The organism is Streptomyces sp. NPDC000410, from assembly GCF_040300305.1.
In the GTDB taxonomy this organism is placed as follows: Bacteria; Actinomycetota; Actinomycetes; order Streptomycetales; family Streptomycetaceae; genus Streptomyces.
Window position 1 is genome coordinate 1 of record NZ_JBEPDM010000040.1, and the last position, 57671, is coordinate 57671.

40 protein-coding genes (1 of these 40 running past the window's edge) are annotated in these 57671 nt (G+C 72.0%); 27 read left to right on the forward strand and 13 right to left on the reverse strand.

Going from position 1 to position 57671, the window contains the following annotated elements; translation table 11 throughout:
- The 8 genes from ABT342_RS29100 to ABT342_RS29135 all read left to right on the forward strand — a co-directional run.
- Positions 1–1443, forward strand: a 1443-nt coding sequence (locus ABT342_RS29100; RefSeq protein WP_351580285.1) for an urease subunit alpha, incomplete at its 5' end; no start/stop codon positions are given.
- A gap of 112 nt (positions 1444–1555) precedes the next feature.
- Positions 1556–2581 carry an agmatine deiminase family protein gene (locus ABT342_RS29105; RefSeq protein ID WP_351580288.1) on the forward strand — a complete coding sequence of 342 codons (1026 nt, stop codon included), beginning with the start codon at positions 1556–1558 and terminating at the stop codon, positions 2579–2581.
- A 124-nt stretch (positions 2582–2705) separates the two neighbouring features.
- A complete protein-coding gene (locus tag ABT342_RS29110; protein ID WP_351580291.1) occupies positions 2706–4394 on the forward strand; it encodes an ABC transporter substrate-binding protein in 1689 nt (562 codons plus the stop codon).
- Positions 4391–5350, forward strand: coding sequence for an ABC transporter permease (locus ABT342_RS29115; protein ID WP_351580294.1), 960 nt, complete (start codon positions 4391–4393; stop codon positions 5348–5350). Before ABT342_RS29110 ends, ABT342_RS29115 begins: the two co-directional genes overlap by 4 nt.
- A complete protein-coding gene (locus ABT342_RS29120) occupies positions 5347–6207 on the forward strand; it encodes an ABC transporter permease (protein ID WP_351580297.1) in 861 nt (286 codons plus the stop codon). Before ABT342_RS29115 ends, ABT342_RS29120 begins: the two co-directional genes overlap by 4 nt.
- The gene (locus ABT342_RS29125) at positions 6204–7187 is read left to right on the forward strand and encodes an ABC transporter ATP-binding protein (RefSeq protein ID WP_351580300.1); all 984 of its coding nucleotides are present in this window, start codon (positions 6204–6206) and stop codon (positions 7185–7187) included. Before ABT342_RS29120 ends, ABT342_RS29125 begins: the two co-directional genes overlap by 4 nt.
- On the forward strand, positions 7180–8010 hold the full coding sequence (locus ABT342_RS29130) for an ABC transporter ATP-binding protein (protein ID WP_351580303.1): 831 nt from the start codon (positions 7180–7182) through the stop codon (positions 8008–8010). The genes ABT342_RS29125 and ABT342_RS29130 overlap by 8 nt, the downstream gene beginning before the upstream one ends.
- Complete coding sequence (locus ABT342_RS29135; RefSeq protein ID WP_351580306.1) at positions 8011–9132, forward strand: agmatine deiminase family protein; 1122 nt, start codon at positions 8011–8013, stop codon at positions 9130–9132. It abuts the gene before it with no gap.
- 84 nt (positions 9133–9216) lie between these two features.
- On the opposite strand, the gene ABT342_RS29140 is transcribed toward ABT342_RS29135, so the two are convergent.
- From ABT342_RS29140 to ABT342_RS29150, 3 genes are all read right to left on the reverse strand, one after another.
- The gene (locus ABT342_RS29140) at positions 9217–9957 is read right to left on the reverse strand and encodes a MarR family winged helix-turn-helix transcriptional regulator (protein WP_351580308.1); all 741 of its coding nucleotides are present in this window, start codon (positions 9955–9957) and stop codon (positions 9217–9219) included.
- A 189-nt stretch (positions 9958–10146) separates the two neighbouring features.
- Positions 10147–10965 carry a dimethylargininase gene (ddaH, locus tag ABT342_RS29145; RefSeq protein WP_351580311.1) on the reverse strand — a complete coding sequence of 273 codons (819 nt, stop codon included), beginning with the start codon at positions 10963–10965 and terminating at the stop codon, positions 10147–10149.
- Positions 10966–10985: 20 nt separating this feature from the next.
- Positions 10986–11933, reverse strand: coding sequence for a methionyl-tRNA formyltransferase (locus tag ABT342_RS29150; RefSeq protein WP_351580314.1), 948 nt, complete (start codon positions 11931–11933; stop codon positions 10986–10988).
- A 259-nt stretch (positions 11934–12192) separates the two neighbouring features.
- Here ABT342_RS29150 and ABT342_RS29155 point away from each other — a divergent pair, with 259 nt between their 5' ends.
- From ABT342_RS29155 to ABT342_RS29170, 4 genes are all read left to right on the forward strand, one after another.
- Positions 12193–13545, forward strand: a complete 1353-nt coding sequence (locus ABT342_RS29155) for a lysine N(6)-hydroxylase/L-ornithine N(5)-oxygenase family protein (RefSeq protein ID WP_351580317.1) — start codon at positions 12193–12195, stop codon at positions 13543–13545.
- A 121-nt stretch (positions 13546–13666) separates the two neighbouring features.
- Positions 13667–14716 (forward strand): iron-siderophore ABC transporter substrate-binding protein, encoded by a 1050-nt coding sequence (locus ABT342_RS29160; RefSeq protein ID WP_351580320.1) that lies wholly within the window; start codon positions 13667–13669, stop codon positions 14714–14716.
- Between the two features lie 171 nt (positions 14717–14887).
- The gene (locus ABT342_RS29165) at positions 14888–29368 is read left to right on the forward strand and encodes a non-ribosomal peptide synthetase (RefSeq protein ID WP_351580323.1); all 14481 of its coding nucleotides are present in this window, start codon (positions 14888–14890) and stop codon (positions 29366–29368) included.
- Positions 29365–29574 (forward strand): MbtH family protein, encoded by a 210-nt coding sequence (locus ABT342_RS29170; protein WP_351580326.1) that lies wholly within the window; start codon positions 29365–29367, stop codon positions 29572–29574. Before ABT342_RS29165 ends, ABT342_RS29170 begins: the two co-directional genes overlap by 4 nt.
- 74 nt (positions 29575–29648) lie before the next feature.
- On the opposite strand, the gene ABT342_RS29175 is transcribed toward ABT342_RS29170, so the two are convergent.
- The gene (locus ABT342_RS29175; protein WP_351580329.1) at positions 29649–31424 is read right to left on the reverse strand and encodes an ABC transporter ATP-binding protein; all 1776 of its coding nucleotides are present in this window, start codon (positions 31422–31424) and stop codon (positions 29649–29651) included.
- Between the two features lie 71 nt (positions 31425–31495).
- Positions 31496–33193, reverse strand: coding sequence for an ABC transporter ATP-binding protein (locus ABT342_RS29180; RefSeq protein WP_351580332.1), 1698 nt, complete (start codon positions 33191–33193; stop codon positions 31496–31498).
- A 200-nt stretch (positions 33194–33393) separates the two neighbouring features.
- Here ABT342_RS29180 and ABT342_RS29185 point away from each other — a divergent pair, with 200 nt between their 5' ends.
- From ABT342_RS29185 to ABT342_RS29205, 5 genes are read left to right on the forward strand one after another with little or no spacing between them, the layout of a single operon-like run.
- Positions 33394–34518, forward strand: a complete 1125-nt coding sequence (locus ABT342_RS29185) for a FecCD family ABC transporter permease (protein WP_351580335.1) — start codon at positions 33394–33396, stop codon at positions 34516–34518.
- Entirely contained in the window at positions 34515–35618 is a 1104-nt protein-coding gene (locus ABT342_RS29190; RefSeq protein WP_351580338.1) for a FecCD family ABC transporter permease, read from the forward strand. Before ABT342_RS29185 ends, ABT342_RS29190 begins: the two co-directional genes overlap by 4 nt.
- Positions 35615–36472 (forward strand): ABC transporter ATP-binding protein, encoded by an 858-nt coding sequence (locus ABT342_RS29195; RefSeq protein ID WP_351580341.1) that lies wholly within the window; start codon positions 35615–35617, stop codon positions 36470–36472. The genes ABT342_RS29190 and ABT342_RS29195 overlap by 4 nt, the downstream gene beginning before the upstream one ends.
- A gap of 22 nt (positions 36473–36494) precedes the next feature.
- Positions 36495–38072, forward strand: coding sequence for an amidohydrolase (locus ABT342_RS29200; protein WP_351580344.1), 1578 nt, complete (start codon positions 36495–36497; stop codon positions 38070–38072).
- A complete protein-coding gene (locus tag ABT342_RS29205; RefSeq protein ID WP_351580347.1) occupies positions 38069–38308 on the forward strand; it encodes a hypothetical protein in 240 nt (79 codons plus the stop codon). The genes ABT342_RS29200 and ABT342_RS29205 overlap by 4 nt, the downstream gene beginning before the upstream one ends.
- A gap of 84 nt (positions 38309–38392) precedes the next feature.
- On the opposite strand, the gene xdhC is transcribed toward ABT342_RS29205, so the two are convergent.
- The 3 genes from xdhC to ABT342_RS29220 are packed head-to-tail and all read right to left on the reverse strand — an operon-like array spanning position 38393 to position 43141.
- The gene (gene xdhC / locus ABT342_RS29210) at positions 38393–39202 is read right to left on the reverse strand and encodes a xanthine dehydrogenase accessory protein XdhC (RefSeq protein ID WP_351580351.1); all 810 of its coding nucleotides are present in this window, start codon (positions 39200–39202) and stop codon (positions 38393–38395) included.
- Between the two features lies 1 nt (position 39203).
- Positions 39204–41645 (reverse strand): xanthine dehydrogenase molybdopterin binding subunit, encoded by a 2442-nt coding sequence (gene xdhB, locus ABT342_RS29215; RefSeq protein WP_351580353.1) that lies wholly within the window; start codon positions 41643–41645, stop codon positions 39204–39206.
- Entirely contained in the window at positions 41642–43141 is a 1500-nt protein-coding gene (locus ABT342_RS29220; protein ID WP_351580355.1) for a xanthine dehydrogenase small subunit, read from the reverse strand. Before ABT342_RS29220 ends, xdhB begins: the two co-directional genes overlap by 4 nt.
- Positions 43142–43862: 721 nt before the next feature.
- Between ABT342_RS29220 and ABT342_RS29225 the strand changes: the two genes are divergently transcribed.
- Both ABT342_RS29225 and ABT342_RS29230 read left to right on the forward strand, forming a co-directional pair.
- Positions 43863–45995 carry a penicillin acylase family protein gene (locus ABT342_RS29225; RefSeq protein WP_351580358.1) on the forward strand — a complete coding sequence of 711 codons (2133 nt, stop codon included), beginning with the start codon at positions 43863–43865 and terminating at the stop codon, positions 45993–45995.
- 39 nt (positions 45996–46034) lie between these two features.
- On the forward strand, positions 46035–46412 hold the full coding sequence (locus ABT342_RS29230) for a VOC family protein (protein WP_351580361.1): 378 nt from the start codon (positions 46035–46037) through the stop codon (positions 46410–46412).
- A gap of 75 nt (positions 46413–46487) precedes the next feature.
- Here ABT342_RS29230 and ABT342_RS29235 read toward each other — a convergent pair whose 3' ends face one another.
- A complete protein-coding gene (locus tag ABT342_RS29235; RefSeq protein ID WP_351580364.1) occupies positions 46488–47072 on the reverse strand; it encodes an LppU/SCO3897 family protein in 585 nt (194 codons plus the stop codon).
- A 115-nt stretch (positions 47073–47187) separates the two neighbouring features.
- On the reverse strand, positions 47188–47808 hold the full coding sequence (locus tag ABT342_RS29240) for an ABC transporter permease family protein (protein ID WP_351580367.1): 621 nt from the start codon (positions 47806–47808) through the stop codon (positions 47188–47190).
- Between the two features lie 372 nt (positions 47809–48180).
- Between ABT342_RS29240 and ABT342_RS29245 the strand changes: the two genes are divergently transcribed.
- From ABT342_RS29245 to ABT342_RS29255, 3 genes are all read left to right on the forward strand, one after another.
- A complete protein-coding gene (locus ABT342_RS29245) occupies positions 48181–48792 on the forward strand; it encodes an RNA polymerase sigma factor (RefSeq protein WP_351580370.1) in 612 nt (203 codons plus the stop codon).
- Positions 48789–49160 (forward strand): hypothetical protein, encoded by a 372-nt coding sequence (locus ABT342_RS29250; protein WP_351580373.1) that lies wholly within the window; start codon positions 48789–48791, stop codon positions 49158–49160. The genes ABT342_RS29245 and ABT342_RS29250 overlap by 4 nt, the downstream gene beginning before the upstream one ends.
- A 108-nt stretch (positions 49161–49268) precedes the next feature.
- A complete protein-coding gene (locus tag ABT342_RS29255) occupies positions 49269–50534 on the forward strand; it encodes an NAD(P)/FAD-dependent oxidoreductase (RefSeq protein ID WP_351580376.1) in 1266 nt (421 codons plus the stop codon).
- Here the strand turns inward: ABT342_RS29255 and ABT342_RS29260 are convergent.
- Both ABT342_RS29260 and ABT342_RS29265 read right to left on the reverse strand, forming a co-directional pair.
- Positions 50497–51738 carry a sensor histidine kinase gene (locus ABT342_RS29260; RefSeq protein ID WP_351580379.1) on the reverse strand — a complete coding sequence of 414 codons (1242 nt, stop codon included), beginning with the start codon at positions 51736–51738 and terminating at the stop codon, positions 50497–50499. The two genes, ABT342_RS29255 and ABT342_RS29260, sit on opposite strands and share 38 nt — an antisense overlap.
- Complete coding sequence (locus ABT342_RS29265; RefSeq protein WP_351580424.1) at positions 51735–52391, reverse strand: response regulator transcription factor; 657 nt, start codon at positions 52389–52391, stop codon at positions 51735–51737. Before ABT342_RS29265 ends, ABT342_RS29260 begins: the two co-directional genes overlap by 4 nt.
- 216 nt (positions 52392–52607) lie before the next feature.
- On the opposite strand from ABT342_RS29265, the gene ABT342_RS29270 reads away from it, so the two are divergent.
- The 4 genes from ABT342_RS29270 to ABT342_RS29285 all read left to right on the forward strand — a co-directional run bounded on the left by ABT342_RS29270 (position 52608) and on the right by ABT342_RS29285 (position 56186).
- A complete protein-coding gene (locus ABT342_RS29270; RefSeq protein WP_351580382.1) occupies positions 52608–53144 on the forward strand; it encodes a hypothetical protein in 537 nt (178 codons plus the stop codon).
- A 95-nt stretch (positions 53145–53239) separates the two neighbouring features.
- On the forward strand, positions 53240–54292 hold the full coding sequence (locus tag ABT342_RS29275) for a peptidoglycan-binding protein (RefSeq protein WP_351580385.1): 1053 nt from the start codon (positions 53240–53242) through the stop codon (positions 54290–54292).
- Positions 54289–54984, forward strand: coding sequence for an ABC transporter ATP-binding protein (locus tag ABT342_RS29280; RefSeq protein WP_351580388.1), 696 nt, complete (start codon positions 54289–54291; stop codon positions 54982–54984). Before ABT342_RS29275 ends, ABT342_RS29280 begins: the two co-directional genes overlap by 4 nt.
- Positions 54981–56186, forward strand: coding sequence for an ABC transporter permease (locus ABT342_RS29285; protein ID WP_351580391.1), 1206 nt, complete (start codon positions 54981–54983; stop codon positions 56184–56186). The genes ABT342_RS29280 and ABT342_RS29285 overlap by 4 nt, the downstream gene beginning before the upstream one ends.
- 86 nt (positions 56187–56272) lie before the next feature.
- Here ABT342_RS29285 and ABT342_RS29290 read toward each other — a convergent pair whose 3' ends face one another.
- Complete coding sequence (locus ABT342_RS29290; protein ID WP_351580394.1) at positions 56273–57121, reverse strand: hypothetical protein; 849 nt, start codon at positions 57119–57121, stop codon at positions 56273–56275.
- A 344-nt stretch (positions 57122–57465) separates the two neighbouring features.
- On the opposite strand from ABT342_RS29290, the gene ABT342_RS29295 reads away from it, so the two are divergent.
- On the forward strand, positions 57466–57671 hold the 5' portion of the coding sequence (locus ABT342_RS29295) for a hypothetical protein (RefSeq protein WP_351580397.1). The gene runs 199 nt beyond the window's last position; only the first 206 of its 405 coding nucleotides appear in the window; its start codon is at positions 57466–57468; its stop codon lies off the right edge, out of view.

Genomic DNA, 57671 nt, shown 5'->3' on the forward strand with positions numbered 1-57671 from the left:
AAGGTGTCGATCGGGATCCGCGAGGGCCGGATCACGGGTATCGGACGCGCGGGCAACCCGGACACCCTCGACGGCGTCGACGTCGTCGTCGGAACGGGGACGACGATGATCCCGGGCGAGGGGCTGATCGCCACCGCCGGTGCCGTCGACACACATGTCCATCTTCTCTCCCCGCGGATCATGGAGGCATCGCTGGCGAGCGGCGTCACCACGATCATCGGTCAGGAGATCGGCCCGAGTTGGGGTGTCGGTGTCAACTCGCCCTGGGCGCTGCGGCACGCTTTCAATGCCTTCGATGCCTGGCCGGTCAATATCGGGTTCCTGGCGCGCGGCTCGTCCTCCGGTGAGGCCCCGTTGGTGGAGGCGCTGGCGGAGGGTGGTGCGTCCGGGTTCAAGGTCCACGAGGACATGGGCGCGCATACCCGTGCTCTGGACACCGCTCTGCGGGTGGCCGAGGAGTATGACGTGCAGGTCGCCCTGCACAGTGACGGCCTGAACGAGTGCCTGTCGGTCGAGGACACCCTCAGCGTGCTGGACGGCCGCACGATCCACGCCTTCCACATCGAGGGCTGCGGCGGCGGACACGTACCCAACGTGCTGAAGATGGCGGGCGTGCCGAACGTCATCGGCTCCTCCACCAACCCGACCCTGCCCTTCGGCCGCGACGCGGTCGCCGAGCACTACGGCATGATCGTCTCGGTCCACGACCTGAAGACCGACCTGCCCGGCGACGCCGCCATGGCCCGCGACCGCATCCGCGCCGGAACGATGGGCGCCGAAGACGTCCTGCACGACCTCGGCGCCATCGGCATCACCTCCTCCGACGCCCAGGGCATGGGCCGCGCCGGCGAGACCGTACGCCGCACCTTCGCCATGGCCGGAAAGATGAAGGCCGAACTCGGCCCCATGGACGGCGACGGCGCCCACGACGACAACGCACGCGTGCTGCGCTACATGGCCAAGCTGACCATCAACCCCGCGATCGCCCACGGTCTGGCCCACGAGATCGGCTCGATCGAGGTGGGCAAGATGGCCGACATCGTGCTGTGGCGGCCGCAGTACTTCGGCGCCAAGCCGCAGATGGTCATCAAGAACGGCTTCCCGGCGTGGGGCGTCACCGGCGACCCGAACGCCGCCACCGACACCTGCGAACCGCTCGTGCTGGGCCCCCTGTTCGGCGCCCACGGCGCCACCCCGGCGGACATCTCCGTGGCCTTCGTCTCCCAGGCCGCGGCCGCGCTCGGCAACGACCAGATGCCCACCCGCCGCCGCCGGGTCGGCGTACGGGGCACCCGCGGCATCGGCCCCAAGGACCTGCTCCTCAACACGCGCCTGGGAGACGTCCGGGTCGACGCGCGCGACGGTCTGGTGACGCTCGACGGAGAGCCCCTGCGTTCGGAGCCGGCGCACGAGGTCTCCCTCAGCCGTCTCTACTTCCTCTGAGACCGATCCCTCGCTTCCGCTCCCGCTCCCTCACGTTCTTCACACCCAAAGGCTTGACTGAAAATTCAGTTAGGTCCACGATTCCTTCCCACCGACTGAAATGAGTCAGGCAATGACCGCGTTCCGTATGCCCGCCGAGTGGTCCGAGCACGAGGGCTGCCTGATGGCCTGGCCCACCCGCGTGGACCTGTGGGACGGCGTCCTGGACGCCGTGAAGCAGGAGTACGCCGATGTCGCCCGCGCCATCGCGCGCTTCGAGCCCGTGACCATGGTCGCCCCGCCCGGCTTCGGCGACGACGCCCGCGCCCACTGCGGTGACGACATCACCGTGGTGGAACTGCCCCTGGACGACTCCTGGTTCCGGGACTCCGCGCCGCTGTTCGTCCTGGACGGCGACGGACGCCGGGCCGGTGTCGACTTCCGCTTCAACGCCTGGGGCCGCAAGCACCACCCGTACGACTCCGACGACCGGGTCAGCGCCCTGCTCCTGGAGCACCTCGGCGTCGACCGCATCGCCTCCGACATGATCCTGGAGGGCGGGGCGATCACCGTCGACGGCGAGGGCACCCTCATCACCACCGAGCAGTGCCTCCTCCACCCCAACCGCAACCCGGGCATGACCCGGGAGCAGATCGAGGCCGAGCTGAAGACGCGGCTCGGTGTCGACAAGGTCATCTGGCTCCCGTACGGCGGTCTGCTCGACACCGAGACCGACGGCCACGTCGACGGCGTCTGCGCCTTCGCCGCCCCCGGCAAGGTCGTCGTCTCCCTGCCCGACGACCCGGCCCACCCCGACCACGCCCGGATGCGCGCCAACCGCGCCGTCCTGGAGGTCTCGACCGACGCCCGGGGCCGCGCCCTGGAGATCGTCGACGTCCCCCAGACCGCGTTCACCGAGGTCGCCGGCGGCCGCGTCGAGGTCTCGTACCTCAACTACTACGTCGCCAACGGCGGTGTGGTCGTCCCGGTGGCCGGGGTGCCCCAGGACATGGCCGCGCTGGAGGTGATCGCCGCGGCGTACCCGGACCGCAAGGTCGTCGGCGTACCGGCGCCGGTGATCGCGTACGGCGGGGGCGGCGTCCACTGCATCACCCAGCAGATCCCGGTGCCGCGGCCCACCGCGCATCCCGCCGCGTAACCCACCGCGCGTCCCACCGCGTCATCCGGCGCACCCCCCGCGTAAGCCCGCACGACACCTCGCTGCCGGACCGGACTCGCGGTCCGGCAGCCCCCGCCCCGCCGTACCGAAAGTGAGCGCGACGATGACCACCGCACCTCCACCCCGCGTCTCAAGACGCCGCGCCGGCCCGCGCCGTGGCCGGTCCGCCCCGGCTACGGCCGTGCGCGCGGCGCTCGCGGTCCTGTCCTCGGTCGCCGTCCTCGCCGCCTGCGCCGGTCCCCCTCAGGGCGGACCGGACGGATCCGGGGCCTCGTTCTCCCTGTCCGCCGGCACGCCCCGCCCCAAGGGGGACATCGACTCCTTCACCTGGGCGGTCTACGCCGAGCCGCCCACGCTCGACTACACGATGGCGTTCGACTACCCGCAGAACACCATCCTCTCCAACGTCTGCGAGAGCCTGATGCGCTGGACGCCCGGGCTCACCCTCGCACCCGGCCTCGCCGAGAAGGCGTCCAACCCCGACCCGACCACCTGGGTCTACGACCTGCGGCGCGGGGTGCGCTTCCACGACGGCCGGACCATGACCGCCGACGACGTCGTCTTCAGCCTCGGCCGCCAGATGGACCCGGACAACGCCGCGGCCTGGGCGCAGAACTTCCAGAACGTCGCCTCCGTACGGAAGACCGGCCCGCTCCAGGTCACCGTCAAGCTCACGAAGCCCGACTCGCAGTTCCCCCAGTACATGGCGACCGCCGCCGGTGTGGTGGCCTCCAAGGCCGGGGTCACCGCCGCGGGAAAGGACTACGGCACCTCCGGCGGCCTCGCCTGCACCGGCCCATTCACGCTCGGTGACTGGCAGAAGGGGCAGTCGCTCGAGCTGCGGCGCTTCGACGGCTACTGGGGCACCCGGGCCAAGGCCGGCGAAGTCGTCTTCCGCTTCCTCACCGACGCCTCCGCCCGGACGAACGCCCTGCTCAGCGGGGAGGCCGACGGAGGTTACCTGATCCCCACCGAGAGTTACGCCCGGCTGAAGGACAGCGGCGTCGGCACCCTCTACTTCGGGGAGGGCCTCAGCACCGTCAACGTCGGCATCACCAACATGAAGGGCGCGCTCGGTGACGTACGCGTACGACGGGCCCTCTCCCTCGCCCTCGACCGCTCCGGGTTCGTACGGGCCGGGCTCGGTGGCGCGGGCACCGTCACCCACTCGCTGACCAGCCGGGCGGCCTGGGCGGGAGCGTCACCGCGGGTGCGGAAGGCGGCGTTCGACGGACTGCCGTCCACGACCCGGGACATCGAGAAGGCGCGAGCGCTCGTCAAGGAGGCCGGCGCCACCGGCAGGACCCTGACCGTCGCCACCAGTTCGATCGGACAGGACGTCTCCCTCCTCGCCACCGCCGTCCAGGCCGCCGGGAGCCAGATCGGGCTGGACATCCGCGTCAAGTCCGTCGCCCCCAACGCCTTCACGGCGCTCTTCACCGACCCCGGGGCGCGCGAGGGCATCGACATGTTCCCGCTCACCTACTACGACTCGATCACCGACCCGCTGGACCTCCTGACGAACTTCAGGACCGGCGCGTACCTCAACTTCGCCGGCTACAGCGACAAGCGGTACGACGACCTGGTCGAGCGCGCCGGCGCCACCTACGACCGGGACAGCCGCCTGCGGATCGAGACCGAACTCCAGAGGCACGCCGCCGAGCGGCTGCCGTGGATCCCGGTCGCGGAGTGGCCCACCGCGGTCTTCCTCAACAAGAGGATCACCGGCGCCCCGACGACCATCGCGTACATGTACTACCCGTGGGCCGCCGATGTGGGGGCCGCGCCGTGAACTTCGTGAGATTCGCCGTACGGCGGGTCGCCGAGATGGCGGCCACCCTCCTCGTCGCGTCGTTCGTCGTCTTCGGCGCGATGTACCTGGCGCCCGGCAGCCCCGCGAGCTTCCTGCTGTCCGGCCGCTCGGCCTCCCCGGAGGCACTCGCCGCCGTCAACGCCCAATACCACCTCGACGACCCGTTCGCGGTCCGCTATCTGCGGTGGCTCGGCGACATGGCACAGGGCGACTTCGGCCGGTCCCTCACCTACCGCACCGACGTGTCCCGGCTGCTGGCCGACCGCCTGCCCACCACTCTGCTGCTGGTCACCATGGCGCTGGTCGTGGTCGTCGCCGTCGGCCTGTTCCTCGGCCGGCTCGCCGCCGTACGCGGCGGAGCGACCGACTCCACCGTCCTCGTCGCCACCACCCTCGCCGTCGGCACCCCGTCCTTCGTCGCCGCCGTCCTGCTCCAGGGACTCTTCGCCGTCAACCTCGGCTGGTTCCCCAGCAGCGGCGCGGGCGACGGCTTCCTCGACACCGTCTGGCACCTGACCCTGCCCGCGATCGCCCTCGCGCTCTACCTGATCGGGATGCTCGCCCGGGTCACCCGCTCCGCCATGCTCGAAGCGCTCGGCAGCGAGCACGTGACGGTCGCCCGCAGCAGAGGCGTACCCGAACGCCAGGTCATCCGGCGCCATGTGCTGCGCAACTCGCTCGGGACCGTGCTCACCACCGGAGGGCTGATCATCTCCACCCTGCTCGTCTGCACGATCCTCGTGGAGACCGCCTTCAGCATCGGCGGCATCGGACAACTCCTCGAACTGGCCACCACGACCAAGGACTTCCCGACCGTCCAGGCCATCTCCCTCATCATCGTGGCCCTGTTCATGGTGGTGAACCTGCTCGTCGACCTCCTGCTGCCCCTGGTCGACGTCCGGATCACCCTCGGGTCGAGGGAGGCCACCGCATGACCGCCGTCCTCACCCGGCGGCCCGGTCTCGCCGGACTGCGCGCCGCGTCCGACCGCTCCCCGCTCCACCTCGTCTGCCTGGCCCTCGTCGGCCTCGTCGTCGCCGCCGCGCTGTTCGCCCCCTGGGCCGCACCCCACGACCCCAACGCCGTCGACCTGGGCGGCGCGCTCGCCGGGCCCTCCGCCGACCATCCGCTCGGCGTCGACGCCGCCGGCCGCGACACCCTCTCCCGGCTCCTGCTCGGCGCCCGCACCTCCCTGCTCGGTCCGCTCGGCGTCGTCGTCCTCTCCACCCTCGCCGGGGTCGCCGTCGGCACCGCCGCGGCCTGGCGCGGCGGCTGGCTGGACTCCGTCCTCTCCCGCTGCACCGAACTCGTCTTCGCCTTCCCCGGAATGCTCCTGGCGATCCTCGTCATCTCCGTGTACGGGGAGGGCCTGCTCGCCCCCGTCGTCGCGCTCGGCGTGGCCTACCTGCCGTACGTCAGCAGGCTCACCCGCTCCCTCGTCCTCGCCGAACGCGCCCGCCCCTACGTCAGCGCCTATCAGGTCCAGGGCCACTCGGCGCTCCAGATCTGCCTGCGCCACATCCTGCCCAACATCGCCCCCGTCGTCCTCGCCCAGTCCACCATCAACTTCGGCTACGCCCTCATGGACCTGGCAGGCCTGTCCTTCCTCGGCCTCGGCGTGCCGCCGCTCACGCCCGACTGGGGCCGCATGGTCTTCGACGGGCAGGCCGCCATCCAGCACGGCTACCCGCTCTCCGCGATCCTGCCGTGCGTCCTCGTCGTGCTGACCGTCGTCGCGTTCAACGTGGTCGGCGAGCGCTGGGCCGACCGCGTCGCCAGGAGAGACAGATGACCACACTCGACATCCAGGGCCTGCGGATCACCCTTCCCGGCACCGCCCGCCCCGTCCTCGACGGCGTCGACCTCACCGTCGGGCCCGGCGAGACCGTCGCCCTCGTCGGCGAGTCCGGCTCCGGGAAGACCCTCACCTCACGCGGAGCCCTGGGGCTGCTGCCGCCCGGCGCCACCGTCGAAGGCGCCGTCCTGGTGGAGGGGCACGACGTCCTCACCATGGGCGCCGACCGGCTGCGCGCGCTGCGCGCGGGCACCGTCGCCATGATCTACCAGGACCCGCGCGCCGCCCTCAACCCGCTGCGCCGCATCGGCGACTTCCTCACCGAGGGCGTCCGCTCGGCGGGCAGGACGGACGAGGCCGACGCCACCGCCCGCGCCGTCGAACTGCTCCGGACGGTCGGCCTGGACGACACCGCTCTCGCGAAGTACCCGAGCCAGGTGTCCGGCGGCATGCTGCAACGCGTCGTGATCGCCGCGGCGCTCATGGGCGATCCCGCCCTCCTCCTCGCCGACGAGCCGACCACCGCGCTCGACGTCACCACCCAGGCCGAGGTGATCGCCCTCCTCGCCCGGCTGCGCGCGAGCTTCCGCACGGGACTGCTCTTCGTCACCCACGACCTCGACCTCGCGGCGGCGATCAGCGACCGCGTGTACGTCATGTACGCCGGACGGATCGCCGAGACCGGCCCCGCCGACGTCCTCTTCGAGCGCCCCCGCCACCCGTACACCGCCGCCCTGCTCGCCTCCACACCCCGCCTGACGACCCCCGGCGGCAGACTCGCCGCCATCCCCGGGCAGCCACCCGACCTGCGGACCGCGCTGCCCGGCTGCGCGTTCGCGGCCCGCTGCCCCCTCGCCACCGACCTCTGCGAGGAAACGGCCCCCGAAACGCTTCCCGCCCCCGGCCTTCCCGAACACCTCGCCGCCTGCCACCACAGCGACCGCCTCGCGCGAGAAGGAGCGGTCATCGATGCCTGAACCCCTGCTGCAAGCCGTCGGACTGAGCCGCGCCTTCGACACCGTACGCGCCGTGGACGACGTGTCCTTCACCCTGCGCGAGGGGGGGTCGCTCGGCATCGTGGGCGGCTCCGGCTCGGGCAAGACCACCACCGCCCGCATCGTCGTCGGCCTGGAGCGGGCCGACGAGGGCGAGGTGCGGGTACGGGGCCGGGCCCGGCCCACCCGTGTCCGCGGGCGGGCCGGGCGCCTGGCCCGAGCACGCGAGGTGCAGATGGTCTTCCAGGACCCCTGCCTGTCCCTCGACCCGAGGACGAGCGTCGAGCACGTCCTGCGCGAGACACTGCGCCTGCACTTCCCCGACCGGGACCCCGAGCCCCGGATCCGTGAACTCCTCGACCAGGTGGGCCTCGGCACCCGCGCCGCCGACGCGCTGCCCCGCCGGCTGTCCGGCGGCCAGCGCCAGCGCGTCGCCATCGCCCGCGCCCTCGCCGTGGAACCGGCCGTCCTCGTCCTGGACGAGGCGGTCGCCGCACTCGACGTGTCCGTGCAGGCGCAGATCCTCAACCTGCTCGCCGACATCCGCGAACAGACCCGGATCGGCTACCTCTTCATCACCCACGACCTCGGCGTGGTCCGGTGCGTCACCGACGAGGTCCTCGTCATGCGCCACGGCCGTGTCGTCGAGGCAGGCCCCACCGCCGAGGTGCTCGCCGCACCGCGGCACCCGTACACCCGGCTGCTCCTGGACTCCGTACCGCACCCCGGCTGGAACCCGGACCGGATCGCGGCAGCCCGCCAGGAGCTGCTCGACCCCGCAGGCACCCCCACACAGGAGGCATGAATGACCACCCTGAACCGAGGCCTGAACCGGCGAGGATTCCTCGTCGCCGCCGGAGCGACCGCCGCCGGCGCCGCGTTCGCCATGACGACACAGGACAGGGCCCGCGCCGTCGCGGGCACCTTCCGGGTCCCGGTCGAGGACGTCCGCCACACCCGCACCTGGATGGCCTGGCCGGACAGCACCTCCATCTGGGGCGGCAAGCTGAGCGGCGTACAGACGGACATCGCCCTGATCGCCCGGACGATCGCGAAGTACGAACCCGTCGTCATGTGCGCCAACTCCGGCAGCGCCGCCAAGGCCCGCTCGATGTGCGGCTCCACGGTCACCGTCATCAGCTCCATCCCCGTCGACGACTGCTGGATGCGCGACAGCGGGCCCGTCTTCCGTACGGACGGGGCCGGCGGTCTGGACGCCGTGGGCCTCAACTTCAACGGCTGGGGCAACAAGCAGGCCCACGCCAAGGACGCTCTCGTCGCCGGACGGATCGCCGCCTACGTGGGTGTGCCGTTCACCTCCGCCGACCTGGTCGGCGAGGGAGGTGCCATCGAGCAGGACGGCGCCGGAACCCTGATGGCCACCCGCAGCAGTCTGGTGAACCGCAACCGCAACCCGGGGATGTCGGAGCGGCAGATCGAGACGGCGATGTGCGACGCGTACGGCGCCTCCAAGGTCATCTGGTTCGACGGCGTGCGCGGCCAGGACATCACCGACGACCACGTCGACGCGACGTCCCGGTTCCTCGCCCCCGGCGAGGCCCTCGTCCAGATCCCCCTCGCCTCCGACAACGACGCCTACGCCCGCGACGCGCGCCGGCAGTTCAGCATCCTGTCCGCCTCGACGACCGCCGCGGGCGACCCGATGGACGTGATGCGCCTCCAGGGCCCGGACTACAACAAGATCCGTTCCACCAGCAGGGACTTCCTCGCCTCCTACGCCAACTACTACCTCTGCAACGGCGCCGTCGTCAGTGCCCACTTCGGCGACACGCGGGCCGACGAGGCGGCGAGGGCGACCCTGGCTCGCCTCTACCCGGACCGTGCCGTCGAGCAGTTGAACATCGACCGCCTCGGCACGGGAGGCGGCGGCATCCACTGCGTCACCCAGCAGCAGCCCGTCCCGTAGGGCCTGTCTTTCGGATCTTGCCGGGCTGATCCAAAAGACAGGCCCCAGGCCGTTCGTGAGCCGTCATCGGCCGGATGTCCGTGGTCAGGCCGCCGGGCCGGCCTGGCCACGGACGACGCCCGGGGCGGTGTCGTGGTGCCCGTGCAGGCGGCGCAGCAGGGACGCGAGCTGGACTCGTTCCGCTTCGTTCAGCGGTGCCAGGAGGTCGTCGTCGGCGGACGAGATCTCCGCGTTGAGGCGGGCCAGCGCCGCCCTGCCCTCCGGGGTGAGCCTCACCACGACACGACGGCGGTCGGCCGGGTCGCGGTCGCATGCGACCTGGCCGGCCCGGAGCAGGTCGTCCACGATCTTGACCAGATCGCTCTGGTTCATGTCCAGCCGCGCTGCCAGGGTGCCCTTGGGCTGGGGGCCGAGGTCGCTGACCATGGCCAGCACGGTCAGGTGCCACAGCCGCAGTCCACGGGCCGTCAGCTTCTCCGAGAGCCTGCGTCGTGCGGTCTTGCCGATCGCGTACATGAGGTAGGCGTTGAGCTCCAGCACGCTCGGTGGCGTCATGCTCCTGGGCGGCGGCCCGGGGACCTTTGCCCACCCGCTGCCGCCCGTGGACGCGGGTTCGGTCCGCTCCTCGCCGGGGCCCGCCGCCGCGCGTACGGCGGCCCGTAAGGCTTCGCCGTTCTCCGCCGTCGTCGTGTCGACGGTCAGGTCGGCGTTCACGAGGGCGCGGAAGACCTCCGCCCAGTCGGCCGGCATGTTCGACACCGCGACGATCGCGAACTTGGCACCGGACGGGTCGTGGGCTGTCCCTGAGAAGACCGGCTGCTCCATTGCTCTCCTTTTCGCCCTTCCCCGTCCGAGTCGAAGAGCGGCCGTCGAAACGGCCCTTGCGGCTGTGCGGGCATCGTTCGACAGTCTGTCACACCGTCAAAAACCCTCGCCGCCACGGGGATTCGCTGATCCACATGGCGACGAGGGGGAGTGCGTCCCCCGGGCCGGGACGGCGGCCCTGGGCGGCCGCTAGGCCGAACGCAGCTCCAGCGTGCAGCACTTCACGCTTCCGCCGGCCTTGAGGAGCTCCGAAAGGTCGACGCCGATCGGGTTGAAGCCGCGCTCACGCAGCGCCGCGGCCAGGTCGGTCGCGGCCTGCGGCAGGACGACGTTGTAGCCGTCGGACGTCATGTTGAGTCCGAAGACCGCGGCGTCGGCGTCGCCGACGGTGATCGCGTCCGGGAACAGTTGGCGCAGGACCGCGTGGCTGCCCGGCGAGAACGCCGCCGGGTGGTAGGCGATGGTCTTCTCGTCGAGGACGGCGAGCGCGGTGTCCAGGTGGTAGTAGTGCGGATCGACGAGCCGCAGGCTGATCACGGGCCGCTCGAAGTACTCCTGGGCCTCCGCGTGCGAGCGGGGGTCGCTCCGGAAGCCGGTGCCCGCGAGCAGCCACTCACCGGTGAAGAGGTAGTCGCCCTCGCCCTCGTTGACGAACCCGGCGGTGCGCAGGTGCGTGAAGCCGTGGTCGCGCAGCCAGTCGTGGTAGGCCGGAGCCTCGTTCACCCGCTCGTCGTCGCGGAACCGTGCCACCAGGGCGCGTCCGTCGATGACCGTGGCGCCGTTGGCGGCGAAGACCATGTCGGGCAGGCCGGGGAGGGGGTCGATCACGTCGACGGTGTGGCCGAGGTCGAGGTAGACCCGGCGCAACTGCTCCCACTGGGCGATGGCCAAGGGGGTGTCGACGGGCTTCGTCGGGTCCATCCACGGGTTGATGGAGTAGACCACGTCGAAGTGGGTGGGCCGGCACATGAGGTAGTGGCGCGGCCTTGCAGTACGCGCTGTGCGCATGGGTGTGGGCTTCCTGATCGTCAGGGGCGGCTGGTGAGGTAGCCGCCCATCGAGGTGAAGTAGTCGGTCGCGGGCATCTCTTCGCCGTCTTCGGTACGTACGCGGGTGATGGCCAGGCCGTGGTTGCGGCCGGTGCGGGCGTCCGCTCCGGCGACGATCACAACGCCGTCACCCTCGCGGTAGAAGATGCGGCCCGGCGTGCCGCCGTAGCGGCCCTCGGACACGACCGCGCCCAGCACTTCCAGACGCCTGCCCTTGTGGAAGGTGAAGGCGCTCGGATACGGAGCGGACTGGGCGCGGACCAGGCGCTCGAGGTCTTCGGCCGGCCAGTGCCAGTCGATGCGGATGTCCTCGGCGGACCGCTTGTGGAAGAAGCTCGCCTGCGACCGGTCCTGCTTGGTGAACTCGGTCCGGCCGGACGCGATGAGGTCGAGTGCCCCGGTGGTGACCGGGGCGATGAGGTCGACCGTCTTGTGGAACAGGTCGGTGGTGGTGTCCTTCGGCCCGACCGCCACGGCGTGCTGGATCACGATGTCGCCGGCGTCGAGCTCGTCGTCCATCATGTGCGCGGTGACGCCCACTTCACGCTCGCCGTTGATCAGGGCCCAGATCAGCGGCGAGAAGCCCGCGTACTTGGGAAGCAGCGAGTCGTGCACGTTCAGGGTGCCGTGGCGGGGGAGGTTGAAGATGCGCGGAGGGATCCACGTGCGCCAGTTGTTGGCCACGATGATGTCCGGGTCGGCCTCCTTGAGCCGGGTGAACAGCTCTTCGTCATCGGGGCGGTTGCGGATCAGTACGGGAACGCCGTGCTGTTCGGCGAGGTCGGCGACCGAGTCGCTCCAGATCTTCTCGTACGCGTGCTCGCTCTTGGGGTGCGTCACCACCATCACGACGTCGTGCTCGGAATCCAGGAGTGCTTGCAGGGTGCGGTGCCCCCACGTCTGATAACCGAACATGACGACCCGCATGGGGATCCTCCTCAGATGAGCGAATGACCGGCGCCCAGTAAAGCAAGGCTTACCTAAGTCCGCAACACACCATGAATTGACGGTGACTTGGGGGTCGCTGGTGGCGCCATGTCCGTTTCGCCCCATCGACAGCCCGGTCAGATCAGGTTAGCTTTACCTAAGTTCCGCTCGGCCGCCGGTCACCGGTGTGTCCTGGGCTCCCTGTTTCCCCACGCCTGCCCGCAGTTGACAGGCGGTTGTCCCGCACGATGGGAGTGACATGTCTCAGGTTCTTCCTGGTGACGCACCTCTGGTCCACGACCTGATCGGTATCGGCTTCGGGCCGTCCAACGTGGCCATGGCGATAGCGCTCAGCGAGCACAACGCACGCGTGGGGAGGCAGGAGGCGGTCACCGCTCACTTCTTCGAGCGTCAGCCCCGTTTCGGCTGGCACCGGGGCATGCTGATCGACGACGCGACGATGCAAGTGTCCTTCCTGAAGGACCTGGTGACGCTCCGGAACCCGTCCAGCGAGTACAGCTTCCTCTGCTACCTGCAGAGCAAGGGCCGGCTGATCGACTTCGTCAACCACAAGAACCTGTTCCCCCTGCGGGTGGAGTTCCACGACTACTTCGAGTGGGCCGCGGCCAAGGTCGACGACATGGTGTCCTACGGGCACGAGGTCATATCCGTCGAGCCCGTCATGCGCGACGGAGTGCTGGAGTACCTGGACGTGACGGCCCGTTCCGGGTCCGAGACGGTCGTCCACCGGGCCCGCAACCTCGTCATCGGCACCGGACTGCGGCCGCTCATGCCCGAGGGCGTCGACCGCGGCGACCGCGTCTGGCACAACTCCGAGCTGCTGGCGAAGGTCGACGGCCTGGAGGGCACCGACCCCTCCCGCTTCATCGTCGTCGGCGCCGGCCAGAGCGCCGCCGAGAACGTCGCCTACCTGCACCGCCGCTTCCCCGACGCGGAGGTCTGCGCCGTCTTCTCGCGCTACGGCTACAGCCCCGCCGACGACAGCAGCTTCGCCAACCGCATCTTCGACCCCGCCGCGGTCGACGAGTACTTCGCCGCCCCCGACGACATCAAGCGCAAGCTGATGGACTATCACGGCAACACGAACTACTCCGTGGTGGACATCGACCTCATCGACGACCTGTACCGGCAGGCGTACCAGGAGAAGGTCCTCGGCGCCGAGCGGCTGCGCTTCATCAACGTGTCCCGTCTGACCGGCGTCACCGAGACCGCGGACGGCGTCCGCGCCACCGTCAAGTCCCTCGTCACCGGCGAGGACCACCAACTGGACGCCGACGTCGTGGTCTTCGCCACCGGCTACCAGCAGGCCGACGCCCTCGGCCTCCTCGGCGGCGTCGCCGACCGCTGCCACCGCGACGACCAGGGCCGCGTCCGCGTCGAGCGGGACTACCGCGTCGCGACCGACCCCGAGCTGCGCTGCGGCATCTACCTCCAGGGCGGCACCGAGCACACGCACGGCATCACGTCGTCGCTGCTCTCCAACACCGCCATCCGGGTCGGCGAGATCCTGGAGTCGATTCTCGACCGGGGCCTCAGGGTGTCGTCCGACGAGGTCCGCCCGGTCGCCGGCGGGATCGGCACGGGCCGCTAGGCCCTGTCCTTCGGTTCAGCCTTTTGGTTCAGCCCCCCACACCGCCGTGCTCCGCCGGGTAGCGCTGTCGTACCCCAGGCAGGCGCGGCCGCACAGTGAAACCCCCGTGAGAGGAACATCCATGTCCAGTGGTACACGCCCCGGGCTGACGCGGTTCGTCAGAAACATCCCCCGCGTGGCCGTCGTCGCCGTCGCCGCGCTCGCTCTGGCCGCCTGTGGGGGCGGCGCCGAGAAGAGCGAGTCCAAGCCGTCGGGCGACGCCGGCACGAACGCCAAGTCCGCCGCCTTCCCGGTCACCGTGGAGCACAAGTACGGCAGCACGAAGATCGATTCCGAGCCGAAGAAGATCGTCACCCTCGGCCTGTCGGACCAGGACGCGGTGCTCGCCCTCGGCGTCAAGCCGGTGGGCTCGGTGGACTGGTTCAAGGAGCAGCCGTACGGCAAGTGGCCGTGGACGAAGGACAAGTGGGGCGACACGCCACCGCAGATCGTGGGCGAGCGCGACGAGTACAACATCGAGAAGATCGCGGCCCTGAAGCCGGACCTGGTGATCGCCCAGTACTCCGGCATGAAGAAGGAGCAGTACGACACGCTCTCCAAGTTCACCAAGGTCGTCGCCCAGCCCAAGGGACACGTCGACTACGGCGCCCCCTGGCAGGTGATGACCCGCCAGATCGGCAAGGCGCTCGGCAAGGACGCCGAGACCGAGAAGCTGATCGTCGGCGTCGACGCCCGCTTCAAGGCCGTCCGTGACAAGCACCCCGAGTGGGCCACGAAGACCCTGGCCGTGGCCGACAGCTTCGAGGCCGGCAAGTACTCGGCCTTCACGAAGACCGACCCCAAGGCGATCTTCTTCGCCGAGCTCGGCTTCAAGCTGAAGCCCGAGATCGACACCATGGCCAAGCCGGGCTGGAACGTCGCCGAGTTCAGCGCCGAGAAGCTGAACGTGCTCGACGTCGACCGCGTCGTCTGGGTCACCTCCAGCACACAGGCCAACGACCGCATCAAGGCCGAGCCGCTCTACAAGAAGCTGAAGGTCAACCAGGAGAAGCGCGACCTCTTCGTGCCGTACCAGGACCCGGACATCGGCGCCGCCTTCTCGTTCAACACGGTCCTGTCGATCCCCTACGCGATCGACGAGATCGAGCCGCTGCTGACGGCCATCAAGTAGTGCCCGCAGCCCCGCCCGTCCGCCCGTCGCCCCGCGGACGGGCGGGCTGCGCACCGCACGAGTCCGTGGTGCGGCCCGCAGCCGTCGAACAGCGGCGGCGGAACCACTCCGCGTGACCCGAGCCTTGAGCACCCCTCACCGACGCACCACCAGGAAAGGCCCTAGCGAACGATGTTTGACGTCGAGCCGGACCGGACGTCCGCTTCCGGGATACCCGTCACGGGCGGGCAATCGGGCATCTGGCTGGCCCAGCAGATCGAGCCGGAGAGCTCGGCATACAACATCTCGTTCGTCCTCCAGCTCCGCGGTGACATCGACCTGGACCGGCTGACGGCCGCCGTCCGGCAGGCCACCGAGGAAGCGGAGAGCCTGCACGTCCGGATCGCCGACGTGCGGGGCACACCGCGCCAGGTGCCCACGCGCTTCCCCGTCGAGGTGCCCTGCCTGGACCTGAGGGGCGAGAGCGACCCGCGGGACGCGGCCCACCGGTGGATGGACGCCGACCGCGACCGCCCCGCCGATCTGGCCGAGGGCCCGCTGTTCGCGCAGGTGCTGCTGCGGCTCGCCGACGACCGCGTCTGGTGGTACCAGCGCTACCACCACATCACCGTCGACGGCGCCGGCATCGCCGAGATCACCCGCCGGGCCGGTGACATCTACACGCTCGGCGACGGGGCCACGACCCCGGACTGGGCCCTGTCCCGGCTGGTCGGCACGGACACCGCCTACCGGTCCTCCGAGCAGTACGCGCAGGACCGCGCGTACTGGCGGGAACGGATGGCCGACCGCCCCGAACCCGTCCGCCTCGTCGAGCGCACGTCCGCGCCGACGAAGCGCCGCGTCCGCCGCACCACGGAGCTCGCGCCCGCTGCCGCCGCCCGGCTCCGCGCCACGGCGACGGACGCCGGCGTGGCACTGTCCCGCCTCCTGGTGGCCGCCGCGGCCGCCCATCTGCACCGCGCCACCGGCGAGCAGGACCTCGTCCTCGGGCTGCCCGTCACCACCCGCCAGGACCCCGCGACGCGGCGCGTCCCCGGCATGGTGTCCAACATCCTGCCGCTGCGCCTCACGGTCCGCCCCGACATGACCGGTGCCCAGCTCCTGGACACCGTCCGCGCGGCCGTCTCCGAGACGGTCGCCCACAGCCGCTACCGCGCCGAGGACCTCGCCAGGGACCTGGGCCTGGTCGACGGCGTGCAGGAGCTCGTCGGCCCCACCGTCAACGTCCTTCCCCAGCCCGAGGGCCTCCGCTTCAGCGGCGCCGAAGCCGAGTACGTTCCCCACTGGCTCGGCCCGGTCAGCGACCTCACCCTCACCTTCGGGGACTTCGAGGAGGGCCACGGCCTGCGTATCCACCTCGACGCGGACGCCGACGTCTGCGACGAGGGGACGCTGGCCGACCACGAGCGCCGCTTCCTCACGGTGCTCGAGGCGCTGACCTCCGATCTCGGGCTGCCCGTCGCCCACATCGAGCTGACGTCCGGTGCCGAACGCGCCCAGCTGCTCGGCGACTTCGGCGTGGATCCCAGGCCCGCGCCCGAGCAGACCTGGCCCGCGGCCTTCGAGGACCGCGTGCGGCACGCCCCCGACGCCGTCGCGCTCGTCTGCGAGGACCGGGAACTGTCGTACGCGGACCTGGGCGCCGCCGCGAACCGCCTCGCCCGGCTCCTCGCCGCCAGGGGCGTGGGCCGCGAGGACGTCGTCGCCGTGGCGCTGCCGCGCTCCCCGGAACTCGTGATCGCCCTGCTGGCCGTGATGAAGGCCGGCGCGGCCTACCTGCCGCTGGACGCCGACCATCCGCAGGACCGCATCGCCTACATGCTGGACGACGCCGGCGCCCGGACGGTCGTGACCACCCGTGAGCTGTCCGCCGACCTGCCGGACGCGCCCGGCGTCCAGCGGTGTCTGCTCGACGACCCGGCCGTGGCCGCCGAGTGCGCCGCCCTCGACCCCTCGGACCTCGGCGTTCCCGTCGCTCTGGACCAGGCCGCGTACGTCATCTACACGTCGGGCTCGACGGGTCGCCCCAAGGGCGTCGTCGTCTCGCACGACGGAGTCGGCAGCCTCGTCGCCACCGCCACCGACCGCATCGGCATCACCGCCGACAGCCGTGTCGTGCAGTTCGCGTCCGCCGGATTCGACGTGACCGTCTGGGACCTGATCATGTCGCTGTGCGTCGGCGGCCGCGTCATCGTGGTCCCCACCGAGCGCCGCGTCGCCGGCCCCGCCCTCACCGACTACATCGCACACCACCGCGCCACCCACATGATCCTGCCGCCGTCGCTCGTCTCGGCGCTGCCGCAGGACTGCCGACTGCCCGACGGCGCCGTGCTGATCGTCGGCACGGAGGCCGTGCCGAGCGAACTCATCGCCCGCTGGGCCGGACGCGTCCAGGTCGTCGTCGCGTACGGCCTCACCGAGGCCACCGTCAACTCCACGCTCTGGCTCGCCGACGCCGACCGGCCCGGCCCCGCACCCATCGGCCGGCCCGACCCCAACACCCGTACCTACGTGCTCGACTCGGCCCTGCGCCCCGTGCCCGTCGGAGCCGAGGGCGAGCTGTACGTCGGCGGGCGCGGCCTGGCCCGCGGCTACCTGGGCAGGCCGGGGCTCACCGCGGAGCGCTTCGTCGCCGACCCGTACGCCGAGGAGCCCGGCGCCCGCATGTACCGCACCGGCGACCGGGTGCGCTGGGGCGCCGACGGCAACCTGGAATTCCTCGGCCGCGCGGACGGCCAGATCAAGATCCGCGGCCACCGCATCGAACCCGGCGAGATCGAGAGCGCCTTCATGGCCTGCGCCGGGATCGCCCAGGCCGCCGTCCGCGTCCGTGAGGACCACCGGGGCGTGAAGCGCCTCGTCGCCTACCTGGTGGCCGAGGCCGGCCCGGACCCGGACGCCTCCGTGGACCGCGCGCGCACCCGGATCGCGCGGACCCTCCCGGACTACATGGTCCCCTCCGCCCTCGTACGCCTCGACGGCCCCCTGCCGCTCACCCCGAACGGCAAGCTCGACAGCCGCGCCCTGCCCGCGCCCCGGTGGACCGCGATGGCCGGGGACGACGCGCCCACCACCGCCGCCGAGACCGCGCTCGCCGCGCTGTTCGCGGAGGTGCTCGGTCTGCCCTCGGTCGGCGTCCACGACAGCTTCTTCGAACTGGGCGGCGACAGCATCGTCGCGATCCAGCTGGTGAACAGGGCCCGCGAGAGCGGACTCGCGCTCACCCCGCGCGACGTGTTCCGGCAGCGCACGGTGGCGGCGCTCGCCGAGGCCGCGGGCCGGGCCACGCCCGACACCAAGCCCATGGCGCCCGCGACGGCCGCCCTCGACGAGGACGCCCTGCCCGTCTCGCCGCTCCAGGAAGGTTTCTTCTTCCACGCGGCGTTCGACCAGGAGGCCGCCGACCTGTACGTCGTCCAGGAGGTCCTCGACCTCGCGGGCACCGTCGACCCGGACCGGCTGCGGCAGGCACTGCGGCTGACGCTGGACCGGCATCCGCTGCTGCGCGCCTCGTTCCGCCAACTGCCCGGCGGTGAGGTCGTCCAGCGGCTCGAGGACCACGTGAACCTTCCGTGGCGCGAGGCCGACACCGACCGGACCGGCCTGGACGACATCCTGCGGCAGGACCGCGCCGAGGGGTTCGACCTGGCCGAGCCGCCGCTGATACGGGCCACGCTGATCAGGGACGGGCAGCGCCACCGGCTGCTGCTCACGCTGCACCACATCATCGCCGACGGCTGGTCCGTCTCCGTCCTGCTGCGCGAACTGACCGCCGCGTACAAGCGCGATGCCCTGCCCGCGCCCGTCGCACCGCACGCCTACCTGTCCTGGCTGGCCGGCCGGGACCGTGACGCCGCCCGGGACGCCTGGCGCCACGCGCTGGCCGGACTGGAGGGCCCGACCCGGCTGCCCGCCCTGTCCGACACCTCCGCCGAGGCGAAGGGGGCCTCGGCGTCCGCCCCGCAGGCCAGGCCCGAGCACGTCGACGTCCGGCTGCCCGAGGCGTTCACCGCCGAACTGACGGCCTCCGCCCGCCGAAGCGGCCTCACCCTGAGCACCGTCGTCAACGGCGCCTGGGCCCTGCTCCTCGCCGGACTGACCGGCGGCCAGGACGTCGTGTTCGGCACCACCGTGTCCGGGCGCACCACGGAGGTCCAGGACCTGGACTCGGCCGTGGGCCTGTTCATCAACACCGTCCCGGTCCGGGTGAGCCTGCGCGCCGACGAGCCGCTCACCGACCTGCTGCGGCGCGTCCAGGACGAGCAGGCGGCGCTGCTGGACCACCAGCACCTCGGGCTCGCCGACATCCAGCGGATCGCGGGCGGCGGGGAACTCTTCGACACCCTCGTGGTGTTCGAGAACTACCCGACCGGCGACCTCGCGGCCGATGGGGAGTCCGGTACGCCGCCAGGGCGTGTTGCGAAAGTAGCTCCGTCCGCCCGGAGGGCGGGGCCTGCGGCGTCTGGTGCGTGCGATCGCAAGGCGGAGGATCATCCTCGTACTGGACGTACGTGGATGACTCCGACAACGCGGCGTGGGGGCACCTCCCGTGCCCGAAGGGCTACGGGGGAGGGCGTGCCAGGCGTCGCGGGCCAGGAGGGACTTTCGCAACACGCCCTGGTCACCGGCGCCGAGGTGTTCGACGCCGTGCACTACCCGCTCGCGCTCGTCGTCGAGCCGCGGGGCGGCCACCTGTCACTGCGCTTCAAGTACGACGCGGCCCGGCTCGACCAGCTGGCCGTGGCCGTCCTCGCGAACCGCTTCGAGACCCTGCTGCGCACCCTCGTCTCCGACCCCGGCCGCCCGGTCGCCCGCGTCGGGCTGCTGTCCGGCCGGGAGGAGCAGCGACTCACCGAGCTGAACGCCACGGCGCACCCGCTCCCCGACGCCGACGCCACCCTCGCGTCGCTCTTCGCCGCCCGGGCGGCCCGGACCCCCGACGCCCCCGCCGTCGTGTTCGACGGCACCACGCTGACGTACGCCGAGCTCGACCGGCGCGCCGAGGCCCTGGCCCGGCGGCTGCGGGCCCGCGGCGCGGGCCCCGAGCGGTTCGTCGCCGTCGCGGTGCCCCGCTCGGCGGAGCTGATGGTCGCGCTGCTCGGCGTCCACAAGGCGGGCGCCGCCTACCTGCCCGTCGACCTCGACTACCCCGCCGACCGGGTCGCGTTCATGCTCGGCGACTCCGGGGCGCGTACGGTCGTGACCACCGGCGCGTCCGCCGGGCGGTTGCCCCACGTGCCGGGTCTCGAACACGTCGTCGTGGACCACGACGAGGAGGTCCCCGACACGCCGCCGCGCGCGCAGGCCGGGCCGGACCACCCCGCGTACCTGATCTACACCTCCGGCTCCACGGGCCGCCCCAAGGGCGTCGCCGTCACCCACCGGGCGATCGTCAACCGGCTGGCCTGGATGCAGGGCGAGTACGGGCTCACCCCCGACGACCGGGTGCTCCAGAAGACCCCGTCGAGCTTCGACGTGTCCGTGTGGGAGTTCTTCTGGGCCCTGGTCGAGGGCGCGGCCGTCGTGCTCGCGCGGCCCGACGGCCACCGCGACCCGGCGTACCTGGCCGAGCTGATCCGCACCGAGCGGATCACGACGACGCACTTCGTACCGTCGATGCTGGCCGCGTTCGTCCAGGCCATGGAGGGGGCTCCCGGCAGCCCCGACTGGGCGGCGAGCCTGCGCCGGGTGTTCTGCAGCGGCGAGGCGCTCTCCGGCCCGGACGCCCGGCGCTGGTCGGACCTGACGTCCCGCCACGGCCGTGGCCCCGTGCCGCTGCACAACCTGTACGGCCCCACCGAGGCCGCCGTGGACGTGACCTACTTCCCGTACGAGGGCGGCGGCGAGCTCGCCGTCCCGATCGGCCGGCCCGTCTGGAACACCCGCCTGTACGTGCTCGACGCCTTCCTGCGGCCCGTCCCGGACGGCGTGCCCGGCGAGCTGTACCTCGCCGGGGTCCAGCTGGCGCGCGGCTACCACGACCGGCACGGCCTGACCGCCGAGCGGTTCGTCGCCGATCCGTTCGGGGAGCCGGGAGAGCGGATGTACCGCACCGGTGACCTGGTCCGGCGCCGCGCCGACGGCGCCGTCGACTACCTCGGCCGCACCGACCGGCAGGTCAAGATCCGCGGCAACCGGATCGAGCTGGGCGAGATCGAGGCCGCCCTCGCGGGCCTGCCGGGCGTCGCCCGCGCGGCCGTGATCGTCCGCGACGGTGCTCTGGTGGGCTACGCGGTGGCCGCTTCCGGTACGCCGGCCCCGGACACCGAGGTCCTGCGCGAGGCGCTCGCCGACGCGCTGCCCGCGACCATGGTGCCCAGCGCCGTCGTCGCCCTCGACGAGCTGCCCCTGACACCCAGCGGCAAGCTCGACCAGAACACCCTGCCCTCGCCGTCCGTCGCCCCCAGGGCGGGTGGACGCGCGCCCCGCGACGCACGCGAGCGCGCCCTGTGCGAGATCTTCACCGCCGTCCTCGGCCTGCCGGGGATCGGCGCCGACGACGACTTCTTCATGCTCGGCGGCGACAGCCTCACGTCGATCGCCGTCGCCACCCAGGCCCGGGAAAGGGGACTGACGATCAGCCCGCGTGACGTGTTCGAGCACCGTACGCCCGCCGCGCTCGTCGCGGCGGCCCAGGAGGCTCCGCACCCTCAGGACAGTGCGGAGGCCCCCGCGGAAGCCCCGTCCGTGACCGTATCGGCCACGGACGCCGGGCAGGCCGCCGCCGCGCTCCAGGCGATGCTCGCCCAGCAGGCCGGGTCCGGCGCGGCGGTCGACCCCGCCCTCCAGGCACTGCTGGACCAGCTGACCGCCGCCGCGGGCACGCGAGCGGAGCCGCCGGCCCCTTCCGCCCCGCTCGGCGGACTGGAGCTGACCGAGGAGGAGGCCGCCCGCGTCGAGGCCGTCGCGGGGCTGCCCGTATCCGACGTCTGGCCGCTGTCCCCGCTCCAGGAAGGCATGTACTTCCACGCCACCTACGACGCGGGCGACGCCCTCGACGTCTACCTGTCGCAGGAGACCCTGGACTTCGACCACCGCCTCGACACCGGTCGGCTGCGCGCCGCCTGCCGGGCGCTGCTGGAACGCAACACCGGCCTGCGCGCCGGGTTCGCCGGCGACGGCCTGCCCCGGCCCGTGCAGTTCATCGCGGACGGCGCCGAGATCCCGCTCGTGGAGACCGACCTGTCCACGATGCCCGCCGATCAGCGGCGCGCCCGCGTGGAGGAGCTGCTGGCGGCCGACCGGCGTCAGCGCTTCGACCTGTCGGCGCCGCCCCTGTGCCGCCTCCAGCTGATCCGGCTCGGTGACGGCCGCGACCGGCTCGTCGTCACCCACCACCTCATCCTGTGGGACGGCTGGTCCGCGTGGCTGTTCCTGGAGGAGCTGTTCACGCTGTACGAGCGGGCCGGCGACCCCACCGGCCTGCCCGCCCCCGGCTCGTACCGCGACTACCTGGCCTGGCTGGACCGGCAGGACACGACCCGGGCCCTCGACGCGTGGCGCGGCGCGCTCGCCGGGTTCGACGAGCCGACCCTCCTCGCCCCGACCGGCCGCGACGCAGGACCGGTCATCCCGGCCGACTTCGACGCGGTGCTGACACCGGAGACCAGCGACCGGCTGCGCGCCCTGGCCCGCCGCCACGGCCTCACCCTCAACACCGTGCTCAACGCCGCCTTGGGCCTGGTCCTCTCCGCGATGACCGGCCGCGGCGACGTCGCCTTCGGCACGGCGGTGGCCGGACGCCCCGCGGACGTGCCGGGCGTCGCCGGCATCATCGGCATGTTCCTCAACACCATCCCGGCGCGGGTCGCGTTCGCCCCGGACGAGCCGCTGCTCGACCTGCTGCGGCGCATGCAGTCCGAGCGCGCGGCGGTCATGCCGTACGAGTACGTGGGCCTCGGCGCACTCCAGCAGGAGACCGGTCACCGCCGCCTGTTCGACACGCTCTTCGTGCTCCGTTCCGCCGACGGCGAGGACCGTGCCGCGGCGCTCCGGCAGCGCCACGGCATCACCGGCGTGTCGAACGTGGACGGCACCCACTTCCCGCTGACCCTGATCGTCACCCCCGAGAAGCGGCTGCGGGTCACCCTGGCCGCCCGGCCCGACCTGTTCGACGCGGAGGCCGCGACCAGGATCCTCGGCCGGTTCACGACCGTCCTGGAGCGGATCGCGCGGGCCCTCGCGGGCCCGGACGCCGCCTCCGCCCGCACCGTGGGCGTGGACCTGCTGCTGCCGGGGGAGCGCGCCGCCCTGACGGCCGAGTGGGCCGGCAGCCGCGAGCCCGTGCCGAACGAGACCATCGCCGACATGCTCACGGCCCAGGTCGCCCGTACCCCCGACGCCGTGGCGCTGGTCTTCGGCGAACGCGCCCTCACCTACGCCGAACTGGACGCGCGCATCAACCGGATCGCCCGGCTCCTGCTCGCCCGGGGAGCAGGCCCCGAGCAGGCCGTGGCGCTGGCGCTGCCCCGCTCCATCGACATGGTGGCCGCACTGTTCGCGGTCCTGCGGACCGGCGCCGCCTACCTGCCGCTGGACCTGGACCACCCGGCCGACCGGCTGCGCCTGATGGTCGAGGACACGGGGCCGCTGTGCCTGGTGTCCACCACGGCCGTCGCCCCGGCCCTGCGCGGCGACGCCGGCGCCGTGGCGCCCGAACTCCTCCTGGACGACGAGGCCGTGGCCGCCGAGCTGGCCGCCCTGTCCGGCGGCGAGATCGCAGACGCCGAGCGGCCCGCGTTCGCGCACGACGTGCAAGGCCGCCTGGAGCACCCGGCGTACATCATCTACACCTCCGGCTCGACCGGCAGGCCCAAGGGCGTCGTCACCCCCTACCGGGGCCTGACGAACATGCAGCTCAACCACCAGAAGGAGATCTTCGACCCGGCCATCGCCTCGGCCGGCGGCCGTCGGCTGCGCATCGCGCACACCGTGTCGTTCGCCTTCGACATGTCCTGGGAGGAACTGCTCTGGCTCGTCGAGGGCCACGAGGTCCACGTCTGCGACGAGGAGCTGCGCCGCGACGCCGAGGCCCTGGTCGCCTACTGCGACCGGCACCGGGTCGACGTGGTCAACGTGACGCCCACGTACGCCCAGCTCCTCATCGAGGAGGGCCTCCTCGACAGTGACGAGGCGGCGGGCAAGCACCGGCCCGCGCTGGTCCTGCTCGGCGGCGAGGCCGTGTCCGACACGGTGTGGACCCGGCTGCGCCGCACCGACGCCACCTACGGCTACAACCTGTACGGACCGACCGAGTACACGATCAACACCCTCGGCGGCTCGACGACGGACAGCGCGACCCCCACGGTCGGCATGCCCATCCGCAACACCCGCGCCTACGTCCTGGACACGATGCTGCGCCCGGTCCCGCCCGGCTGCCCGGGCGAGCTGTACATCGCGGGCACCGGCCTGGCCCGCGGCTATCACGACCGTCCCGGACTGAGCGCCGAGCGGTTCGTCGCCGATCCGTTCGGGGAGCCGGGAGAGCGGATGTACCGCACCGGTGACCTCGTACGGCAGCGGACCGACGGCCTCCTCGACTTCCTCGGCCGTACCGACGACCAGGTGAAGATCCGCGGCTACCGCATCGAACTGGGCGAGATCTCCACGGCCCTGTCCTCGCACCCCGAGGTCGCCCACGCGGCGGTCGTCGTGAACGAGAGCACCGGGACGAAGCGCCTGGTGGGCTACTTCGCGCCGGAGGACGGCACGGAGGCGGGCGACGACCTGCTCCAGCGGCTGCGCGACCACCTGAAGGCGGGGCTGCCCGACTACATGGTCCCCTCCGCGCTCGTCCCCGTGGACACGCTTCCGCTCACGGTCAACGGCAAGCTCGATGTACGGGCCCTGCCCGCCCCCGACTTCGCGGGTACGGGCACCAGCCGCGCGCCGCGCACCCCGCGCGAGGAGACGCTGTGCGCGCTCTTCGCGGAGGTGCTCGGCCTGCCCGAGGGCAGTGTCGGCATCGACAGCGACTTCTTCGACCTGGGCGGCCACTCGCTGCTGGCCACCCGCCTCGTCAGCCGGGCCCGTACGGCGCTCGACACCGAACTCGCCATCCGCGACCTGTTCGAGGCACCCACCGTCGCCGAACTGGTCGAGCGCGCGGACCGCTCCGGCGGCGCCGCCCGGCCGGCGCTGACCGCCGGTGAACGGCCCGACGAGCTGCCGCTGTCCCACGCCCAGCAGCGGCTGTGGGTCATCCAGCAGATCGAGTGCACGTCCGCCGCCTACAACTTCCCGCTGGTGATGCGGCTGCGCGGCGCCCTCGACGGCGAGGCGTGGGGGGCGGCGCTGGCCGATGTGACGGCCCGGCACGAGGCCCTGCGCACGGTGTTCACGGAGCGCGACGGCCAGGCGTTCCAGCGCGTGCTGCCCGCCGATGAGGCGCGGCCCGTGGTGGAGCGGCTGCGCGCCACCGAGGACGAGGTGCCCGGCATCGTCGACGCGGCCGTGGGCAGGCCGTTCGACCTCGCCACCGAACTGCCGGTGCGCGCCACGCTCGTGGAGCTGGCGCCCGAGGACCACGTCGTCGTCCTGCTGCTGCACCACATCACCACCGACGAGTGGTCCGACCGCCCGTTCCTGCGCGATCTGGCCGCCGCCTACGCGGCCCGGGTGTCCGGTGCCACGCCGCGCTGGGAGCCGCTGCCGGTCCAGTACGCCGACTACGCGCTGTGGCAGCAGCGTCTGCTCGGCGACCCGGCCGACGCCGACAGCCTGGCCGCCCGGCAGCTGGAGTACTGGCGTACGACACTGGACGGCGCCCCCGAGGAACTGGAGCTGCCCACGGACCGGCCGCGCCCGGCCCGGCCGGCGTTCTCCGGGGCCGAACTGGACATCGCGTTCGACACCGACGTCCACGAGGGCCTGAAGCGGCTCGCCCGCGAGACCGGGGCCAGCATGTTCATGGTGGCGCACGCCGCCGTGGCCACCCTGTTGCACCGCATGGGCGCCGGGACGGACATCCCCCTCGGCTCGCCCATCGCCGGGCGCGGCGACGAAGCGCTGGACGACCTGGTCGGTTTCTTCGTCAACACGCTGGTGCTGCGCACCGACCTGAGCGGCGATCCGAGCTTCACGGAGCTCCTCGCCCGGGTCCGGGAGACGGACCTGGCGGCGTTCTCGCACGCGGACGTGCCGTTCGAGTCGGTCGTGGAGAAGCTCAACCCGACCCGTTCGCTGTCCCGGAACCCGCTGTTCCAGGTGATGGTCGGCTACCACGCCCGCACGGGCGACGGCCTCGAACTGCCCGGCCTGCGCGCCGACTACGTGCCGTTCCGCATCAGCTCGGCCAAGTTCGACCTGGTCTTCAGCTTCACCGAGCACACGCCGGCCGACGGTGGCACGGGCTCGCTGGGCTGCCGCCTGGAGTTCGCCACGGAGCTGTTCGACCAGGAGACCGCCGAGCGTCTCGGTGACCGCCTCCGGGCGCTCGTCGCGGAGCTCGTGGCCGCACCCGGGCGGCCGGTCTCGCAGGCGGAGATCCTCGGCGACGACGAGCGGCCGCTGGTCCTGGAGGGCTTCAACGACACGGCCCGCGAGGTCGAGGAGGAGTCGTTCCCGGCCCTGTTCGCGCGGCGGCTCGCCGAGCACCCCGACGCGATCGCCGTCGTCGACCGCTCCCGCTCGGTCACCTACGCGCAGCTGGACGCCCGCGCCAACCGCATCGCCCGGCTCCTGGCCGCTCGCGGTGCGGGCGCCGAGAGCGTGGTCGGCGTCGCCGTGCCCCGCTCGGTCGACATGGTCGCCACGGTGCTGGCCGCGCTGAAGCTGGGCGCCGCGTTCCTGCCGCTGGACCTGGTCCACCCGGCCGACCGCCTCACGTACATGATCGAGGACTCCCGGGCGGCCCTCGTGGTCGGCACCGAGCCGGTGGCGGGCAAGATCCCCGAGGTGGCGGGCGTACCGGCGGTGCTGCTCGACGCTCCCGGGACGGCCGCCGAGCTGGACGCCCTGCCGCAGACCGCGCTCGACGCCGCACCCGTGGCCCTGGACCAGGCCGCGTACGTCATCTACACCTCCGGCTCGACGGGCCGCCCCAAGGGCGTGGTCGTGCCCCACGAGGGCATCGCCAGTCTGGTCGCCACCGCGATCGACCGGATGGGCCTGGAGCGCGACAGCCGCGTCCTGCAGTTCGCGTCGATCGGCTTCGACGTCTTCGCCTTCGAACTGTCGATGGCGCTCTGCCACGGCGGCCGGCTCGTCCTCATCACGGACGAGGCCCGGGTCGCGGGCCCCGCGCTCACCGACTTCCTCGCGGACCAGCGGATCACGCACATGATCCTGCCGCCGTCCCTCGTATCGGCGCTGCCGCCGGGCTGCGCGCTGCCCGAGGGCTCGACCGTCCTCGTCGGTACGGAGACCGTGCCGCCGGACCTGTTCGAACGCTTCGGCGCCACGGCCCACCTGATCTGCGCGTACGGGCTCACCGAGGCGACCGTCAACTCGACGCTTTGGCCCGCCCGCGAGCACGGAGGCCGCCCGTCGGGCCGGGTGCCCATCGGCCGGCCCGACCCCAACACCCGGGCCTACGTCCTCGACGAGCACCTGCGGCCGGTCCCGCCCGGCGTCGCGGGCGAGCTGTACGTCTCCGGACGCGGCCTCGCCCGCGGCTACCTCGGCAAGGCCGGGCTGACCTCCGAGCGGTTCGTCGCCGACCCGTACGGCCCGCCCGGCAGCCGGATGTACCGCACCGGCGACCGCGCCCGCTGGCGCACGGACGGCAACCTCGACTTCCTCGGGCGCGTCGACACGCAGGTGAAGGTGCGCGGCTTCCGCATCGAGCTGGGCGAGATCGAGGCCGCGCTCGCCGGACACCCGTCGGTCGCCCAGGCCGCCGTGGTGCCCGACCGCGACGGCGACATCGTCCGCCTCGTCGGCTACGCCGTGCCGGAGGCGGGGGAGCTGGACCCGCACGAGCTGCGCGCCCATGTGGCCGGGGCCCTGCCCGAGTACATGGTCCCGGCGCTCGTCGTCCCGCTGGACGGCCCGCTGCCGCTCACGCCCAACGGCAAGCTCGACCGCAAGGCGCTGCCCGTGCCGGACTGGGCGGCCATGACCGGTGACGCGCGCCCGGCGACGGACACGCAGGCCAGGCTCGCCGAGCTGTTCTGCGAGGTCCTCAAGCTGGAGAAGGTCGGCATCCACGACAACTTCTTCGCGCTCGGCGGCCACTCCATGGCCTCGATGCGGCTCCTGGGCCGCATCCGTGCCGAGTTCGGGGTCGAGCTGAGCATCCGTGACGTCTTCGACGCGCTGACGGTCGCCGGTATCGAGGGCAAGCTGAAGGGCGCGGCGACGGCCCGCCCGGCACTCCGCCCGATGGCGGTCCGCCAGGGCCGTCAGGAACCGCGACCGGCCGCCCCGGTCCAGCGCCGGCAGTGGGACGCGTACCGCCGTACCCCCCGCTTCGACCACGCGCTCGTGCTGCGCTCGCCCGGCGGTCTCGACGCGCGGGCCCTGTCGGCCGCGCTCGCCGACGTGGCCGCCCGCCACGAGCCGCTGCGCACGGCGTTCACGGAACGGGACGGCGCGGTGTACCACCGGGACGCCGAGTCCCCGGCGCTGCTCCTGGAGGAGTGCGCGGACCTGGAGGCGCGGCTGACCGAGCTGGCGGCCGGGTCCCCGGAGCCGGAGCGCACCGCTCCGTTCGTGGCCCGTCTGCTGACGGCGGCCACGGGCGAGCAGGCGCTGCTGCTGACCATGCACTACCTCGCGGTGGACGAGTGGTCGGTCGTCCCCCTGTTCCGTGATCTGACGCAGGCGTACGCGTCCCGTACGGAGGGCCGGGCCCCCGAGTGGGAGCCGCTGCCGGTCTCGTACGCGGACTACACCCGGTGGGCCCGCGACGTCCTGGGCGACCCGGGCGACCCGGACAGCCGGGGCGGTCGCCAACTCGCCTACTGGCGGCGGACGCTGAAGGACGTACCGGCGGAGCTGGCGCTCCCGGCGGACGGCCCGCGCTCGTCCTCGCCCGGCGCGGACCATGTGGGCTTCGTTCTGGACGAGCACCTGCACGCGGCCGTGGACGACCTGGCCCGGGTGACCGGCACCAGCATGTTCATGGTCCTGCACTCCGCCCTGGCGGCGGTGCTCACCGCCCACGGAGCGGGCACGGACCTGCCCATCGGCACGATGGTCGCCGGCCGCACGGACGACCAACTGGCGGACCTGGTGGGCTGCTTCTTCAACACGGTCGTGCTGCGCACCGACACGGCGGGGGACCCGACGTTCGCGGAGCTGCTGGCCCGCGTACGCGAGACCACGCTCAGCGCACTCGACCGCCAGGAGGTCCCGTTCGAGGAGGTGGTCCGGGCGACCGGTCTGCCGCCGCAGGGCCCGCAGGTCATGGTGATCCACCACGAGCAGGCGGACCTGGACCAGCTGGAGGGCGGCCTCGGCTCCCTCGACGCCGTGCCGACCGGCTCGACACGGGCGCGGCTGACCTTGAGCTTCTACGAACCGCGCGGCGAGGGCCCCGTCCACTGCGGGCTGATCCACGCGACCGACCTGATCGGCACCGCCAAGGCACGGCGGCTCGCCGACGAACTTCAGAGGCTGCTGCGCACCGTGGCAGCCGACCCGGAGCAGCCGCTCTCAGAGCTGTTCAGCGCAATGACCGCACTGTCGACGAGGAGTGACACCGCATGACCACCAACCCGTTCGAGGACCCGCAGGGCCGCTTCCTGGTCCTGGTCAACGAGGAGAACCAGCACTCGCTGTGGCCGTCCTTCGCGGAGGTGCCGGCCGGGTGGCGCGGGGTCTTCGGTGAGGACACGCGGGAGGCGTGTCTCGCGTACGTGGAGGAGCACTGGACGGACCTGCGCCCCGCGAGCCTCGCCGCCCAGCAGGCCTGACGCCCCGCCCGGAAACGCCGCCGCCCGCGGAGAGGATTCTCCACGGGCGGCGGTGTTTTCTCTGCAGACAGGCCCTAGTTCTGGCGGCTGTCGGACCACGCCGACCACAGTTCGGCGTACCGCCCGCCCGCCGCGACCAGGTCGTCGTGGGTACCGGTCTCGACGACGCGGCCCTGGTCGAGGACGACGACGCGGTCCGCGGTGGCGGCCTGGGGGAGCCGGTGGGCGACCATCAGGCCGGTACGGCCCTCCAGGGCGCGCAGGGCGGCGGTCTCCAGGACGCGGGCGCCCGCGCTGCCCGCGTCGGCGGTGGCCTCGTCGAGAATGGCTATGGGCGGATCGGTGAGGACGAGACGGGCGAGGGCCAGGTGCTGGGCCTGGGTCACCGTCAGGCGGTGCCCGCCCTCACCCACGACCGTGGACAGGCCGTCGGAGAGCGCGTCGACCCACTCCAGGGCACCCACGTGGGCCAGCGCCGTGCGCAGCTCCTCGTCCGTCGCCTCCGGGCGGGCCAGCCGCAGGTCCTCGGCCAGCGGTCCGGCGAAGACGTGGACCTCCTGGCTGATGAGGGTGACCGCCTGCCGCACCCCGGCGGGGCCCAGCTCCCGGGTGTCCACGCCGCCCAGGGAGATCGTGCCGGTCGCCGGAGCGTGGACGCCCGCGATCAGCTTCGCCAGGGTGGTCTTTCCCGCGCCGCTGGCGCCGACCAGGGCGACGCGCTCGCCGGACCGTACGTCCAGGTCGACTTCGCGGAGCACGGGGTGGCCGTCCACGTACGCGTGGCCGAGCGCCGACACCTTGACCGAGCCGTCCACCGGCGCGGCGGCCCGCTCCTCGGGCTCCCGTTCGGCCGGGAGGCTCGACACGCCGACCAGGCGGGCGAGGCTCGCCCCGGCGGACTGGGCGTCGTCGATGAGGAAGAGCGCCGCGTTGATCGGGTTGAACAGGCCGTGGAAGTAGAGCGCCGCCGCGGTCGCCGTACCGATGCTCACGGAGCCGCTGTCGACCAGGAGGTAGCCGGTGACGAGGATCGACGTCATGCCGATGAACTCGGCGATGTTCAGGCGGGAGAAGAAGCCGGAGACCAGGCGCATGCCTCGCGCGGCCAGGTCGACGGCCGCCTGCGACCGCTGGTCCAGCAGGTCCGCGTGCCGGTCGGTCAGGCGGAACGCCCGTACCGTGCGGACCCCTCCGATGCTGTCGAGCAGCTGGTGCTGCAGGGCGCCGGTCGCCACCCGGTGCGCGGCGTAGATCCGCGCGGCGCGCGGGATGTACCAGCGCACCGTGAGGATGTGCACCGGCACGGCCACCAGCACGGCGAGCAGGAAACGCCAGTCGAGGACGGTGAGGCCCACCAGGGTCAGGACGATGGTGAGGAAGGCGCCCGCGAACTCGGGCAGGGCCTGCCGTACCGCCTTCGCGATCAGCGTGACGTCGCCCGTCACCCGCGAGGTCAGATCGCCCGAACCGGCCTGCTCGACCCGTTCGAGCGGCAGCCGCAGCGCCCGTGCGATGAATCGTTCCCGCAGGTCCGCGAGGATCGTCTCGCCGACCCGGGCGACGAGCGACTTGCCGATCGCGGTCGCCACGCCCCTGGCCACGGCCACCGCGACGAGCAGCGCCATCGGCACGGTCAGCGCCGACGTGCCGCGCCGGTCCACGACGAGGTCCACGATGCGCCCGAGCAGCGGGGCGGTCAGCAGCCCGATGCCGGTGCCGAGGACCAGCACGGTCATCGCGCCCACGGCCGGCATCCGGTGACGGCGCAGCAGTCCGCGGACAACGGAGAGGGTCCGGGCGCCGGTGGCCGTGGGCAGGAGCTCGCGTTCGGGCGTGCCTGGTCCGCTCATCGTCCGTCCCTCGTCCTTCGCCTCGCGGTCCTGTGCGTCTCGGTCCTGTGCGTGTGTGTCCCGCGTGTCCGTCACGCCAGCACCGCCGAGCGGTACGTCTCATGGGCGGCGACCAGCTCCGGGTGGCTGCCCTCGGCGGCCACGCTGCCGTCGTCGAGCATCACCACGACGTCGGTCCCGGCGAGCAGGGCGGGGCTGGTGGTGACCAGGACCGTGGTGCGGCCCCGGCGCAGGTCCCGCAGTCGGGCGGCGATACGGGCCTCGGTGACCGTGTCGACGGCCGTGGTCGGGTCGTGGACCACCAGGACCGGTGGGTCGGCGGCCAGGGCCCTGGCGAGCGCCACGCGCTGGCGCTGGCCGCCGGACAGTGACCGGCCCCGTTCGGTGAGGAGGGTGTCCACGCCCTCGGGCAGGGCCTGGGCGACGTCGTCCGCCGCCGACGCGGCCAGCGCCGGCTCAAGGTGCGCCGTGTCGGTGTCCGCTCCGGCCCGTACGTTGGCCAGGAGACTGTCCTCGAACAGGTCGGCGTCGTGGTGGGCGACCAGGATCGCGCGGCGGGCGTCGCCGGGGTCGAGGTCGGCCAGCGGTACGCCGTCGAGCTCGACGGACCCTTCGGCGGGGTCGAGTTCGCGGCCCAGGCAGAGCAGCAGGTCGTTCGCGGCGGCCGGGTCCTTGGTGACGACGCCGACGAGGCTGCCGGGGGCGATGTCGAGGTCGACGCCGCGCAGCGCGCCGTGGGTGACGCCCCGCAGCCTGAGGCGTCCGGTGACCGGCGTGGGGAGCGTGGCCGTCCCGGCCGCGACGGCGGGAGGCGAGGCGAGGACCTCGGCGATCCGGTCGGCCGACGCACGGGCCTGGGCGAGCTCGCCGTTGACGTAGGTGAGGAGCTGGAAGGGGCCGAGGAGGTACTGGGCGAGGCCGACGGCCGCCACCAGGTCACCCACGCTGATCGTGCCGCGCATCGCCAGATGGGCGCCGACCAGGCCGATGACCGCGATGAAGATGCCCGTCAGGGCGAGGATCGCGCCGTCGTGCCAGGCGCGGCTGCGGGCCGCCCGCAGGGCCGCGGCCAGCGAACTCCGGCTCGTCGCCCGGTAGCGGGAGACCGCCGCGGGCTCGGCGCCGATGCCCTTCAGCACGCGCAGTCCCGCGACCAGGTCCGCGGCGACCCCGGAGGCGTGGGCGGCGTGCTCCTGCTCGGCCTCGCTGCGCCGTTCGAGCGGACGGCTGATGAGGTGGCCGATCCACAGCAGGGGCGGGACGCCGAGGAGGACGAGCAGCCCGAGCGGTATCGACGTACGGAGCAGGGCCACCGCGCTGATGGCCAGTCCGGCGACCGCGGACAGGGCGTACGGCAGTGCGGAGGCGACCGAGCCGACCCGTCGGGCGTCGCCGGTCGCGACGGCGGTCAGCGCGCCGGGGAGCCGGCCGCTGTCGGCGCCGCCCCGCGGGTCGAGCACCCGGGAGCCGAGGTCCTGCCGGATCCGGTGCGCGGCGGCTTCCCCCGCCCCTTCGGTGAGCCGTGCGGAGTTCCGGTAACACGTGGACAGGACGAAGAAGAGGCCGGCGAGCACCAGCAGCCAGCGCAGGAGCGCGCCGGAGGAACCGGTCGCCACCGCCTCGTCGATGACCAGGCCGATGACGACGGGAACGAGGGCCTCGCACGCTTGGTGCGCCATGCCGAGGAGCGACGCTCCGGCGATACGGCGGCGCTGATCACCGAGCGCTCTCCGGAGGACAAGGCCTCCCGTTGGTTCTCCAGCGGGCATGCGGAGCCTCCACAGGAACAGAGTGGGCGGTTAGGTAAGGCTACCTTAAACACGGCAGGTGCCAAGGGTCCCGCGAACGTCCTGACGTGCGGCCCTCGGTGCCGAGCGTGCGGCCGCGTTGACCCACTGTGGCTGTACGGTTAGGCTCACCTAAGTTGCATGCTTCATCGCGTCAAGTCGCATGCGGTACAGCCAAGTTCATGCTCGCGTACGTGTGGTGCGCGAACCGCCGCCAGGGGGAGTGGTCGTTGTCCGTCGAAGCCCAGGCGGCATCCCGTGACGAGACCGGTGGTCCGGCGGGGCCCGCCGCGCCCACGGCCCGCCCGGCCGCCGCGGCTCTGCGCGGTCTCGGGCTTCTCGTGACGCTCGGCGCGCTGGTCCTCGTCTCCCTGGTCAGTGTCTGGGTGGGCACCAGGGGGATCCCCTTCGCCGCGACATGGGACCTGCTGTGGCGACCTGACGGGTCGGAAGCCTCCGTCATCGTCCACGACTACCGCATCCCCCGCACCCTCCTCGGCCTCCTCGTCGGAGTGGCGCTCGGGCTGTCCGGCGCCCTGATGCAGGCCCTGACCCGTAATCCCCTCGCCGACCCCGGACTGCTCGGGGTGAACCTGGGCGCCTCCGCCGGCGTCGTCGTGGCCATCGCCTTCCTCGGCGTGGCCGCACCCCTCGGCTACGTGTGGTTCGCCCTCGCCGGAGCCGCCGCCGCGTCGGTGGGCGTCTATCTCCTCGGCTCCTCCGGACGGAAACTGGCCACCCCCGACCGGCTCGTCGTCGCCGGCGCGGCGGTGACCGCCGTGCTGTACGCCTTCAACTGGGGTGTGCTGCTGTTCGATCCGGAGGCGTTCGACCAGTTCCGCTTCTGGACCGTGGGGTCGCTCGCGGGCCGGTACTACGACATCGTCCTCGTGATCCTGCCGTTCGTCGCCGTCGGCCTGGTCATCGCCTTCGTCCTGGCCGCGTCCCTCAACGCCCTGGCCATGGGCGACCAGGTGGGGCGCGCCCTGGGCGTGAACGTCGGCCGCACCCGGGTGCTCGCCGCGCTCGCCGTGATGCTGCTGTGCGGCGCCGCGACCGCCGCGGCCGGGCCGATCAGCTTCGTGGGCCTGGCCGTTCCGCACATCGCCCGGTTCGTCGTGGGCCCCGACCAGCGCTGGGTGCTCGCGTACTCGATGCTCCTCGCACCCGTCCTGCTCATCGGGTCGGACGTCCTCGGCCGTCTCCTCGGCGCCCCCGGTGAGGTGCAGGTCGGCATCGTCACCGCGTTCATCGGCGCACCCCTGTTCATCGCGCTGTGCCGCCGTCGAAAGCTGGTCATGCTGTGAGCCCCGTACGGGAGGCCAGGACCTCCGTACCCGGACCCGTCCCCACCCCGGCCCCCCGCGTCATCAGCGGCCGGGTCATCCGTACCCCGGCGGGCGGCATCTCCCTGCGCGTACAGGGCCGCACCGTCGCCGTCACCGCCCTGCTGATCGCCTCGCTCGTCCTCGTCATGGGTGTCACCCTCACCACCGGCGATTTCCCGCTCTCCGTCGGAGAGGTTCTCGGGGCGCTGACCGGCAACGGAGACGGAGCCGCCGACTTCGTCGTCAACACGCTGCGCATGCCCCGCATCCTGACCGCGGTGTTCGTCGGCGCGGCCCTCGGCGTGAGCGGGGCGATCCTGCAGAGCCTCACCCGCAACTCCCTCGGCAGCCCCGACATCATCGGCTTCACCAACGGCTCCGCCGTGGGCGCTCTCGTCGTCATCATCGTGCTGCACGGCAGCATGGTCCAGATCGCGTTCGGCGCGCTGATCGGCGGCCTCGCCACGGCCCTCGCCGTCCATCTCCTCATGATCGGCCGCGGGTTGCAGGGATTCCGGCTGGTCGTCATCGGCGTCGGCGTCAGCGCCCTGCTGCTCGCCGTCAACTCGTACCTGATCACCCGGGCGACCTTCCAGGAGGCGCTGGAAGCCCAGGCATGGCTGATCGGCAGCCTCGGCAACCGGCTGTGGGTCCACGCCAACGCCGTCGGCCTCGCCGTCGCCGTCCTGCTGCCGCCGGCCCTCTTCCTCTCCCGCCGCCTCGCCATGGTGGAGATGGGCGACACCACCGCCATGGGACTCGGCGTCAACGTGGCCCGTACGCGCACCGCGCTGCTCGTCATCAGCGTCGCCCTGGCCGCGTTCGCCACCGCCGTGACCGGCCCCATCTGGTTCATCGCCCTGGCGGCACCCCAGGTGGTGCGCCGCCTCACCCGGTCGTCCGGGCCGACGCTGCTGCCGTCCGCCCTCATGGGCGCCGTCCTGCTCGCCCTGAGCGACCTCGTCGTCCAGCGCCTCTTCGCGCCCGCGCTCCTCCCGGTGGGCACGGCGACCGGCGCCATCGGCGGGCTGTACCTCATCTGGCTGCTGATCACCGAGTCGCGAAAGAGCCGCGCATGACTGGAACGAACTCCCCGCGGTCCCGGCTGCGCGCCGAGGACCTCACGCTCTCCTACGACCAGCGGACGGTGGCCACGTCCCTGAACGTCGACATTCCCGACCACTCCTTCACCGTGATCATCGGGCCGAACGCCTGCGGCAAGTCGACGCTGCTCACGGCACTCGCGCGGATGCTCAAGCCCAAGGCCGGGCAGGTCTACCTCGACGGCGCGGCGATCGCCTCCTACCGCTCGCGCGAGGTCGCCCGCCGCCTCGGCCTGCTCCCGCAGTCGTCCAGCGCACCCGGCGGCATCACGGTCGGCGACCTCGTGGCCCGCGGCCGGTACCCGCACCAGCGGCTGCTGAAGCAGTGGTCCGCCGAGGACGAGGCGGCCGTCGTGGAGTCGATGCGGCAGACCGGCGTACTCGAACTCGCCGACCGGCCCGTGGACGACCTCAGCGGCGGCCAGCGACAGCGCGTCTGGATCTCCATGGTCCTCGCCCAGCAGACCTCCATCCTGCTGCTGGACGAGCCCACCACGTTCCTCGACATCTCCCACCAGGTCGAGGTGCTCGACCTGTGCGCCGACCTGCACGCCCGCAAGGGACACACCGTCGTCGCGGTCCTGCACGACCTCAACCAGGCGTGTCGCTACGCCACCCACCTCATCGTGATGCGGCCCGGCGGCACGATCGCCGCCGAGGGCGATCCGGCCACCGTCATGACCGCCGAACTCGTCCAGGACGTGTTCGGTCTTCCGTGCCGGATCATCGACGACCCCGAGACCGGGACCCCGCTGATGGTGCCCGCCGCGCCCAGGCGGTACGCCCCGGCGGACGACCACGCCGACGCCGTGATGGCCGAGACCCTGTGACACGACGAGGGACGGACTGACCATGCTCTGCACGAGGCTGACGAACGCCCACATCATCACCATGGACCCGGACCGTCCCGTCGCCCACGACCTGGGCATCTGGCGCGGCCGGATCGTCGGCCTCGACGAGGCCGTGACCTCGCTTCCCGCACGCGAGGTCATCGACCTCCAGGGCGCCACCCTGCTGCCCGGGTTCATCGACAGCCATGTGCACCTGGCCTGGACCGGGCTGAAGGCGGGCACCCCGAGCATCGCGCCCTGCGAGCGGATCGAGGACGTCCTCGCGGCCGTCGAGGAGATCGTCTCCCGCCCGTCCCCGCCCGGCGCGTGGGTGAGCATCTGCGGCTACGACCAGAGGGCCCTCGGGCGCCATCTGACCGCCGCCGAACTGGACCGGGTCAGCCATGGGCGCAAGGTGTACCTGACGCACGACTCGGGCCATGCCTGCGTGGTCAACAGCGCGGTGCTGGACCAGCTGCCGGCCGACGTCCCGCACGAGGACGGCCTCCTCGTGGAGGGCGCCATGAACGCCGCACGGCGGCTGCGCCTGCCGTACGCGCAGGAGGAACTCGCCGACGCGATCGAGCTGGCCGGACGCATGTGCCTCGCCGAAGGGGTGACCGCCTGCGCCGAGGCGGGCATCGGCGGCGGGCTCTTCGGCCACAGCCCCGTCGAACTCGGTGCCTACCAACTCCTGCGGGAGCGCGGCCGGTTGCCCCTGAGGATCCAGCTCATGGCCGCCGCCGACACGCTCCGGCCGCTCGTCGCCCACGAGAGCGACGGCATTCCGCGCGCCCTGGACCTCGGCCTGCGCACCGGGTTCGGTGACGACTGGCTCTCCCTGGGCGCGCTCAAGGTGCACACCGACGGCGGCATGATGGCGCGCACCGCCGCGCTCACGTCCCCGTACGAGGGCCTGGCACACGCCGGGCAGCTCCAGGACGACCCCGACCGTCTCACCTCCCTCATCGTGGACGGCCACCTCGCCGGCTGGCAGCTCGCCGTCCACGCCATCGGCGACCGCGCCGCCGACGTCGCGCTGGACGCACTGGAACGGGCCCAGGAACTGCGGCCGCGCCCGGACGCCCGCCACCGCGTCGAGCACGCCGGCCTGATCCGGCCGGACCAGCTGCCGCGCTTCGCCCGGCTCGGCGTCAGCGCCGTGGTCCAGCCCAACTTCCTGCGCTACTTCGGCGACGACTACGCGGCGGTCATGGGGGAGCGGCGCGCACCGTGGATGTACCGGGGCCGCGCGTTCCTGGACCACGGGGTCACGCTCGTGGGCAGCTCGGACCGTCCGGTCACGGACGGATCGCCGCTGCGGGCCATCCAGTTCATGGTCGAGCGCGCCTCCGAGTCGGGCCAGGTGATCGGCCCGGACGAGGGCATCACGGTCGACGAGGCCCTGCGCTCGTACACCGTCGGCGGGGCCTACGCCTGCCACTGGGACGACAGCGCGGGCAGTCTCACCCCGGGCAAGCGCGCCGACCTGGTGGTGCTGGGCGACGATCCACGGCGCGTCAGCCCCTCGCGCATCGGTGACATCGACGTGGTGGCGACGTTCGTCGACGGCCACGAGACCAAGGGGGCGGCACTATGAGCACGGACAGCGTGACGGCCGATGCCGTCGAGCACTACGCGTACCTCTGGCAGACCTCCCCGTACCCGGTCCGGTGGGCCATCTGGAACACCGTGGACGGAACCATGGTCTTCGACAGGCAGATCAACTGCCCGGTGGGCATCGACGACGAAGCGACCCTGCGCGAGATCGTGAGCCGCATGCGCGAGGCGGGCGTGCCGGAGAGCGACGACTACCCGGGTCGCCCGTGCGGGTAGGGACGTTCTCGGACCTGACAGGGGTGCCCCGCTCGTGTGCGTTCGCACGCGCGCGGGGCACCCCTGTCAGATCCGGCGGGAGAGTCAGCTCCCCTCGGTCTCGAAGGTACGCAGCAGATCGGCGGCGACACTCACGGCGATGGTCGCGGGTTCCTTGCCGGTGATGTCGGCCAGCCCGATCGGGGTCTTGATCCGGTCGATGGTGGCCTCGTCGTGACCGCCCTCGGTGGCGAGGCGTTTGCGGAACCGCACCCACTTGGCCGCCGACCCGATCAGCCCGATGGAGCCGAGGTGGTCGGTGCGCAGAGCGGCGTCGCACAGGGCGGCGTCCTCGGCGTGATCATGGGTCATGATCAGAATGTGGGTGCCGCGAGGCAACTCCGCCAGCACCTCCTCGGGCAGCAGCGGCGTGTGATGCACGTGCACCTGCGCCACCGCGTCCGCCAGCACGTCGAGCCGCTTCTCGGTGAGGAGGTCGGAGCGGCTGTCGATCAGATGGAGGTCGAGGTCCTGACGTGCCAGGATGCGCGCCAGTTCCAGCCCGACGTGCCCGACGCCGAAGATCGCCACCGCCCGTACCACCGGCAGCGGTTCGAGCAGCACCGAGACCGTGCCGCCGCAGCACTGCACGCCGTGCTGATTGACCACCTTGTCGTTCAGGGCGAAATCCATCAGCTCCGGCTCCGGCTCGGACGCCGCGATCATCTCCCGGGCCCGGTCGATGGCGACGGCCTCGACGTTGCCGCCACCGATCGAGCCCCATGTGTCGGTCCGCCCCACGACGAGTTTCGCGCCGGCGTCGCGCGGGGCGTGGCCGCGCACGGTCGCGACGGTCACCAGCACGCCCGAGTCCCGGCGTGCCCGCAACCGCGCGACCGCGGCGACCCACGTCATGTCAGGCACCGCTCAGCGCTTCTGCGTCGGTCCGGACCCGGCCGTCGGCGGCGTGCCCGCTTCCGGCGTGGCCGCCCGTGGCCGACCCGTCGCGGGCCGCACCGTTCGGGGAGACCTCGCCCTGGCGAGCCGCCTGGATCGCCCAGTACACCGCCTCCGGCGTCGCGGGCGAAGCCAACTCGACGCTGACCCCGCTCGGCCCGAACGCGGCGGCGGCCTGCCGCAACGCCTCCCGCACCGAGAACGCCAGCATCAGCGGAGGCTCGCCCACCGCCTTGGACCCGTACACCGCGCCCTCCTCGGTGGCGTTCCGCAGCAGCGTGACGTTGAACTCCTCGGGCATCTCCGAGAAGCTCGGCAGCTTGTAGGTGCTCGCGGCCTGGGTCAGCAGCCGGCCGCGGTTCGGCCCCTCACCGGCGTCCCAGCGCAGGTCCTCGAGCGTCAGCCAGCCCGCGCCCTGCACGAAACCACCCTCGACCTGACCGATGTCGATCATCGGCGACAGGCTGTCGCCGACATCGTGCACGATGTCCACCCGCCGGATGCGGTACGCGCCGGTGAAGCCGTCCACCTCCACCTCGGCCGCGGCGGCGCCGTAGGAGAAGTACTTGAACGGCGAGCCGTGGAACGCCTTCGCGTCCCAGTGCAGACCCTCGGTCCGGTAGAAACCGGCCGCCGACAGCTGGACCCGCTGGAAGTACGCGGTGCGCACCAGGTCGTCCCAGGCCAGCTCCTTGTCGCTGCCCAGGGTGCGCGCGACGCCCTCGACGATGCGCACGTCCGAGGCGTTCGAACCCAGCTGGGTGGCGGCCACCTGCAGCAGCCGCTCGCGCAGCTGCTCACAGGCGTTCTTCACCGCCGCACCGTTGAGGTCCGCCCCGGCACTGGCCGCGGTCGCGGAGGTGTTGGGCACCTTGTCGGTCCGCGTCGGGGCGAGGCGCACCTTGTGCAGAGGGATACCCAGCGTGGTCGCGGCCACCTGGAGCATCTTGGTGTGCAGGCCCTGGCCCATCTCGGTGCCGCCGTGGTTGATCAGGACCGAGCCGTCCTTGTAGATCAGCACCAGCGCGCCGCCCTGGTTGAAGGCGGTGAGGTTGAACGAGATCCCGAACTTGATGCCGGTGATCGCGAGGGCCCGCTTGGTGTGCGGATGCGCGGCGTTGAAGGCGGCGATCTCGCGCTTGCGATCGGCGATGCCGCCGTTGTCCTGGACCTCCTGCCAGACGGCGGAGATCCGTTCGGGCTGACCGACGAGCTGCCCGTACGGCGTCGACTGACCCCGCCGGTAGAAGTTGCGCTCCCGCAGCTCCATCGGATCGAGGCCGAGCAGCGGCGCGCACCGGCCCATGATGTCCTCGATCACGAGCATGCCCTGGGGTCCGCCGAAGCCGCGGAAGGCGGTGTTGGAGACCTTGTTGGTCCTGGCGATGCGACCGGCGATGCGGGCGTTCGGAAGCCAGTAGGTGTTGTCGATGTGGCACAGCGCACGGGCCACGACCGGCTCGGACAGATCCAGGCTCCAGCCGCCGTCCGCGGTCAGGGTGGCGTCCAGGGCCTGGATGCGGCCGTCGGCGTCGAAGCCGATCTTCCACTTGGCGTGGAACCCGTGCCGCTTGCCGGACATGGTCAGGTCCTGGGTCCGGTTGAGCCGGACCCGGACCGGCCGTCCGGTCAGCTTGGCGCCGAGCGCGGCGACGGCCGCGAAGCCGTGCGGCTGCATCTCCTTGCCGCCGAAGCCGCCGCCCATCCGCAGACACTGCACGGTCACCTCGTGGCTGTGCAGGCCGAGTACGTGCGCGACGATCTCCTGGGTCTCCGAAGGGTGCTGGGTGCTGCTCTGGACGAACACCTGCTCGGCCTCGTCGATGTAGGCCAGCGCCGCGTGCGTCTCCAGGTAGAAGTGCTCCTGATCGGAGAACTGGAACTCGCCGGTGAACACGTGCGCGGAGTCGGCGAAGCCGGCGTCGACGTCGCCGGTCAGCATCACGGGCCGGGCGCCGTGGAAGCTTTCGGCCGCGATCGCCTCCTCCAGCGTGATGATGGAGGGCTTTTCGTCGAGTTCCACCTCGACGGCCGCCGCACCGAGCCGGGCCGCCTCCAGGGTCTCGGCGAGCACCCAGGCGACCGCGTGGCCGTGGAACATGACCTCGTCGGGGAACAGCGGTTCGTCGTGCTTCATCCCGGCGTCGTTGACACCGGGCACGTCGGCACCGGTCAGCACGCGGACCACACCGGGCACGGCGAGCGCGGGCTCGGTGCGCAGCGCGGTGATCCTGCCGTGGGCCTTCATGACCTGGACCGGGTAGGCGTGCAGCACGTCCTTGGTGCGATGGACCAGGTCGTCGGTGTAGAGCGCGGTGCCGGTGACGTGCAGGACGGCGCTCTCGTGCGGCATCGAGACGCCGACGACGGCGTTCTCGGGGCGTTCGGACAGATGGCTCATGACGACACCGCCTCGGTGGTTCGGGCGTACAGCTTCAGCAGGCTCTGGCCGAGCATCGCGGAGCGGTACTCGGCGCTGGCGCGGTGATCGTTCATCGGCGTGCCCTCGGCCCGCAGCACGCGGGCCGCGGCCTCGACGGTCTCCGCCGACCACGGCTCGCCCTCCAGGGCCGCCTCGGTGGTAAGGGCACGGATCGGGGTGGCGGCCACGCCGCCCAGGCCGATGCGTGCCGTGCGGACGATCCCGTCCTCGATGTCGAGCGCGAAAGCGACCGCCACGCTGGAGATGTCGTCGAAGCGCCGCTTGGCGATCTTGTGGAAGGCCGTGACGGGCGACAGCGGCAGCGGGATGCGCACGGCGCGGATCAGCTCGCCGGGACGGCGCACGCTCTGCCGGTAGCCGGTGAAGTAGTCCGCCAGCGGGACCTCGCGCTCACCGTCGGCGTCGGCGAGCACCACCGATGCCTCCAGCGCGAGCAGCACCGGCGGGCTGTCACCGATGGGGGATCCGGTACCCAGGTTGCCGCCGAGGGTCGCACCGTTGCGGATGAGCCGGGACGCGAACTGCGGGAACAACTCCGCCAGCAGCGGTACGTCGCCGTCGAGGCGGCGTTCGATCTCGGTGAGCGTCAGCGCCGCCCCGATCTCGATGTGGTCGGATTCGACGCGCAGCCCCCGCAGTTCGGGCAGCCGGTCGAGGGCCACCACGCAATCCGCCCGGCGGGAACGGATGTTCACCTCCACACCCCAGTCGGTGGAGCCGGCGACCACCACAGCGTCGGGCCGCTCGCGCAGCAACCGCAGCGTTTCGGCCAGGGTGTTCTTCCGCAGGAACGCGCTGTCGTCCTGGGTGTATTCGGTGGCGACCGGTGCGGGCGGGGACTGCTCGCGACGCTGCGCGAGCGGGTCCTCGTCGGCGGGCGTACCGACGGCGAACGCGGCATCGCGAATCGGGCGATAGCCGGTGCAGCGGCACAGGTTTCCGCTCAGCGCGTGCAGATCGAAGCCGTTCGGACCGTGCTCGGGGTCGGTGCCGGCGGCCGGTCCCGAGTCCGCGTCCGAGTCCGAGCCCGTGTGCGACTCCGCGTGTGCGCAGCGGTCGGGCCGGTAGTACTCGGCGGCCATGCTGCAGATGAATCCCGGTGTGCAGTAACCGCATTGGGAGCCGCCGCGGACCGCCATCTCCTCCTGCACCGGGTGCAGGGTGGGCGGCGTACCGGGTTCGCCGGCGGTGGCGAGACCTTCGGAGGTGATGATCTCCTGACCGTCGAGCGCCGCGACCGGGACCAGACAGGCGTTGACCGCCACCCAGTCGGTGGGCTTGTTCACCCCGGGACGGGCCACCAGGACCGAACAGGCGCCGCATTCACCCTCGGCACAGCCCTCCTTGGTGCCGGTGAGGCCACGCTCGCGCAGGAAATCCAGCGTCGTGGTGTGGGGCGCAGCCGGTGAAATCGGTGTTTCTTTCCCGTTGACCGTGATCCGCGCCGCTACCATGACAGGCCTTCGTTTCGGTGCGCGATCGGTCGATGCATTATGTTCGCCAATTTCAGGCAGCTTTCTGTGTTCAGACGCGCCACGTCAGAGGAGTGGGCGCAAAACGGCACGCAACAGCATGGTGCCGGGAAATGGTGACGGGAAACCTGGGGAAATGTGCCGCGGACGGGCACATCAGAACGGCGCGTTCAGCAGCCGTGCGCGATTCGACCCGGAACCCAGACCGTGTGACGGGCGAGGCGACGCAGATCAGAGCTGGTGTACATCCGCCGGTCGCCTCCTTCCGGTAGCCATGGGTCGACGTCAACCGCAAAGTAGTGGCTGGACCCACAAGAGGTCAAGGGGCTGACCTCGCTCTCCCTGTAGGATCCACCGGGTCGAGGCCGGGATCCCGCCTCCGAAACTCACCCCGGCCGACTTCGGCGTCGCGATCGGTTTGCGGGTCCGTCCGGATCAGAAGCACGTGGTCGCGCCGGTCATGAATTCTCCGGCCGAGGCATATGTTCATCCCGGCACGGCTTGCCCCGCCTCATCCTCGACGGTGACCGTCCCGTCGGTTTCCTCGTGGGATTCTCCGACGTCGACTGGAGGGGCGACGGAACGGGCACCGGCATCCGCGCGCAGCGACCGCGTTCGCCCCCGCGACAGGCCAAGGACGGGGAGTCTAGAGTTAGGGCAGCCTAACCTAACTAAGACTCGCGTCGCGGGCCGAAGGAGTGGAGTGAGAGTGACGGAGGCCAAGACCTACCGCGATCCCTGGGGCATTCCGCATCTGCGTGCGCCCGGAGCTCTGCAACTGGCCTTCGGCCAGGGCGAGAACGCAGCACTGGACAGGGCCTGGCAGATCGAGGTGGAGCGGCACCGCTCCCAGGGCACCACCGCTTCGTTCCTCGGCGCGGACGCCGTCCCCTGGGACCGGTTCGCCCGCCGGGCCAGGCTCGACGACACCGCCCGGCGTTGCTTCGACCGCCTCGACGAAGACACCGCCGCATGGGTGTCGGCGTACGTCGACGGGGTGAACGCGGGGCTGGAGCGGGGAGCCGCCGCCGCACCCGAGTTCGCGGCCACCGGCCTCGTTCCGCAGCCCTGGCATCGGTGGACGCCGCTCGGCGTCTGGCTCGCCCACCACATCCTCTTCGCGGGATTCCCGACCAAGCTGTGGCGCGAGGAGGTCTCCCGGCGGCTCGGCGACGAGGCCGTCGAACTGTTCGCCACGGACGACCCGGGCACCGCGGGGTCGAACGGCTGGATGGTCTCGGGGGACCGCACGGCGAGCGGCGCGCCGCTCATCGCGGGCGATCCCCACCGCTTCATCCAGGACCCCGGGTTCTACCAGCAGATCCATCTCTCCTGCCCGGAGTACGACGTCGTCGGCTTCGCCGTCCCCGGCGTACCCGGTATCGCCCACTTCGGGCACACCGGAACCGTGGCCTGGGCCATCACCAACGCCATGTCCGACTACCACGACCTGTACGAGGAACGACTGCGCCGCGCGGACAGCGGTATCGAGGCGCTCGGGCCCGAGGGATGGCGACCGGCCGTCCAGCACCGGGAGACCATCGAGGTGGCGGGAGGCTCACCGGTCGAGATCGATGTGATCGAGACGGAGCGCGGCCCGGTCATCATCGACGGCCTCGACGACGCACCGGGTACGGAGCCGGGGCCCGCCGCCGTGCCCGGAGGGACAAGTCTGCGCTATCCGCCGCGCGTCACCGCGGACCTCGGTTTCGCCGCGATCCCCGCCCTCATGCGGGCGCGCACGGTCGCGGACGTGGACCGGGCGCTCGACCGCTGGATCGAGCCCGTCAACGTCGTGCACGCCGCCGACTCGTCCGGAGAACTGCTGCACCGGGTGGCCGGATACGTGCCTGTCCGCCATCGCGACAACCGGCTGCGGATCGTGCCCGCCTGGCAGCGGGGCCACGAATGGCGCGGGCGCCACGACACCCCTCGCGCCGAGGTCCACGACATCGCCGTGATGGCGAATGCCCGGGGCATCGCCGCGCCCCTCGGCGTGGAGTTCGCGCCGCCGTACCGTGCCGACCGAATCGACGCCCTGCTGCGGGAGTCGCGGGACTGGTCGGCCCACGACATGGCGGCCGTCCACATGGACACGTATCTCGCGGCGGCGGGGCCACTGCTGGGACAGGTGGCACGACTCGGCGATCTCGCCCCGGACGCCGAGCGGCTGAGGACACGTCTGCTGTCCTGGGACCGCCGTATGGACGCCGACAGCATCGCCGCCGCGGACTACGCCCGCCTGCGCTCGTCCGTCGCCCGCCGGGTCGCCGCCGCGCCACAGCTCAAGAGTCTCGCCGAGCCCCTGCCCTATCCCACGGTGTTCGAGCCCTGGCTGACGCTCACCGCGAAGGTCGCCTTCGCGCTGGAGAACCTGCTGGCCACCGGCCGGCTGCCCGGCCTCGACGTCCCGGGAATCGTCCGCGCGGCGATGGGCGACGTCGCCGCAGCGGAACCCGTCCCCTGGGGCACGCTCCATCGCCTCGCCCCCGGCCGGGTCCTCCCCGCAGCCGAGGACGAGCCGTGGCCCGGACTGGGAGGCGACCACGACTGCGTCCTGGCCACCTCGAGCACACCCGGCGTCACCGACCTCAGCCCGCGCGGCCCGTCGGCCCGGTACGTATGGGATCTCGCGCACCGCGAGAACAGCCTGTGGATCGTCCCGCTGGGCGCCCGCGGCATCCCGGGGGGCGCACACCACCGCGACCAGCTGCCCCTGTGGCTTCGCGGCGAACTCGTACCCGTCATCACGGATTTCGCCCAGCTCACCGAGGAACGCGGCGTCCGGCTCCCGAGTGCTCCTGAGCGCTCCCGAGTGACGGAACACCCGTCATAGAGGACAGAAACTGACCTGTATGCGAGGCATGCTTTCCCCATGACGACATTCCGTGGCCTCGCCACCATCCGCTACCACGCCGACGACCTGGCCGCCGCCCGTGCCTGGTACTCCGAAGTCCTGGGTGTGGAGCCGTACTTCGAGCGCGACGATTACATCGAGTTCCGGCTCGGCGACCACTCGCAGGAGTTCGGCATCTCGCGCACCCCGTCCGCCCCGGCAGGCGTCGTCGCGTACTGGCACGTGGACGACGTCGACGCGGAGCTCGCGCGGCTGCTGAAGCTCGGGGCGAAGGAGCACGAGCCGCTGCGGAACTACGGCGACTTCCGCGCCGGAGCCGTGCTCGACCCGTTCGGCAACATCCTCGGTGTGATGCACAACCCGCACTACCTCGAGGTGCTGGGCGAACGCGGCTGAACCGGCGTCCTCGACGGTCCGGGCCGGCGGAGGCCCCGGGTCCGTCCGGTCCCGGGGCGTTCACTTCCTCGGTTGCTACTTCTTGAGCTCGTCGAGGCAGAGCACGAACTGCTTGCCCGAGCTGCGCCGGCCGCCGCGGGTCTGCTCGAGGTAGCCGACGTCCGACTTGCCCTCGCACTTGGTGGTGTCCAGGGTGTCGGGGATCACCTCGACCACCTTGTACGTGGCCAGGGCGTCACCGCACTCCACCACCTGCAGTTCGGGCGACACCGTGGTCCCGGTGTTCTTGAGGCAGTCTCCGGCCTCCGCGTGGTCGGCGTCGTCCTGGCTCAGGAAGTAGCCCACCGCGATCATGATGACGGCGGCCACGATGCCGATGCCCTTGAGGATCTTCATGAAGCCTATGCCCCCGCCCCGGGACGGCGGTGCCGGCGCCGGCGGCGGTGGTGCGGCCCACTGCTGCTGCTGTTGCTGAGGCGGCGGCTGCATCTGCATGTGCTGCTGCTGGGGCGGGTACGGCTGCTGCGGCTGCTGCTGCGGATAGCCGTACCCCGGCTGGGGCGGGTATCCCTGCGGCGGCTGCTGCGCGTACGGGCCGGGCTGGCCGTATGGGCCGGGCTGACCGTACGGGCCAGGGCCTTGCTGCGGCGGAAAGGTCATGCGGGAGTCCCCCGTGAGCGCGTTGAGGTGCGTCTTTTGACGCGAGCACGCTATAACAACCGCTCACCACCCCCTAAATGCGGGAGCGTTTGCGGCAGCGAGCGCGCCCAACTCCTCAGCGACGCTTCCCGATGACGTAGGCGAGGCCCCAGGCCGCTGCGGCGGCGACCGCGAGACCGAGCAGGGAGAGCCACTCGGTGCCGCTCTGACTGCCCCACCATGCCTTGGCCGGTATGAACGGGTCGACCTCCATCATGTCGCCGATGGCGGGGACCCCTTGGCCGTCGGCGATGATGAGTGGAATGGCGTTGGTGTAACCGAAGAAGGTACCGAGCGGGGCGATGACGGCCCCGCTGATCTGGGCGCCGGTGCTGCGGCGGCCCACCAGGCCGATCAGCACGCCCACCGCCGCTCCGTTGAGCAGGCCGTGGAGCACGTAGAGGGTATGCGCCGTCTCGGCCGACTGTTCCTCGTAGGTGGCCAGCGTGATGCCGGTGTAGATCACCGAGACGACGACCGAGGCGAGAAACCCGAGGAAGGAGGCGCCGACGGGGTGCCCGGACCTCGGCTGCTGCCCGAAGGGTGCGGGCTGTGGGGGGTACGGCTGGCCGGGCTGCATCTGCATCTGCGGCTGCTGCCAGGGCTGCATCGGCGGCTGCGCGGGGGGCATCGGCGGTTGGCCGGGCTGCTGGTTGTACGGGTTGTGCTGCGGCGACTGGAACTGAGGCTGGCTCATGGATCCCCCGTTGAGCAAAGAAGGCAGGGGGAGCAAAGCTATCAGCGAGTGATCGGCCTTCTTCATGGGTGGGGGTGACGGGGCGGCACGGCTGAGGCGGTCCCGTCCGTGTACGCCGATGGACATGTCAGCCATGCCGGTTCGAAGAAGAACTCCGGCCGGAGGCGAATCCTTTCCGGACCTCCCCGCCTCTTGTCTGTGTACCGGCCGAACGGGCCGGCGGAACCAGGAGGAAACACCCATGATGGTCACTGGCCTCGTCGTGATCGGAGCCCTGCTCGTGGGCGCGTGCAGCTGGCACCTGATGCGGCGCTACAGGAGCCGAGGCTGACCGGCGCCCGCGCGCGGGACGCCTTCCGGAACGAGTCGCAGATGAACCAACGCTTCCCCTGGCCGGACGAGCGGCTGATCAAGGCCGCTCAGGACGGCGACGTCACATCGCTCACCACCGTCGTCATGGAATCGCAGCCCCATGTGCGCAAGTTCGCCCTGTCACTGTGCGCCTCGCCGCAGGACGCGGAGGACGCGGCGCAGGAGGCGCTGATCATCCTCTACCGGAAGATCGGCACCTTGCGGGCCTCTGGCGCGCTTGCCTCATGGATGTTCCGGATCGTGCGCAACGAATGCCTCCGGCAGGTACGGCTGCTCGTCTCGCGGAGCGACGAGGCGTCGGCCGAACCGGAGGCGACCGCGGAACGGTCCGCCGAGGACGCGGTGCTGCACAGGCTGGAGGCGGAGCGGATCGCGGCCGCGGTCGGCGCCCTGCCCCGTGACCAGCGGCAGGTCCTGATCATGCGGGACGTCCAGGGCCTGCCCGGCAGGACCGTCGCCCATGCGCTCGGCCTGAGCAACGCCGCGATGAAGTCGCGGCTGCACAGAGCGCGCGCGGCGCTGCGTCACTCGCTGGCAGCAGCCGACCAAGCACCCGTCACAGCACCCCACCAAGCACCCGACCGACCAGTCGAAGGAGATTCACGACCGTGAACGCCGTGAACACCGTGAAGCCCGCGCAGGGCGCGCATACGGACCGGGCCACCGCACCGTCCGCGGCGACAGGGACGAACTTCGCCAGCGCGTCCGTCCCACGCCACCTGGCGCGCGGCGCCATCGGCTTCGGGCTGATCATCGGCTCGATCGCCCTGGTGCCCGTCGCCGGCCCGGCCACGCTGCTGGCGGCCCCGTTGGCCCTGATCGCCTTCCGCGGCTGCCCCACCTGCTGGATGGTCGGCCTGGCGCAGACCATCTCCCGCGGCCGTCTGGAGCGCAGGTGCGCGGACGGCGTCTGCACCCTCACCAAGGCACATCCGGCGGCGAAGGCCACGGATGAGCCGACAGTGCGACACGCGGCCTGACCACACATCATCCGCCGCACGGCTCCCTACACTTGGTCATGTGCCTGACAGCAATGCACCGCACCACTCCCATGAACGGCACCACACCCCAAAGGGAGCGATCAGCACATGACCAAGCCTGAGAGCGCGGGATACGACTACGACGTCGTCATCAGCGGAGCCAGCCTCGCCGGCAGCGCCGCGGCGACTCTGCTCGCTCGGCGCGGTGTCCGCGTCGCCCTGCTGGAACGTCGCTCGGACCCCGAGGCGTACAAGGTGCTGTGCACCCACTCCATAACGGCCAACGCCCACCCCGTGCTGGACGAACTCGGCCTCGTCCCCGCCCTGGAGAAGGCGGGAGCAGTCCACAACGACGCCCGCTGGTACACCCGCTGGGGATGGATCGAGCCCAGGGCCGCGCAGGCGGGCCCCGAGCTGCCGTACGGGTACAACATCCGTCGCAGCACCCTCGACCCGTTGATCAGGGCCCATGCGGCGCAGACCCCCGGCGTCGATCTGCTCCTCGGTCACCAGGTGGCCGGGCTGGTCCGGGAAGCCGGACGCACCGTCGGGGTGCGCGCGTCGACACCGCAGGGCGAGCGGGAGATCAGGGCCCGCCTGGTGGTCGGCGCCGATGGCAAGGACTCGGCCGTGGGGAAATTCGCCGGGCTGCCTGCCCGTCTGCACGAGAACGAGCGGTTCGGCTATTTCGCGCACTTCCGCGGCCTTCCGCTGCACGGTGGGGTCAGCCACACATGGTTCCTCGAGCCCGACATGGCGTACGCGTTCCCCAACGACGACGGGGTGACGGTCATGGCGGTACTCCCGGACAAGAAGCGGCTGCCGGCCTTCCGTGAAGACCTGGAGGGCAGCTTCCTCGCATTCATCCGTGCCCTGCCCGAGGCTCCGCCCATCGACTCCGCCGAGCGCATCACGAAGATCATCGGCATGGTCGACTACCCGCTCCAGAGCCGCAGGCCGACCGCACCGGGCGTCGCGCTCATCGGCGACGCCGCCCTGACCAGCGATCCCTTGTGGGGAGTGGGATGTGGGAGTGCTCTGCAGTCCGCGCAATGGCTGGCAGAGGGGGTCGCCCCGGCCCTGACCGGCCGGGGAGACCTCGACAGGTCGCTCGTGGCGTACGCGCGCAGACACCGTCGCGGGCTGAGCGGTCACCAGTACATGGCCGCCGACTTCGCCAAGGCCCGCCCGTTCAATCCCCTGCAGCGGCTGATGTTCTCGGCGGCAGCACGCGACGAATCGATGGCGCGGCACATGCATCTGTTCGGATCCCGCATGATCGGTCCGCTGCGTTTCCTGAACCCGGTGGCAGTGGCCAAGGCTTCGGCGGCCAACATCAGGCATCGCTGGGCGGCCGCGTCACCCGCACGGTGAGCTGCCCCACCGATGCCGCGGTGTCCTGAGGCAGGGTCACGGTGACCGTCAGGCCCCCCGTGGGGCGGGGACGGGCGGTGACCTCGCCGCCGTGGGCGCGGGCCACCGAGCGGACGATGGACAGGCCGAGGCCGGCGCCCTTGGCGGTGACGAGGCGTTCGGTGCCGAGGCGGCGGAACGGTTCGAACAGGGTGGGAACCTCGTAGGACGGTACGTCGGGGCCGGTGTTGCTCACTTCGACCTCGGCCCGGCCGTCCTCGCGGGTGCGACTGGTGACGCGTACCCATCCGCCGTCGCCGGTGTTGTGCCGGAGACCGTTCTCCACGAGGTTCTGGACGAGCCGTTCGATGAGCAGGGCGTCCCCGGTGGTGGGGGCCGGGCCGGCGTCCTCGTGCAGGGTGATCCCGGCCTTCGCGGCCTCGGGGCCGCTCTGGGCGGTCACATGGGTGACCACGTCCGCGAGGTCGAGGTTCTGCCGCTCGGGGATGTGGTTCTCCGAGCCGGCCAGCAGCAGCAGTCCGCCGATGAGCCGCTCGTGCCGGTCGTTGATCTCCAGAAGGTCCTCACCGAGTCGTTTCACGTCGGGGGAAGCGGTCTTGCGGTGCATGGCCAGTTCGACGAGGGCGCGCCCCACGGTCAGCGGGGTGCGCAGTTCGTGGGAGGCGTTGGCCACGAAGCGGCGCTGGCCGTCGAAGGACCGGTCGAGCCGCTCGACCATGAGGTCGAAGCTGTCGGCGAGGTCCTTCACCTCGTCGTCGCGGCCGTCGAGCGCGATGCGCTCGTGCAGACCCCGGTCGGCGGCCGGGGCGGAGGCGATACGGCGTGCGGTGTCGGTGACCCGGTGCAGGGGGGCGAGTACCCGGCCGGCGATGAGCCAGCCGAGGCCCGCCGCGACGCCGCCGACGAGGGTCAGCGCGATGCTGCCCTGGGTGATGAGCGAGGCCGTGGCGGCATCGTGCAGTCTCTTCTGCTCGCCGGCCACCCAGTTGAGGCTGTCGGACCGGGCGTCCTGCCGCGGGGCCGCGTTGCCGCCGGAGTCGGAATGGACGCTGAGGCCCCCGCCCCGGTCGAGCTGCTGGGCGAACAGGACGTAGGTGACAGCGAGCAGGACGACGCCGGCGGCGAGGAACAGCCCGCCGTAGACCAGGGTGAGCCGGGCGCGCAGGGTGAGCCGGGCGCGCAGGGTGAGGCGGCGCTTCTTCATGGGATCCGGTACCCCACTCCTGTGACGGTCTCGATGACGGGCGGGTCGCCGAGCTTACGGCGGAGCTTGAGCACGGTGAGGCGGACGGCCCCGGTGAAGGGGTCGGTGTGCTCGTCCCACGCCTTCTCCAGGAGGTGTTCGGTGGAGACCGCCGCCCCGTCGGCGCGCAGCAGCTCCGTCAGGACGGCGAACTCCTTCTTCGCCAGGGGTACGTAAAGGTGGTCCCGGAACACCTCGCGGCGTGCCGGGTCCAGGGTGATGCCACGGCGGCGGAGCACCGGCGGCGCGGCCGGGCGGGAGCGTCGGCCGAGTGCGAGGACCCGGGCGGCGAGCTCGGGGAAGGCGAACGGTTTGGTGAGGTAGTCGTCGGCGCCGAGGGAGAGCCCGGCGACGCGGTCGGTGATCTCGCCCGCCGCGGTCAGCATCAGCAGCCGTGCCTGACTGCCGGATGCGACGAGTTGGGCGCAGACCTCGTCACCGTGCACCAGGGGAAGGTCCCGGTCCAGGATGATCACGTCGTAGTCGTTGACGTCTGCCCGCTCCAGTGCCGCGGCGCCGTCGTGGGCGACGTCGACCGCGTGGGTCTCCTGCCGGAGCCATTCCGCGATCGCCTCGGCGAGCAGCCGCTCGTCCTCCGCCACCAGCAGCCGCATCTCGTTGCCGTCCTTCCCTCGGGGCCGCCCGTCCCGCGGGCCGATACTTCTCGTGCCCATGGTTGTCCAAGGGGCCGTTTCCTTCTCGTAAGCGATCGTCCACGGGGGCTGCGAGGTCGGCGGCCCCGACGGGGAAACAGTGAGGTAACGGCACCAGGAGTTGCATCCCTTCCGTCGGTCGGCACCCCGCCGGCCATAGGCAAGGAGATGCCTCACATGCCTCGTGTACGTACCCCCGCCTTCTTCGCGGCCCTGCCCCTGGCCGCCCTGGCTCTGACACTCACCGCCTGCGGGTCCGGGCCCGACGGCCCCGGGGTGGCCTCCGCGAACGGTGGCACCAAGAGCCCGACGAGCACCGCCGCTCCCGGCCTGAGCCGGGACGAGATGAACGTGCGGTACGCCCGGTGCCTGCGGCAGCAGGGCCTGGACGTGGCGGACCCCAAGCCCGGTCAGGGCATCGGGCTCTCCGTCGACGGCTCGAACAAGGAGAAGGCCGAGAAAGCCGTCGAGGCGTGCCGCTCGGTCGCACCGCCGGCACCCGCCGACCAGAACGACTCCAAGGACCGCAAGGCCATGCTCGACCTCGCGCGGTGCATGCGGGAGAACGGCGTGCCGTCCTTCGCCGACCCCAAGGAGGGCCAGGGCATCGACATCGGCCCCGCACAGGCCGAGGACCCGGACTTCGAGAACGCCTGGAAGAAGTGCGGCGGCGCCCAGGGCGAGCGCCAGGGCGCGGGGAGCGCTGCCCAGTGACGATCGCGCAACCTCATGAGCCCTTCGGTGAGCAGCCGTCGGACCCACCGCCGCCCCGGCGAGGCCGGCGGCGACACCGCACACGACGCGCCACGATGGTGACGGCCGCCGTCCTCGTCCTGGCCGGGGGTGGCGCGGGCACGGCGGCCTTCCTCGCCCCGGACGGCAGCGGCGAAGCCGGTGACAAGGCGGCGAGCGGTCTGCCTCCCGCGACGGCCGAAGTGCTGCGGCGGACGCTCAAGGACACCAGGACCGCTGACGCCCAGCTCGGTTTCGGTAGGGAGCGGACCGCGGCCGGCCGGCTTCCCGGCACCCTCACCCGGCTGCCGAAGCCGGGAGCGGAGATCACTCGCGGCAAGGTCCTGTACGCGGTGGACAACCAGCCAGTGGTGGTGCTGTACGGGTCTCTGCCGGCCTACCGCGCCCTGGCGGAGGGCTCCGAGGGGCCCGACGTCAGGCAACTGGAGGAGAACCTGGCCGCGCTCGGCCACACCGGGTTCACTCCCGACGAGGAGTACACCGAGGCGACGGCGAAAGCAGTCCGGCGGTGGCAGGACGACCTCGGCCTGAACAGGACCGGGACCGTGGAGCTCGGCCGGGTCGTCTTCACCGCCGACGCGATCCGAGTCGCCGATCTGGAGGCGGAGGCGGGGGACCAGACAGGACCGGGCCGGAGCGTGCTGTCGTACACCGGCACCGCCAACGCCGTCACGGCGGAGCTGGACAGCTCCGACCGGCGGCTGGCCGAGCAGGGCAGTCCCGTCGGGGTCACGCTCCCCGACGGAGCCGTGGTCCACGGCACCGTCGCCGAGGTCTCCACCGTGTCCAAGCCCGCCGAGGGGCAGAAGAAGGCGGAGACGAAGATCAGAGTGATCGTCGCCTTGGCGGATGCCAGGGCCCGCAAGGCCGTCCGTGCGTACGACGAGGCCGGAGTCCACGTGACCTTCACCGCGGACACGCGCGAGAACGTCCTCACCGTGCCGGTCTCCGCGCTGCTCGCCCTCGCCGAGGGCGGCTTCGGCGTGGAACTGGTCAAGGGCTCGACCTCGACGTACGTCCCCGTCACCACGGGGCTCTTCGCCGACGGCCGGGTGGAGATCTCCGGCAGCGGCATCTCCCAGGGCGCCGAGGTGGGGATACCCAAGTGATCACCCTCACCCATGTGACCAAGACCTACCCCGGCGGAGTGACCGCGCTCGACGGGGTCTCCCTGACCATCGGCCCCGGTGAACTCGCCGCCATCGTCGGCCCCTCCGGCTCCGGCAAGTCCACGATGCTGAACCTGCTCGGCACCCTGGACCGGCCCACCACCGGTCACGTACACGTCGCGGGCCACGACGTCGGCGCACTCTCGGACGCCGAGCTGTCCGCCCTGCGTGCCTCCCGGATCGGGTTCGTCTTCCAGCAGTTCCACCTCGCGGCCGGCACCTCGGCCCTGGACAACGTGGCCGACGGACTCCTCTACCGCGGGCTGCGGCCGGCCGAGCGCAGGCGCCGCGCGGCGGCGGTGCTCGACCGTGTCGGGCTCGGCCACCGCATGGACCACCACCCGCACGAGCTGTCCGGCGGCGAGCGCCAGCGCGTGGCCATCGCCCGTGCGGTGGCCGGCGACCCGGCGCTCCTGCTCGCCGACGAGCCGACCGGGGCGCTGGACTCGGTGTCCGGCCAGGCGGTGCTGCGGCTGCTGCGCGAGCTCCATGCCACCGGCACCACCGTCGTGATCATCACCCACGACCGGGAGCTCGCCGCGTCCCTGCCGCGCCAGGTGCGCATGCGCGACGGCCGGGTCATCGAAGACGTACGCCAACAGCGGGCCCCGGTAGCGGAGGTGAGCCCATGACCACCGACGCCCTGCGGCCGGCCCGGATGCGGCCCGGCGACGTGGTCAGGGTCGGCGCCGCGGGCCTGCGGACCCGCCCGACGCGGGCCGTGCTCTCCGCGCTGGGAATCGCCATCGGCATCGCCGCGATGGTCGCCGTGGTCGGGGTCTCCTCGTCCTCCCGCGCCGAGCTCGACCGCACTTTGGCCACCCTCGGGACCAACCTTCTCACCGTGGCCCCGGGCGACACCCTGACCGGTGGCACGGCCCAACTCCCGGCCACCGCGGAAGGGATGATCGCGCATATCCGGCCGGTGACCTCCACGTCGGCCATCGGCAAACTCCCCGATGCCGACGTCTTCCGCACCGGGAAGATCCCCGAAACGGAGAACGGCGGCATCACCACGTACGCGGTACGCACGAGCCTTCCCGCCGCCACCGGGGCCGGGCTGCGCAGCGGCACCTGGCTCAACGCGGCGACCGGCAGATATCCGGCGACCGTGCTCGGGACCGAGGCCGCCGAGCGCCTGGGCGTCGGCCATGCCCGCCCGGACACCCGCGTACTGATCGGCGGGCGGTGGTTCACCGTCATCGGAATCCTCGAACCGGTCGCCCTCGCCCCGGAGCTCGACGCCGCGGCCCTTGTGGGCTGGCCGACCGCCGAGACCGTACTGGGCTTCGACGGCCGGCCCACCCGCGTCTACGTGCGCAGCGCGGACGGAGACGTGGAAGCGGTCAGATCCGTCCTCGGCGCCACCGCCAACCCCCAGGCGCCGAACGAGGTCAAGGTCTCCCGGCCTTCCGACGCCCTCGTCGCCAAACAGGCCGCGAGCAAGGCCTTCACCGGCCTTCTCCTCGGCCTCGGCGCGGTGGCCCTGCTCGTCGGCGGCGTCGGCGTGGCCAACACGATGGTCATCTCGGTCCTGGAACGCCGCGCCGAGATCGGCCTGCGCCGCTCCCTGGGCGCCACCCGGGGACACGTCCGCACCCAGTTCCTCGCCGAATCCCTGCTGCTGTCCGCCCTGGGCGGGGCGGGCGGCGCACTGCTCGGGGCGGCGGTGACCACCGGGTACGCCCTCTCCCAGGACTGGACGGCGGTGATACCCCCCTGGGCGGTCCTCGGCGGCATCGCAGCCACCCTGGCCATCGGCACGCTGGCCGGCCTCTACCCGGCAGTTCGCGCCTCGCGGCTCCCGCCCACGGAGGCCCTGGCCGCGCCGTGACAGGCGCACCGGCAGGCCCCGGCCACGGATCCCGGCCTGCCGCCTCGTACGGAACGAGGCGGCAGGCCCGAGGCGGTTCCGGACGGTCACTCCACCCGGCTCACCCGCCAACCCCACCTGATCCCGCCCAGAACGTGCACGACCGCCCGACCCGACCGGTCCTTGGTCCCGGTGTCGTGCGTCAGGAACGTCTCGGCCCGGAACTCCTCGTCGAGGTCGACCCTGGCGTCCAGCGAGATCTGCGAGGTGTCGTGGAAGTTGCAGACCTCGGTGCCGTGGATCGAGGTCAGGCCGCCGTCCATGTAGAAGGGGTTCGCCCTGCCGATGTTGTCGACCTCGTGCCGGTTCTCGATGGTCCCGGACTGGCGGACCACCTGGATCCAGCGCAGGGTCTCGTGGATGTCCGGATCGCCGGCGCGCGTGTCGGGCTCGTACACGACGTACAGCCCGCCCCCGAACGTGGTTCCCCACTGCTCCGGTGTCGCCTCGGTGGCGAAGACGCTGTACGACTGGACGCGGAACTCCCTCTGCCCCCGGAAACCGCCCACGTAGCGGAACGCGTAGTGGGAGCCGAACGCCGCGCCGAGGGTCTGCTCGAAGCCGACGGCCGGGTCCGCGGGAACGGCCTCGTAGACGGGGTCGGTGGAGGCCCCGCCCTGCCCGGACGGGAGGAGGGCCACGCGGTGCGGGGCGCCGTTGAAGGTGAAGTCCTTGGAGACGGTGTGCCCGCCCAGCGACCCCGTCGGCTTGCCCGGCGTCTCCGGCCAGCCGGTGGGCTGACTCGGCCGGTAGTCGAGCACAAGGTGCCGACCGGCCGTGTCCCGCCGCTTCGGCGCGGCAGCAGCCGGCACCGACACCAGACCGGACAGCCCGACGGCGCTGCCGGCAGCGAGCAGGGACCTTCGCGACACTCGTGGGCGACTGACTGAACTCATGGCGAAACCTCGCGATCATGACGCGGGCTCGATGCCCGCGGCGGGGCACCGTGACCCGCCGCGGCCATTCGAACGGACACGAAGTTTCCCGAGCGTTACCCGAGCCGGCCGACAACGGGACGTGGAAGCCCGGGACATGACGGGGCGTGACCCGCATCACATCCTGTCACGGTGATCGGTCGCGCGGTGTCTTGAGGCCGAACACCTGGAACGGAGGAGACACCATGCCGCGCACGACGAAGCGCCGCAGCGAGGCGTACGTCGGCACGCTCACCCGCGCCACCTCCGCGACCCCGCTCACCCTGCGCTGACGCCGTCGACCGGACACCACGAGAGGACCCACCATGACCCGAGCAACCACGACGGCGCCGAGCGGACTCACCTTGCTCAGGACCGCGGCAGCCCTGCAGACCCTGACCCTGTTCCTCCAGGCCGCCACCGCGGGAATGCTGCTGACTTCGTCCCGCGGGTATCTGATGCACGACATCGGCTCGAAGGTGATGTACGCGGCAGCGCTGCTGTACGTGCTCGCCACGATCCTGGCCTGGCG

Coding starts and splice junctions, on each gene's coding strand:
- ABT342_RS29105 (WP_351580288.1), top strand. CDS start 1,556: ATGACCGCGTTCCGTATGCCCGCCGAGTGGTCCGAGCACGAGGGCTGC.
- ABT342_RS29110 (WP_351580291.1), top strand. CDS start 2,706: ATGACCACCGCACCTCCACCCCGCGTCTCAAGACGCCGCGCCGGCCCG.
- ABT342_RS29120 (WP_351580297.1), top strand. CDS start 5,347: ATGACCGCCGTCCTCACCCGGCGGCCCGGTCTCGCCGGACTGCGCGCC.
- ABT342_RS29125 (WP_351580300.1), top strand. CDS start 6,204: ATGACCACACTCGACATCCAGGGCCTGCGGATCACCCTTCCCGGCACC.
- ABT342_RS29130 (WP_351580303.1), top strand. CDS start 7,180: ATGCCTGAACCCCTGCTGCAAGCCGTCGGACTGAGCCGCGCCTTCGAC.
- ABT342_RS29135 (WP_351580306.1), top strand. CDS start 8,011: ATGACCACCCTGAACCGAGGCCTGAACCGGCGAGGATTCCTCGTCGCC.
- ABT342_RS29140 (WP_351580308.1), bottom strand. CDS start 9,957: ATGGAGCAGCCGGTCTTCTCAGGGACAGCCCACGACCCGTCCGGTGCC.
- ddaH (WP_351580311.1), bottom strand. CDS start 10,965: ATGCGCACAGCGCGTACTGCAAGGCCGCGCCACTACCTCATGTGCCGG.
- ABT342_RS29150 (WP_351580314.1), bottom strand. CDS start 11,933: ATGCGGGTCGTCATGTTCGGTTATCAGACGTGGGGGCACCGCACCCTG.
- ABT342_RS29155 (WP_351580317.1), top strand. CDS start 12,193: ATGTCTCAGGTTCTTCCTGGTGACGCACCTCTGGTCCACGACCTGATC.
- ABT342_RS29160 (WP_351580320.1), top strand. CDS start 13,667: ATGTCCAGTGGTACACGCCCCGGGCTGACGCGGTTCGTCAGAAACATC.
- ABT342_RS29165 (WP_351580323.1), top strand. CDS start 14,888: ATGTTTGACGTCGAGCCGGACCGGACGTCCGCTTCCGGGATACCCGTC.
- ABT342_RS29170 (WP_351580326.1), top strand. CDS start 29,365: ATGACCACCAACCCGTTCGAGGACCCGCAGGGCCGCTTCCTGGTCCTG.
- ABT342_RS29175 (WP_351580329.1), bottom strand. CDS start 31,424: ATGAGCGGACCAGGCACGCCCGAACGCGAGCTCCTGCCCACGGCCACC.
- ABT342_RS29180 (WP_351580332.1), bottom strand. CDS start 33,193: ATGCCCGCTGGAGAACCAACGGGAGGCCTTGTCCTCCGGAGAGCGCTC.
- ABT342_RS29185 (WP_351580335.1), top strand. CDS start 33,394: ATGCTCGCGTACGTGTGGTGCGCGAACCGCCGCCAGGGGGAGTGGTCG.
- ABT342_RS29195 (WP_351580341.1), top strand. CDS start 35,615: ATGACTGGAACGAACTCCCCGCGGTCCCGGCTGCGCGCCGAGGACCTC.
- ABT342_RS29200 (WP_351580344.1), top strand. CDS start 36,495: ATGCTCTGCACGAGGCTGACGAACGCCCACATCATCACCATGGACCCG.
- ABT342_RS29205 (WP_351580347.1), top strand. CDS start 38,069: ATGAGCACGGACAGCGTGACGGCCGATGCCGTCGAGCACTACGCGTAC.
- xdhC (WP_351580351.1), bottom strand. CDS start 39,202: ATGACGTGGGTCGCCGCGGTCGCGCGGTTGCGGGCACGCCGGGACTCG.
- xdhB (WP_351580353.1), bottom strand. CDS start 41,645: ATGAGCCATCTGTCCGAACGCCCCGAGAACGCCGTCGTCGGCGTCTCG.
- ABT342_RS29220 (WP_351580355.1), bottom strand. CDS start 43,141: ATGGTAGCGGCGCGGATCACGGTCAACGGGAAAGAAACACCGATTTCA.
- ABT342_RS29230 (WP_351580361.1), top strand. CDS start 46,035: ATGACGACATTCCGTGGCCTCGCCACCATCCGCTACCACGCCGACGAC.
- ABT342_RS29235 (WP_351580364.1), bottom strand. CDS start 47,072: ATGACCTTTCCGCCGCAGCAAGGCCCTGGCCCGTACGGTCAGCCCGGC.
- ABT342_RS29240 (WP_351580367.1), bottom strand. CDS start 47,808: ATGAGCCAGCCTCAGTTCCAGTCGCCGCAGCACAACCCGTACAACCAG.
- ABT342_RS29245 (WP_351580370.1), top strand. CDS start 48,181: ATGAACCAACGCTTCCCCTGGCCGGACGAGCGGCTGATCAAGGCCGCT.
- ABT342_RS29255 (WP_351580376.1), top strand. CDS start 49,269: ATGACCAAGCCTGAGAGCGCGGGATACGACTACGACGTCGTCATCAGC.
- ABT342_RS29260 (WP_351580379.1), bottom strand. CDS start 51,738: ATGAAGAAGCGCCGCCTCACCCTGCGCGCCCGGCTCACCCTGCGCGCC.
- ABT342_RS29265 (WP_351580424.1), bottom strand. CDS start 52,391: ATGCGGCTGCTGGTGGCGGAGGACGAGCGGCTGCTCGCCGAGGCGATC.
- ABT342_RS29270 (WP_351580382.1), top strand. CDS start 52,608: ATGCCTCGTGTACGTACCCCCGCCTTCTTCGCGGCCCTGCCCCTGGCC.
- ABT342_RS29275 (WP_351580385.1), top strand. CDS start 53,240: ATGGTGACGGCCGCCGTCCTCGTCCTGGCCGGGGGTGGCGCGGGCACG.
- ABT342_RS29285 (WP_351580391.1), top strand. CDS start 54,981: ATGACCACCGACGCCCTGCGGCCGGCCCGGATGCGGCCCGGCGACGTG.
- ABT342_RS29290 (WP_351580394.1), bottom strand. CDS start 57,121: ATGAGTTCAGTCAGTCGCCCACGAGTGTCGCGAAGGTCCCTGCTCGCT.